Annotated in this window: 42 protein-coding genes, 1 tRNA gene and 1 riboswitch (1 of these 44 running past the window's edge); of the genes, 11 read left to right on the top strand and 32 right to left on the bottom strand. The window is 69.8% G+C overall.

Annotated features, from left to right (window positions below; all coding sequences use genetic code 11):
* Positions 1-1,546, top strand: the 3' portion of a protein-coding gene (locus VXJ25_RS08580) for an efflux RND transporter periplasmic adaptor subunit (RefSeq protein WP_330958799.1). The gene continues 467 nt to the left of window position 1, outside the view; 1,546 of the gene's 2,013 nt are visible here — the last part of the coding sequence; its start codon lies beyond the left edge, outside the window; it ends in the stop codon at positions 1,544-1,546.
* Here the strand turns inward: VXJ25_RS08580 and VXJ25_RS08575 are convergent.
* Positions 1,543-3,114 (bottom strand): CapA family protein, encoded by a 1,572-nt coding sequence (locus VXJ25_RS08575; RefSeq protein ID WP_330958798.1) that lies wholly within the window; start codon positions 3,112-3,114, stop codon positions 1,543-1,545. The genes VXJ25_RS08580 and VXJ25_RS08575 overlap by 4 nt on opposite strands.
* Positions 3,115-3,245: 131 nt before the next feature.
* Here VXJ25_RS08575 and VXJ25_RS08570 point away from each other — a divergent pair, with 131 nt between their 5' ends.
* The 3 genes from VXJ25_RS08570 (at position 3,246) to VXJ25_RS08560 (ending at position 6,420) form a co-directional block, all read left to right on the top strand.
* Positions 3,246-3,902, top strand: a complete 657-nt coding sequence (locus VXJ25_RS08570; protein WP_330958797.1) for an HAD family hydrolase — start codon at positions 3,246-3,248, stop codon at positions 3,900-3,902.
* Entirely contained in the window at positions 3,899-5,962 is a 2,064-nt protein-coding gene (locus VXJ25_RS08565) for a DUF6020 family protein (protein WP_330958796.1), read from the top strand. Before VXJ25_RS08570 ends, VXJ25_RS08565 begins: the two co-directional genes overlap by 4 nt.
* 152 nt (positions 5,963-6,114) lie before the next feature.
* Positions 6,115-6,420, top strand: a complete 306-nt coding sequence (locus tag VXJ25_RS08560) for a CDP-alcohol phosphatidyltransferase (protein WP_330958795.1) — start codon at positions 6,115-6,117, stop codon at positions 6,418-6,420.
* A gap of 120 nt (positions 6,421-6,540) precedes the next feature.
* Here the strand turns inward: VXJ25_RS08560 and VXJ25_RS08555 are convergent, their stop codons facing one another.
* From VXJ25_RS08555 to VXJ25_RS08540, 4 genes are all read right to left on the bottom strand, one after another.
* A complete protein-coding gene (locus tag VXJ25_RS08555) occupies positions 6,541-8,160 on the bottom strand; it encodes a 4Fe-4S dicluster domain-containing protein (protein WP_330958794.1) in 1,620 nt (539 codons plus the stop codon).
* A 107-nt stretch (positions 8,161-8,267) separates the two neighbouring features.
* The gene (locus VXJ25_RS08550) at positions 8,268-9,302 is read right to left on the bottom strand and encodes an RluA family pseudouridine synthase (RefSeq protein WP_330958793.1); all 1,035 of its coding nucleotides are present in this window, start codon (positions 9,300-9,302) and stop codon (positions 8,268-8,270) included.
* A complete protein-coding gene (locus VXJ25_RS08545; RefSeq protein ID WP_330958792.1) occupies positions 9,299-10,264 on the bottom strand; it encodes a LysR family transcriptional regulator in 966 nt (321 codons plus the stop codon). Before VXJ25_RS08545 ends, VXJ25_RS08550 begins: the two co-directional genes overlap by 4 nt.
* Entirely contained in the window at positions 10,261-10,458 is a 198-nt protein-coding gene (locus VXJ25_RS08540) for a hypothetical protein (RefSeq protein WP_330958791.1), read from the bottom strand. The genes VXJ25_RS08545 and VXJ25_RS08540 overlap by 4 nt, the downstream gene beginning before the upstream one ends.
* A 132-nt stretch (positions 10,459-10,590) precedes the next feature.
* Here VXJ25_RS08540 and VXJ25_RS08535 point away from each other — a divergent pair, with 132 nt between their 5' ends.
* Positions 10,591-12,003, top strand: coding sequence for a Na+/H+ antiporter NhaC family protein (locus VXJ25_RS08535; RefSeq protein ID WP_330958790.1), 1,413 nt, complete (start codon positions 10,591-10,593; stop codon positions 12,001-12,003).
* Between the two features lie 488 nt (positions 12,004-12,491).
* Here VXJ25_RS08535 and hisS read toward each other — a convergent pair whose 3' ends face one another.
* Positions 12,492-13,802: a histidine--tRNA ligase gene (gene hisS, locus VXJ25_RS08530; protein WP_330958789.1), complete on the bottom strand. Its 1,311-nt coding sequence runs from the start codon at positions 13,800-13,802 to the stop codon at positions 12,492-12,494.
* A gap of 297 nt (positions 13,803-14,099) precedes the next feature.
* Between hisS and VXJ25_RS08525 the strand changes: the two genes are divergently transcribed.
* Positions 14,100-14,825 (top strand): GntR family transcriptional regulator, encoded by a 726-nt coding sequence (locus VXJ25_RS08525; protein ID WP_330958788.1) that lies wholly within the window; start codon positions 14,100-14,102, stop codon positions 14,823-14,825.
* 970 nt (positions 14,826-15,795) lie between these two features.
* Here the strand turns inward: VXJ25_RS08525 and VXJ25_RS08520 are convergent.
* The 15 genes from VXJ25_RS08520 to VXJ25_RS08450 all read right to left on the bottom strand — a co-directional run bounded on the left by VXJ25_RS08520 (position 15,796) and on the right by VXJ25_RS08450 (position 36,455).
* Positions 15,796-16,842, bottom strand: a complete 1,047-nt coding sequence (locus tag VXJ25_RS08520; RefSeq protein WP_330958787.1) for a branched-chain amino acid aminotransferase — start codon at positions 16,840-16,842, stop codon at positions 15,796-15,798.
* A gap of 241 nt (positions 16,843-17,083) precedes the next feature.
* Complete coding sequence (locus VXJ25_RS08515) at positions 17,084-17,716, bottom strand: DUF47 domain-containing protein (protein WP_330958786.1); 633 nt, start codon at positions 17,714-17,716, stop codon at positions 17,084-17,086.
* An 85-nt stretch (positions 17,717-17,801) separates the two neighbouring features.
* On the bottom strand, positions 17,802-18,851 hold the full coding sequence (locus VXJ25_RS08510) for an inorganic phosphate transporter (RefSeq protein ID WP_330958785.1): 1,050 nt from the start codon (positions 18,849-18,851) through the stop codon (positions 17,802-17,804).
* Between the two features lie 306 nt (positions 18,852-19,157).
* Positions 19,158-19,709 (bottom strand): sortase family protein, encoded by a 552-nt coding sequence (locus VXJ25_RS08505; RefSeq protein WP_330958784.1) that lies wholly within the window; start codon positions 19,707-19,709, stop codon positions 19,158-19,160.
* A 46-nt stretch (positions 19,710-19,755) separates the two neighbouring features.
* Positions 19,756-20,718 (bottom strand): Cna B-type domain-containing protein, encoded by a 963-nt coding sequence (locus VXJ25_RS08500; RefSeq protein ID WP_330958783.1) that lies wholly within the window; start codon positions 20,716-20,718, stop codon positions 19,756-19,758.
* A gap of 129 nt (positions 20,719-20,847) precedes the next feature.
* Positions 20,848-21,693, bottom strand: a complete 846-nt coding sequence (locus VXJ25_RS08495) for a class C sortase (protein WP_330958782.1) — start codon at positions 21,691-21,693, stop codon at positions 20,848-20,850.
* 125 nt (positions 21,694-21,818) lie between these two features.
* A complete protein-coding gene (locus VXJ25_RS08490; protein ID WP_330958781.1) occupies positions 21,819-23,516 on the bottom strand; it encodes a SpaA isopeptide-forming pilin-related protein in 1,698 nt (565 codons plus the stop codon).
* 68 nt (positions 23,517-23,584) lie between these two features.
* Complete coding sequence (locus VXJ25_RS08485) at positions 23,585-28,597, bottom strand: SpaA isopeptide-forming pilin-related protein (protein WP_330958780.1); 5,013 nt, start codon at positions 28,595-28,597, stop codon at positions 23,585-23,587.
* Between the two features lie 75 nt (positions 28,598-28,672).
* A riboswitch (cyclic di-GMP riboswitch) is annotated at positions 28,673-28,747 on the bottom strand.
* Positions 28,748-29,056: 309 nt separating this feature from the next.
* Complete coding sequence (locus VXJ25_RS08480; protein ID WP_330958779.1) at positions 29,057-30,667, bottom strand: aminotransferase class I/II-fold pyridoxal phosphate-dependent enzyme; 1,611 nt, start codon at positions 30,665-30,667, stop codon at positions 29,057-29,059.
* A gap of 273 nt (positions 30,668-30,940) precedes the next feature.
* On the bottom strand, positions 30,941-31,192 hold the full coding sequence (locus VXJ25_RS08475) for a glutaredoxin family protein (RefSeq protein WP_330958778.1): 252 nt from the start codon (positions 31,190-31,192) through the stop codon (positions 30,941-30,943).
* Positions 31,193-31,381: 189 nt separating this feature from the next.
* Positions 31,382-32,203, bottom strand: a complete 822-nt coding sequence (locus VXJ25_RS08470; RefSeq protein ID WP_330958777.1) for a histidinol-phosphatase HisJ family protein — start codon at positions 32,201-32,203, stop codon at positions 31,382-31,384.
* A gap of 166 nt (positions 32,204-32,369) precedes the next feature.
* Complete coding sequence (locus tag VXJ25_RS08465; protein ID WP_330958776.1) at positions 32,370-33,581, bottom strand: MalY/PatB family protein; 1,212 nt, start codon at positions 33,579-33,581, stop codon at positions 32,370-32,372.
* Between the two features lie 202 nt (positions 33,582-33,783).
* A complete protein-coding gene (locus VXJ25_RS08460; protein ID WP_330958775.1) occupies positions 33,784-34,503 on the bottom strand; it encodes a GTP pyrophosphokinase in 720 nt (239 codons plus the stop codon).
* A 1-nt stretch (position 34,504) separates the two neighbouring features.
* The gene (locus VXJ25_RS08455) at positions 34,505-35,794 is read right to left on the bottom strand and encodes a sensor histidine kinase (RefSeq protein WP_330958774.1); all 1,290 of its coding nucleotides are present in this window, start codon (positions 35,792-35,794) and stop codon (positions 34,505-34,507) included.
* A complete protein-coding gene (locus VXJ25_RS08450; RefSeq protein ID WP_330958773.1) occupies positions 35,772-36,455 on the bottom strand; it encodes a response regulator transcription factor in 684 nt (227 codons plus the stop codon). The genes VXJ25_RS08455 and VXJ25_RS08450 overlap by 23 nt, the downstream gene beginning before the upstream one ends.
* 249 nt (positions 36,456-36,704) lie before the next feature.
* Here VXJ25_RS08450 and VXJ25_RS08445 point away from each other — a divergent pair, with 249 nt between their 5' ends.
* Genes VXJ25_RS08445 through VXJ25_RS08435 form a run of 3 tightly spaced genes read left to right on the top strand, consistent with a single transcriptional unit; the run spans position 36,705 to position 40,915 of the window.
* A complete protein-coding gene (locus VXJ25_RS08445) occupies positions 36,705-37,580 on the top strand; it encodes a methylenetetrahydrofolate reductase (protein WP_330958772.1) in 876 nt (291 codons plus the stop codon).
* A gap of 4 nt (positions 37,581-37,584) precedes the next feature.
* Complete coding sequence (locus VXJ25_RS08440; protein WP_330958771.1) at positions 37,585-38,316, top strand: vitamin B12 dependent-methionine synthase activation domain-containing protein; 732 nt, start codon at positions 37,585-37,587, stop codon at positions 38,314-38,316.
* The gene (locus VXJ25_RS08435; RefSeq protein ID WP_330958770.1) at positions 38,300-40,915 is read left to right on the top strand and encodes a homocysteine S-methyltransferase family protein; all 2,616 of its coding nucleotides are present in this window, start codon (positions 38,300-38,302) and stop codon (positions 40,913-40,915) included. Before VXJ25_RS08440 ends, VXJ25_RS08435 begins: the two co-directional genes overlap by 17 nt.
* On the opposite strand, the gene VXJ25_RS08430 is transcribed toward VXJ25_RS08435, so the two are convergent.
* The 10 genes from VXJ25_RS08430 to VXJ25_RS08385 form a co-directional block, all read right to left on the bottom strand.
* A complete protein-coding gene (locus VXJ25_RS08430) occupies positions 40,912-42,705 on the bottom strand; it encodes an ABC transporter ATP-binding protein (RefSeq protein WP_330958769.1) in 1,794 nt (597 codons plus the stop codon). The genes VXJ25_RS08435 and VXJ25_RS08430 overlap by 4 nt on opposite strands.
* A gap of 249 nt (positions 42,706-42,954) precedes the next feature.
* Positions 42,955-43,455 (bottom strand): NusG domain II-containing protein, encoded by a 501-nt coding sequence (locus VXJ25_RS08425; RefSeq protein WP_330958768.1) that lies wholly within the window; start codon positions 43,453-43,455, stop codon positions 42,955-42,957.
* A 12-nt stretch (positions 43,456-43,467) separates the two neighbouring features.
* Positions 43,468-44,541 carry an FAD:protein FMN transferase gene (locus VXJ25_RS08420; RefSeq protein ID WP_330958767.1) on the bottom strand — a complete coding sequence of 358 codons (1,074 nt, stop codon included), beginning with the start codon at positions 44,539-44,541 and terminating at the stop codon, positions 43,468-43,470.
* Entirely contained in the window at positions 44,538-46,106 is a 1,569-nt protein-coding gene (locus tag VXJ25_RS08415) for a hypothetical protein (RefSeq protein ID WP_330958766.1), read from the bottom strand. The genes VXJ25_RS08420 and VXJ25_RS08415 overlap by 4 nt, the downstream gene beginning before the upstream one ends.
* Before the next feature lie 285 nt (positions 46,107-46,391).
* Complete coding sequence (locus VXJ25_RS08410; RefSeq protein WP_330958765.1) at positions 46,392-48,287, bottom strand: ABC transporter ATP-binding protein; 1,896 nt, start codon at positions 48,285-48,287, stop codon at positions 46,392-46,394.
* A 1-nt stretch (position 48,288) separates the two neighbouring features.
* Positions 48,289-50,061 carry an ABC transporter ATP-binding protein gene (locus tag VXJ25_RS08405; RefSeq protein WP_330958764.1) on the bottom strand — a complete coding sequence of 591 codons (1,773 nt, stop codon included), beginning with the start codon at positions 50,059-50,061 and terminating at the stop codon, positions 48,289-48,291.
* The gene (locus tag VXJ25_RS08400) at positions 50,058-50,537 is read right to left on the bottom strand and encodes a MarR family winged helix-turn-helix transcriptional regulator (RefSeq protein WP_330958763.1); all 480 of its coding nucleotides are present in this window, start codon (positions 50,535-50,537) and stop codon (positions 50,058-50,060) included. Before VXJ25_RS08400 ends, VXJ25_RS08405 begins: the two co-directional genes overlap by 4 nt.
* 234 nt (positions 50,538-50,771) lie before the next feature.
* Entirely contained in the window at positions 50,772-52,037 is a 1,266-nt protein-coding gene (locus VXJ25_RS08395; RefSeq protein WP_330958762.1) for an MFS transporter, read from the bottom strand.
* 102 nt (positions 52,038-52,139) lie between these two features.
* On the bottom strand, positions 52,140-53,426 hold the full coding sequence (locus VXJ25_RS08390) for an ATP-binding protein (protein WP_330958761.1): 1,287 nt from the start codon (positions 53,424-53,426) through the stop codon (positions 52,140-52,142).
* Positions 53,427-53,658: 232 nt separating this feature from the next.
* Positions 53,659-54,456, bottom strand: coding sequence for an HAD family hydrolase (locus VXJ25_RS08385; protein WP_330958760.1), 798 nt, complete (start codon positions 54,454-54,456; stop codon positions 53,659-53,661).
* Between the two features lie 225 nt (positions 54,457-54,681).
* Between VXJ25_RS08385 and VXJ25_RS08380 the strand changes: the two genes are divergently transcribed.
* Both VXJ25_RS08380 and VXJ25_RS08375 read left to right on the top strand, forming a co-directional pair.
* On the top strand, positions 54,682-54,879 hold the full coding sequence (locus VXJ25_RS08380; RefSeq protein ID WP_330958759.1) for a hypothetical protein: 198 nt from the start codon (positions 54,682-54,684) through the stop codon (positions 54,877-54,879).
* Between the two features lie 92 nt (positions 54,880-54,971).
* A complete protein-coding gene (locus VXJ25_RS08375) occupies positions 54,972-56,045 on the top strand; it encodes a threonine aldolase family protein (protein ID WP_330958758.1) in 1,074 nt (357 codons plus the stop codon).
* Between the two features lie 1,322 nt (positions 56,046-57,367).
* Here the strand turns inward: VXJ25_RS08375 and VXJ25_RS08370 are convergent.
* Positions 57,368-57,443 (bottom strand) — tRNA-Thr (locus VXJ25_RS08370).
* Between the last annotated feature and the right edge of the window lie 228 nt (positions 57,444-57,671).

Genomic DNA, 57,671 nt, shown 5'->3' with positions numbered 1-57,671 from the left:
CGGGCCCGACGACTCGCTCGGCGGCGCACCCGCGGCCTCGCCCGACGAGGCGTGGGCGGCGGGCGCAGACGGGGGCGAGACGGTGCGCCTCGCGCGCAACGAGGTCGCCGCCATGCCCGTCGACCAGCCGCTCTACGCGAGCGACACCCCCTCGCCCTACCTCGGGGACCGAAGCGCGCGGATGAGCACGGAGGACATCCGCCGGCGCCACCACAAGGCGCGCGTGGCGGTCTTCGTCGCCGTCCTCCTTGCGCTCGTCGCGGGAGGGGCCGCCCTGGGCTACGGCTACCTGCACGGCGGAGCCGGCGAGCCGGTCGCCCAGTACAACACCGCGAAGATCCAGCGTGGCGAGTTCCTCGACCTCGTCACGTCCACCGTGGCGCTCGAGCCCGTACAGCACGACTCCATAACCCCCCAGGTCACCGGCACCGTCGACCAGGTCAGGGTCTCGGAGGGCGACACTGTGGCCGAGGGCGACGTGCTCTTCACCCTCAAGAACCAGACCGTGACCGACACGGCGGACAAGGCCAAGTCCACGCTCGACGCAGCCAAGCAGACCGCGAGCGACCGCCAGAAGGACCTGGACGAGGCCAACAAGGCGCTCGACGACGTCAAGAAGTCCGCGACCGACGCCCAGGGCAAGATCGAGGGGCTGCTCTCCCTCGACGCCGGGACGATGGCGCACCTCAAGGACGCGCAGGACGCGCTCAAGAAGGCCCAGGACGCGGGCAGCACGGACCAGGAGGCCCTGAAGTCCCTGCAGAAGGACGTGGACGACACCCAGGCCAAGGTGACGGCCGCAATCGCCAAGCTCTCCGCCATCAAGCAGATCGAGTACGCGGGCTACTCCTCCGCCCTCAACACCGCCTACTCGCAGGTCGAGGCGGACCAGAAGATCGTGGACGCCGCCCAGAGCTCGCTCGACGACGCCAACAAGGCCGCAAGCTCCGCCCAGGCCGCCTACGACAGCGCCCAGGCGCAGCTCGACAAGCTCAACGTGCGTGCGACCATCCCCGGCACGGTGCACTCGCTCGACAAGGGCCTCGCGCAGGGCACCGAGGTGACCACGGCGACCCGCCTGTGCGACGTGGACGACCTCTCCTCGCTCGTGGTCGAAGTGCCCGTACCCGAGGGCAAGACCGGCCGGGTCAAGGAGGGCCAGGAGGTCCGCGTGACCTTCGACGGCATCGACGACCTCGACGTCACCACGACCGTGGACTCCCTCTCCTCAAAGGGCGGCACGCTCGTCGCCCACGCGACCATCTCCGACCCAGACGAGCGCCTCACCCAGGGTTCGGCCGCCACGGCCTCCGTCGTGCTGCAGGAGATCGACGACGTGCTGATGGTCCCCAAGGAGGCCGTCGTCACCGGCGACGACGGGGCCGCCTGCCTCGACGTCCTTCTCGACCCGTCGCGCGCGATCGTCACCCGCGTGGACGTGACCGTGAGGGCGACCAACGACACCACGGCCGTCGTCGAGGCGCCGGACATCCAGGCCGACACCTCCGTCGTCCTCCCCGGCCAGACGGGCCAGGACCAGGGCTAGGAGAGGTCGATCACGTAGGTGCCCGTGTCGGCGTCCCTCTCCTGTCCCATCACGCCGTCGAGAAAGCGCGTCATGTAGTCCGGAGTGAGCCAGGTGTCCCAGCCGGCGCCCATGACCGTGTCGGTCGCGTCGGCGACGCGGTAGACCGCGAAGTTGGCGTCGTTCGCGCGCCTCGTGACCACGGGGTCGAGCTCCGCCGAGGAGAGCCGGCAGCTGCCGTCCTCCGCGCGGTGGAAGGTCAGCTTGGCGAGGCCGCCCATGAAGCTGTGCTCGTTGCCCGAGGAGGACAGGAAGTTCCCGAGGGAGTAGAAGCAGGCGCACTTCTCGCCCGAATCGTTGGTGAGGACCTCCACCGGCTGCAGGACGCCCGTGCCGTAGCCGACGACCGCGTCGACGCCGAGCTCGGAGAAGAGCTCCGCCACCTCCCGCTGGTCGTCCGTGACCTCGGAGGGGCTCTGGAGGCACCAGTCGACGCAGGCGACGATGGCGTCGGCGCCCGCCTCCTGGGCCTGCGCCACGTCGGCGCGGACCTTTGCCTCGCTGAGGTAGGAGACGTAGTCCGAGTCCGTCTTGGGGCTGATGGTCGCCTCGGTGCTCGCCGTGTAGTCGAGAACCGCGACCTTGACGCCGTCCCTCTGGTAGACGTAGACCTTGCGTGCCAGGTCCGCGCCGTCCGTCCCCTCCGGGTCCGCGACGCCGATCACGGGGACATCGGAGTGGTTGGCGTCCCAGAACGCCATCTCGGCGTGGAGGCCCTCGTAGCCCTCGTCGAGCGCGTACGGGGAGGCCTTGAGCACGCCGTCGAAGCCCGCGCCGAGCTCGGCCTGGACGAGGGCGTGCGGGGTGTCGTAGGGGGCGCCGCCCGTGAAGTCCTGTCCGCCCAGGCTCGAGACGTGCGCGACGAGCGCGAGGTCCGCAGCGCTGACGTCGTCGGAGACGTGCTTGAGCACGGAGCTGAAGTCGTAGGTCCTGGTGCCGTCCGAGGAGGTGCCGGTCCGAGTGGCGGAGAGGAGCCTGCTCTGGACGAGGACGTCGCCCGCGGCGACCATCGTCACGTCGACCGGGCCCTCGGGCGCGGCCTCGGCGGTCGTGACCTGGGTCTGCTCCTCCTGTTGGCGCCCGGCGACCTGGGCGCGCACGCGCAGGCTGTTGCCGACGAAGGCGAAGGCGCCCACGGCGATGACTGCGAGGGCCGCCACGACGGCGACCACGACGGGGTCGAGGCGGAGCGCGAGGGCGCTGTAGCGGGAGGCGGCGTCGCGCGAGTAGGAGGAGGCCACGCGCTCGAGGCGCTCCTCCTCGGACTCCGGGTCCTCGTCCGGCCCGTCGGCAGGGCAGTCCCAGTACTCGTCGGCGGGCAGGTCCACGTCGGCCGCGTCGACATCGGCGGACGCGTCGGCGGGCAGGTCCACGTCGGCCGCGTCGGCATCGGCGCCCTCCGGCGCGGCGGGCTCTGCGCCCTCCGGCGCGAGTGCGGGGTCGAGGTCCTGCTCGTCCACAGCGCCCCCCTGGGCCACCCCGGCCTCGGAGGAGTCCCTCGGGTCCAGATTCTGATCTGAGTCGGCCACGGCCCACCCCTCCCTGAAGTTTCGCTACTCGGCAATCATACGTGCTCGCAGCGGAGTTTGCACGGTCGAGGGCGCCATGGGTCGGCGGGTCGGGCTAGCATGTAGGCCACGGAACACGACAAGGAGGAGAGATGCCCTACTCTGCCGCCATATTCGACCTGGACGGAACCCTGCTCGACACCCTCGGCGACCTGCACGCCGCGGTGAATCACGCGCTCGGGTCGTGCGGTCTGCCCGCCAGGAGCGCCGCCGACGTGCGCGCCTTCACCGGCGACGGCCTGCGCAGGCTGGCCTGGCGCAGCGCCGGCGAAGGGGTGGACGAGGGCAGGCGCGAGGCGGTCTACCAGGAGCTCGCGTCCTACTACGCGGGCCACTGCCAGGAGCTGACCCGGCCCTACCCCGGCGTCCCGGAGGTGGTGGACGAGCTGCGCGGCGCCGGCGTCAGGTGCGGCGTGGTCTCCAACAAGGTCGACTCCGCCGTCCGGGAGCTCGTGGAGCGCTTCTTCCCCGGGCAGTTCGACTTCGTGGTCGGCGAGCGCGAGGCGGAGGGAATCCGCAAGAAGCCGGCGCCCGACACGGTCGAGGCCTGCCTCACGGCCTTCGGCGTCGCGGCCGCAGACGCCGTCTACGTGGGCGACTCCGAGGTGGACGTCGAGACCGCCAGAAACGCAGGGTGCGACTGTATCATCGTGACCTGGGGCTTCAGGGACGAGCGGTTCCTGCGGGAGCACGGAGCGCGCACGCTCGCGCACACCGCCGGCGAGCTCGCGCGCGAGGTCCTCGCATGAGGCGGGAGCTCCCGGCGCGTCGTCGCGACCTCAGGGTACCGGCGTTCGCGGTCGCGGCAGCCCTCGTGGGCGTCGCGGTCTCCACGTCCTACTCGCCCGACGGGACGGTCCTGGTCAGCCCCTTCGACCTGTCGAGCGAGCTCGCGGTCCTCCTCGCCCTCCCCCTGCTGTGGCGGGCGCTCTTCGGCGCGCCAAGCGCGGGCGCGGGCGGCGCGGGGCGGCCCCGCCTCACGCCGTGGTCGTGCGTGACCTCGGCCGTCCTCGCGCTCACGGTGTTCCTCGGGCGGCCCATCGACGAGGGCGGCATGCTGCGCTTCCGCTCCGTGGTCTTCGCGAGCGGCATGGAGGCCTACGAGCTGCCCGGCACCGCGGGCTTCCTCGCGTGGTCGCTGCTCGTCCTTGCCGGCGACCTCGTGCTTTGCTGGTGCCTCGTGCGCCTCGCGTTCGACGGCCTGCGGGCGCTGGCGGCCCGGTCGCGCGGCGCCGTGGCGGAGAAGGACGTGGAGGCTGGTGGCTCGCTGGCGGGCGCGCGGCGCCCGCTGGGGCCCCTCGCGATCGCGCTCGTCCTTCTCGTCGCGTGGCTCCCCTACCTCGTCGCGTGGTTCCCGGGAACCGTCACCTCCGACCAGTCGATCCAGCTCGCGCAGTTCTTCGGCTACGCGGGCCACACCATGGACACCCACTACCCCTTCTTCGTTGCCGTGGTCTTCGGCAACCTCTACCGGCTCGGGACCCTCGTCGACCCGAGCGGATGGACGGGGATCCTCCTCATGACCCTCGTGCAGCTCGCCTGCGCCCTCCTCTCGCTCACCGAGGTGTGCCTGTGGGTCGAGCGCCTGCGCGGCCGCGGGCGCGCGTTCCACCTCGCGCTCGCGTTCTGCGCGCTGTTCCCGCTGATCCCCGTCTACGTGGTCTCCATCGGCAAGGACGGCGTCCACGCCTTCCTCGTCGCCCTCCTCTGCCTGCAGCTCTACCTCGCCGCCACGGTCGGGCGCGGCGAGGCTGCAGGGCCGGGCGTGCGCCTCGGGGCGGACGGGCGCGTCGAGGGGGGCTGGCTCTTCTCGCCCTGGGCGCTTCTCGCCAACGGCGTCCTCGTGTCGCTCACGCGCAACAACGGCGTCTTCCTCGTCGGCTTCGGCCTGCTCGTGCTTCTGCTCCTCACGCGCAGGCGCGAGGTCGCGGCCACCCTCGCCGCGACCCTCGCCGCCTTCGCCTGCTGGACCTACGCCGTGGTCCCCGCCTGCGGCGTCGAGGTGCTGGGGCCCGCCGAGGCCCTCTCCCTGCCCATGCAGGTGGTCGCCGCCAACCTGCACGCCGACGCCGAGCTCGACGCCGGCTCTCGCGAGGTCCTGGAGCGCTCCTTCTCGGTCCCGCTCGACGAGGTCGCCGGCCTCTACAACCCGCTCGTCTCGGACCCCGTGAAGAACCACGTGGTGGTGGGCGAGAAGGACGCGGCGTCCGTGGGCGAGTTCTGCTCGGTCGCGCTCGGGCTCGCCCGCGAGCACCCCCTCACGTCGTTCGTGGCCGCGGCCAGGACGACGATGAGCGTCTACCCGTTCACGCTGGGCACCTACTACCTCGAGGACAAGCCCTACTTCAACAGCCCGGACGACGCCCACGCGGCGCTGGGGTGGTTCGCCTCCGTGGACGAAATCCCCGAGCACGTGGCGAGGCCGCTCGCCGTCGCGGGGACGATGCTGCTCAAGGTGGCGCGCACCACGCTGCCCCTCTCCGTCCTCTACACGCCGGGGACCTACTTCTGGCTCCTCGTGGTGCTGCTGGGGTTCGCCCTCGACGAGGGCAGGCTGCGCGGGCCCACTTTCTGCGCCGTCTCCCCGCTCGTGATGCTGGAGGCGGTCCTCGTGGCGGCACCCTGCGGGTCCGTGCGCTACGCGCTGCCCCTCGCCTACTCGCTGCCGCTCCTCGTGCTGCTCGCGACGGACGTCGCGCGCGCCGGCGCGCGGGCGGAGGGTGCGCGCCACCTCAGGTCGGGAGCGCAGGGCGCGGGAACGGCGGACGAGAAGGCGCCGACGCGCGGGCCTCAGCACGGCAGTGACTAATTCTTTAACACAACCCCACCCCGCCGGCACCAGAATTCGACCTGCGCGCGGATATCTAACGCTGGCCTAACAAATCCCTGGCAGCTTCCTCGCGCCGGGCCGGGGGCGCTAAGATGGCACCAAGGGTCCGCCCTTCGACGAAAGGAATGACCATGGGAAAGATCGCATCGGAGAAGCTCGACGTAGACTACGATGGCCTTGCAGACTACCTGCATGCGAACCACTCGGTTTACATGAAGGTCGGCTCCAAGGTCTACTACCTGACCGACGTGAACTACGAGGCATGGCGCGCCCAGGACACGAGCGTCCGCAACAGCAAGAACCACTTCGTGGACTGCAGCGACCTCGTCCCGACGCTCGACGAGTTCCTCGCCCTGCCCTTCGTCAACGGGCACACGATCAAGGACGTGTTCCCGGAGGCCACGTTCTACCCCTCGACCAAGGGGGTCAAGGACTAGCTCCGGGGATTGGGCCCGGCCCGGGGACGGGCAGACCGGATCGACGGATGAGGAGGCGGCCGCGGGGGCTCCCGCGGCCGCCTCTCTGCTCTCGTGCGCCTCTCTGCCCTCGCGTCCGCCCTAGATGAGGTGCTGCGCCTCGTCCGTCTCCAGCAGCTCGTCGTCGCCGAAGCGCTGGCGGTCGTCGGGCCGCTCGAGCACGGGAATCAGCATGCGGAACGCGTCCTCGGTGGCGTTCTGGCGCGGCGAGCGCTTGGCGTAGCGCCTGACCGCCGCCGCCGACTTGTTGATCGCCACGAGGGTGCCCGCGCCGGCCACGCAGCCGCCGGGGCACGCCATGCCCTCGAGCAGGTAGCCGTCGTACTTGCCGCGCGCGGCGTCCTTCATCATCTTGCGACACTCCTCGAGCCCCTCGGCGTTGGCGACCTTGACCTCCAGGTCGGGGTGCCCGCGGTGGATGGCATTGACCACGGCGCTCGCCACGCCGCCCGCGACCGCGAAGCCGCGGCCGTCCGCGCTCGCCACGTCGAAGTCCGACTTGCCCTCGTCGGCGAGGTCGAGGTAGTCGATGCCCTTGGCCTCCATCATGCCGGCCATCTCCTCGAAGGTGAGGACGAAGTCGACCTCGGAGCGGACGGACTTGCGCATGGCCTCGAGCTTCTTGGCGGAGCACGGCCCCACGAAGACGATCTTGGCGTGGGGGTGCTGGGTGCGGACCATGCGCGCCGTGAGCGTCATGGGCGTGAGCGCCATGGAGATGCAGTCCGCGTGCTCGGGGAACTCGCGCTTGGCCATGATCGACCAGGCGGGGCAGCACGACGTGCCCATGAACGGGAGCTTGTCGGGCACCTCCTCGAGGAAGTCCTCCCCCTCCTGGATGGTGCAGAGGTCGGCTCCCAGCGCGACCTCCTCCAGGCCCGAGAAGCCCAGCTTGGTGAAGGCGGCGCGGAGCTTGCCCACGTCGCCCTTGCCGCCGAACTGCCCCACGAAGGCGGGCGCGACGATGGCGATGACCTCGTCGCCCTCCAGGATCGACCAGATGACCTGGGCGATCTGGCTCTTGTCGGCGATGGCGCCGAAGGGGCAGTTGATGAGGCACTGGCCGCAGGCCACGCACTTGCTCTGGTCGATCTCCGCGCGGCCGTGCTCGTCGGAGCCGATTGCGCCCATGCCGCAGGCGGCGGCGCAGGGCCGCTCGTAGTGGTAGATCGCGTGGTACGGGCAGGTCCTGGCGCACAGCCCGCAGTGGACGCACTTCTCCTGGTCGATGTAGGCGCGCTTGTTCACGAAGGTGATCGCCTGCTTGGGGCAGATCTCTCGGCAGGGGTGCGCGAGGCAGCCCTGGCAGGTGTTGGTCACCTCGTAGACGTTGTCCTTGCACGAGTTGCACGCGAACTTGATGACGTTGACCAGGGGCGGCTCGTAGTAGGTCTCAGCGCGCAGAGCTCGCGTCATGCCGTCGGAGATGCGCTGAGGGCGGTCGACACCCTGCAGCGACAGGCCGATGGCGAGGCGGATGCGCTCGCTGACGATGGCGCGCTCCAGGAAGACCGAGCCGCGGTAGGTCGCCACGTCGCCGGGCAGGATCTTGTACGGCAGCTCGTCGAAGGCCCGGTCGAAGTCCGCGTCCGTCCACTCGGGGTGGTCCGCCGTGGAGTAGATGATCCTCGCGACCTCGCAGAACACCTTGCGTCGGATCTCCGTGAGGTTGGTGTAGACGCCGCGCATGGTATCTGGCATAGGACCCCTCCTTCGGTGGCACCCGCCACCCGGACGACTTGTTGCCCCCTGTCCTACCGATGATAGCGGAATTGATAGCGGACTTGCGGGCGGCCCCGCGCGTGCGCCTAGAGGCCGCGGAGCGCGTCCCAGCCGACCTCGCGCTCCGGGAAGGCGGGGAGCAGGCGCGCCGGCCACGGGGTGCGCACGCGGACGGGTGCGCCCGTCACGGGGTGCGCGAAGGACTCCTCCAGGGCGTGGAGCATGAGCGGGCCGGGCCCGCCGCCGTAGAGGGAGTCGCCCAGGATGGGGTGGCCCGCCGCCGACAGGTGGACGCGGATCTGGTGGCGCCGGCCGCTGCCCAGCTCGCAGCCGACGAGGGTCGCGCCGCCGCGGCACTCGACCGGCAGCACCCTGGTCAGGCTCGGCTTCCCCGTGGCGCCGACGCGCATGCGGCGCGCGTCGTGGCGGTCGCGCGCGATCGGCCCCGTGAGCTCGAAGGGGCCTCCGGAGAGGCGGCCCCGCACCACGGCGAGGTAGCGCTTGCCCATGGCGTGCCCGGCGACGAGCTCGTCGAAGGCGGGCTGGAAGTCCGGCGCCTTGGAGAAGAGCACGACGCCCGTGGTCTCCTCGTCCAGGCGCTGCAGCGCCTGGGCAGAGCCCGCCGCGGGACTCCCTGCTGCCGCCAGGTGGGCGCGGACGCGCCCGGTGAGGGTGTCGGCGCCCGTGCCGTCCGAGTGGACGAGAAGCCCCGCGGGCTTCTCGACCGCCAGCGCGAAGGGGTCCTCCCACAGGACGAGGAGGTCCGGGCCGGCCGCCGGCGCGGTGGCCGCCACGCCCGCGCCGGAGGACCAGGGCGCGCCCCAGGTGACCTCCACGACGTCGCCGGGACGAAGGGCGTCGGCGGGGCGTAGGAGCACGCCGAACACGCTCGCGCGCCCCTCGGCGAGGATGCGAGCGGCCGAGCGCTTGGAGCCGGTCGCCTCCCTCAGGAGCTCCGAGGCGCCCGTCGGCACGAGGGCGCGCAGGAGCGCCCGGCCCTCGGACGCCTCCACGAGGCGCCAGCGGCGCGCAGGGCCGCCCTCGCAGCCTTCTCGCACGTCGCCGCCGCGGGGCTCGCGTCCTTCTCGCCCAGCGCGCGCGGAGGCACCCCGCCGGCTCACGCGCCCTCCTCCGCGCCGCGCAGCTCCTGCTCTCCCCCGCCGCCGACGGTCTGCCGGAGCGACTCGCAGAACGCGCCCACCATGCTCCACGGATGGGCCGACGTCCGCCAGGCCACGTGGATCGGGTAGCGCGCGTCTGGCCCCAGGTGCACGAGGCGCATCCCGACCAGCTCCTGCGGCGAGAAGGTCGTCTCCACCAGCTCCATGGGCGAGAAGCACGCGCCGCCGCCGCGCGCCGCCAGCGCGAGGAGGGTCTCGGCGTTCTTGGACCTCACGGCGATGCGTGGGGTGAAGCCGGCCTTCTGGAAGGTCCGCACGGCGATCGTGCCGGGGATGTCGCGCCGGCCGAGCACGAGGAAGGGCAGGCCCGCGAGCGGCGACAGGTCGCCCGTGCGCTCCACGCGCTCCACGCTCTGCTCGACCTTGTCGCCCAGCTTGGCCTCCAGCAGCCGGTTGGAGGCCACGAGCACCACCTCCTCGCGGTAGAGCTCGCTCACCTCCAGGCGCGGGACCCGACCCGTCACGGTGCCCACCATCACGTCGAGGCGGCCGTCGCAGATGAGCGAGACCAGGGCCTCGTTCTCGCCCTCGTTGAGGTCGACCTCGATGCCGGGGTGCAGCCGCTGGAAGTCCGCGATGGCGTGGGGCATGATGATGTGCCCGCGCGTGCTCGTGACGCCCACCCTGAGCAGGCCGCGCTCGTCGTCGGAGATGTCCTTGAACTCGTGGACCATGTGGTCGTGCTCCGCCTTGAAGCGACGCGCGTAGCCCAGGAACTGCTCGCCCGCGTAGGTCAGCTCGAGCGGCACGCGCCGGACGACCAGGCGCACGCCGAGGTCGCGCTCGACCGAGGCGATGTGGGCCGACAGCGTCTGCTGGGTCACGTTGAGGCGCTCCGCCGCCTTGGTGAAGCTGCGCTCCTCCGCGAGCGCGATGAAGTAGTCCATGGTCTGGAAGTTCATCCGTCCCCCTCGGACGAGTGCGGCTGGCCGCGTGCGACGCTGGCGACGCTGGCGACGCTGGCGACGCTGGCGACGCTGGCGACGCTGGCGACGCTGGCGACGCTGGCGACGCTGGCGACGCTGGCGACGCTGGCGACGCTGGCGACAAGAGCGTACGCCTCCGGGCCGGACTGTGCGAATACGTGCGGGTACAAGGTCGCCTTGTATGACACCTAGGCGACAAGAACATCTTGTAGGTGACTCCGACTTTAACAGTTGGACCTTAGGCCAACCGGAGTATAGCGTAACGAGGCGGAAACTATCGCGTAACCCGGGAGGGGTCGGAGTTGCTGGAAACGATCGTGCTCGCCGTCTTCGCAGGCCTTCTCATGACGGGGGCGGCGCTCGGCGTGCCGCTGCCGCTGACGCTGCTCGCCGGGTTCGCGCTCTTCTGCGGCTACGGACTGAGCCGTGGGCACGGCGCACGCGAGCTCGCGTCCTTCTCGCTCGCCGGCGTGAAGACGGTAAGCGGCGTCCTGGCGCTGCTCGCGATCGTCGGCGTCATGGCCGCGTTCTGGCGCGCCGCCGGCACGATCCCCGCCATCGTGGTCCTGGCGAGCGGACTCGTCTCGCCCGGTGCCCTCGTCGTGGCCACCTTCCTGCTGTGCTGCCTCATGAGCATGCTCATGGGCACGGCCTTCGGGACGGCGGCCACCATGGGGATCATCTGCATGACGCTCGCCGAGGCGATGGGCGCAAACACGCTACTCGTGGGCGGTGCCGTCCTCGCCGGCTCCTACTTTGGCGACAGGAACTCGCCGATGTCGTCGAGCGCGGCGCTCGTGGCCACGCTCACCCACACCGACGTCTTCTCCAACGTGCGCTCCATGCTGCGCACGGGGCTGCTCCCCTTCGCGCTGACCTGCGTCGTCTACGCCCTCGCCGGGTTCGCCGCGCCCAGGACGGCCGCCGGCGCCGCCTCCTTCGACGCGCTCTCCTCCGCCTTCGACCTCGGCCCCGCCTGCCTCGCGCCGGCCGCCGTGGTCGTGGGCCTCTCGCTCAGGAGGGTCTCCGTGAGGCGCACGCTGCTCGCCGCCCTCGCCGTCTCCGTCGCGGTCTGCGTGCTCGAGCAGCACGTGGCCCTCGCCGACCTCCCCAGGATCGCGCTGCTCGGCTACCACGCCGAGACGCCCGAGGTCGCACGCCTCGTGGACGGCGGCGGGCTCGCGTCGATGGCCAACATCGAGTGCGTCGTGGGGATCTCCGCCACCTACGCCGGGCTCTTCGACGGAACCGGCCTCCTGTCCGGGCTCCGCTCGCGCGTCGACGAGCTAAACCGCAGGACCAGCCCCTTCGTGAGCGTCCTGGCGACGGGGCTCGCCACCTCCTGCATCGCCTGCAACCAGACCCTCGCGATCATGCTGACCGACCAGCTCTGCAGCGGCCTTGCGGGCGAGACCCGCGAGGGGTACGCGCTCGACCTTGAGAACACCGTGGTCACCTGCGCGGCCCTCATGCCCTGGTCGATCGCGGCGACGGCGACGCTCTCCTTCATCGGCGCGCCCACGGCGAGCATCCTGGCGGCCTGCTTCCTCTACCTGCTCCCGCTCTGCTCGCTCGCGAGCTCGCTGCTGCGCGCGCCCGTGCTGCGCACCCGCGGCGCCACCGACGCGCGCGGCCACGGCGCCGCGGCGCGCCTCGCGGCCGTCTCCGGCGGTGCGGGCGTGCGGCACGGGCGCACGATGGCGCGCGCGGCGTAGGGTCTGCCCGCTCCGGGGCGCGTTCGCAGCCCGGATGCGGTCCGGGGCGCGAGGCCGCGCGCACGGCGGCGGTCGGGCGGCCGCCCCCGCCCGCTGGTGCCGCCGGCGGGCTCCGGCGGGCTCCGGCGCAATCTGCAGGTTCGGCTCGTGCATCTACGGGAGTTATGGACGGCCCCGAGGGGCGAGGCCGCCCGATATGCTCCCCCGTTGGCCTCCTGAGGCACCCGCTCCACGAGCGTGCCCAGGATGCAGCCCGCCGGCGGGGCGCCGACGCGACAGCACCCGTCCATAAGTCCGAGAAACGCACGCTCCCGTCCGGGGAGCTGCAGCGGGCACCGGGCACGGGCACCGGGGAGCTGCACCGGGCAGCAGGCACCGGGCAGCAGGCACCGGGCAGCAAGCGGTGCCCGGTGCGGCACGCCTGGCCCAAGCACACCTAGGGCCTGGCCCTCCCCAGGCCAGGCCCCCCGACCCCATGTCCTTCTCCGCTAGGCCAGGCGCGCCCTGACCTCGTCGACGAGCGAGGCCATCGGCACCTGCACCTGCTCGTGGGTGGACATGTCGCGCAGCGTCGCCACGCCGGCAGCCACCTCGTCGGGACCGAGGACGACGCAGAGGGAGGCGCCCTCCTTGTCGGCCTGCTTGAACTGGCTCTTGAGGGAGCGGCCCTGGTAGTCCGCCTCGGTACGGACGCCCGCCTGGCGCAGCGCCAGCGTGGCGGAGAAGACCGCGTCGCGCTCCTCCGGCGTGCAGGCAACGTAGACGCAGGCGGGGCGCTCCCCCTCCAGGCTCGCGCCCTGCTGCTCCAGGGCCAGCGCCATGCGCTCGAAGCCCACGGCGAAGCCGAGCCCGGGCGTGGGCTTGCCGCCCTCGAGCTCCATGAGGCCGTCGTAGCGGCCACCGCCGCCGATGGCGCCCACGCCGGAGCCGGCTACCTCCACCTCGAAGACGGTCCTCGTGTAGTAGTCGAGGCCACGGACGAGGGTGGGGTCCTCCACGTAGGAGACGCCCGCCTCGTCGAGGTAGGCCTTGACGCGCGCGTAGTGCTCGCGGCAGTCGTCGCACAGGTTGTCGGTCACGAGCGGCGCCTCGCGCATGACCTCGCGGCAGCGCTCGTTCTTGCAGTCGAAGCTGCGCAGCGGGTTGATCTCCGCGCGCTCGAGGCAGTCCTCGCACATCTCCTCCCTGTGGGCGTAGATGAAGTCGCGGACCATCTCGCGGTAGGCGGGACGGCATGCGGCGTCGCCCATCGAGTTGATGCGCAGGGTGAGCGTGGAGGGATCGAAGCCCATGCGCTTGTAGAACTCCATGAGCATGATGATGCACTCGGCGTCCGCCGCGGGGTCCTCGGCGCCGAGCCACTCGACTCCGACCTGGTGGAACTGCCGCAGGCGGCCCTTCTGCGGACGCTCGCCGCGGAACATGGCCTCGCCGTACCACACCTTCACGGGAGAGGCGCCCTGGGGCACGAAGTTGTGCTCCACGGCCGCACGCACGACGCCGGCCGTGCCCTCCGGGCGCAGGGCGAGGCGCTGCTTGGCCTTGAGGCCGCTCTCGCTGCCGCTCTCCAGCAAGCGCTCCATCAACGCGCCGGAGAACACGCGGAACATCTCCTTGCGCACCACGTCCGTGGACTCGCCGATGCCGTGCACGAAGGTGGCCACTTGCTCGATCGCGGGCGTCTCGATCCTGTCGAAGCCGTAGGAGCCGAAGAGCTCCCCCGCCGTGCGGCACATGCGCTCCCACGCGCGCATGTAGCCACCATACAGATCCTCGGTGCCCTGTACCCTCTGTGCCATTCCCGTCCCCTCTCCGATGTTCAGTCGGCTACGTATTCTCGCACAACCCGGGCGGGTGCGCGCAGGGCGCACGAGACCTCCCGCGCGGGCCCGGCGGGGCGGTACCGCCGGGCGTGGCGCCTCCGCGGGCACGGGACGGCCCGCCAGCCCCCGCCAGCCCCCCGCCTCGCCCGGGGTCGCTGGCGGACGCGCGGGCGCCCGCCTGCGCACGACCTAATATAATTGCAAGGAAGCCCAAGCACATAGACCATGTCCGCGCAGGCCAGCAGGCCTGATGACGCACCTTGAGGAGTCTCCATGAACGTCCCCACCCCCGAAGACGACCCCGGCGCACCCGACCAGGACGCCACCGGGCACGCACCGACGCTCCAGGAGCGCGCATACCGCCTCATCAGCAGCGACATCATCCGGTGCCGCTACAAGCCGGGAGAGAAGCTCACGATAAACACGCTCGTCTCGACCCTCGGCCTGGGGCGCACCCCCGTGCGGGAGGCACTCGTGCGCCTGCAGGAGTCGGGGCTCGTGAGCGTCGTGCCCCAGGTCTCCACCACCGTCTCCAAGATCAGCCTGCGCGACGCGGACTCGGCGCGCTTCGTGCGCGAGACCGTCGGGCGCAAGGTCGCGGTCGAGGCGTGCGCTCGCTGGCGCCCAGGCGACCTGGACGAGCTCGAGTACGCCAACGCCACCATGCACCAGGCGCTGCGTGCGGGTGACTCGGAGTCCTACTTCGATAGCGACAACCGCTTCCACCAGCAGCTCTACCGCATCGCGGGGCGCGAGCGCGTCTACGACTGGGTCTCGGAGGTCAACCTCCCGGTGAGCCGCCTGCGCTGGCTCAGGCTCATGACCGAGTCGCTCGACTGGGGAAGCCTCATGGACCAGCACGACCGCATCCTGTCGGCCGTCGAGGCACGCGACGCGGACGAGACCGACTTCCTCATGTCGCAGCACCTCCACCAGCTACTGGACGAGAAGGGCAGCGTGGTCAGTCGCTTCCCCGAGTACTTCGTGACCGACGAGTAGCGCACGCAGCCGAGGCGCGGGTCGCGGCAGCACGCGGGTCGAGCCAGCAGGCGGGTCGCGGCAGCACGCGGGTCGCGGCAACAGGCGGGTCGCGCCAGCACTCCAGAAGGATCCAAGCCGACCCGTGCATCTCCGCGAGTTATGGACTCCCCTCAGAGTTGGAACCGCCCTGCGCGAGACGTGGACAGCACGATTGATTGCGTTTGCCCAGGATTCACGAAACTACGGCATCTGCGGAGCGACGTGAATCCGTTCACAAGTCGCCGAGATGCACTGTCTCGGTCGGAGAATTGCATTCCTTCGACAGGACGGAGGGCGCCCGTCTACGGGTTCGCCTACGTACCGGCCGCGGCTGCGACTCGCGAGGGCCGGCCGCGGCTGCGACCACCGCGCGCGGGTGGAGTCCACCCGCCTGCGACCCCTCCCCTGCATTTTCCAGGAGTTGCCGCTGCATTTTTCCGAGTTAGGGACGGGTCCGAAGTCCCCAGGCCCCTCTCCGGTCGCCGCGCTCTCCCTCGCGCTCACCCGACATCCGCGTTTGCCGAGGTAAGCCGCGCACGCCAACGACATCTCGACACAGCTCCCCCGACTGAGCCGTCCATAACTCTCCCAGTTGCAACTCCGAAACCGCAAGGCTGCATTGACGCCCCTGCGCGGGCACCCGCAGGAACCTCCGCACACTACGTCGCGCGCCCCACGGGCCAGCCGCGTGCCGCACGCCCCACGGGCCGGCCGCGTACCGCACGGACGCAGAAGGGGCGCCCCGCCACGGTCGTGACTGAGCGCCCCTCACTTGCCACCTGGCAGGTCCGGCCGCACTTGGCAGGCCCTGCTGGGACCGGCTCCGGCCGGTCCTCGCAACCTAGATGCGGATACCCTTGAGGATGATGGACTTCGTGCGCATGACCTCATCGAACGTGGTCATGACGCCCTCGTTGCCGAAGCTGCCATGCGGCAGCTGCCCCGGGCGCTACTCCACGTCGATCTTGTGGACCCAGCCGAACCGGTCCTCGATCTCGCCGGACTGGATGCCGGTCAGGGTCTCGCGGAGCTTCTTCATGGTCGGGCCGACGTTCTCCATGCCGCTCTTGAAGACGTAGTGCACCTCGTCCGTGTCGACCTCGCCCACCGGGGAGATGACGGCGGCGGTGCCGCACATGCCGGCCTCGACGAACTCGTCGTCCAGGATCTCCTGGAACTTGACCGGGCGCTGCTCGACCTTCATGCCGAGCATCTTCTCCGCGACGTCCACCAGCGAGCGGCGGGTGACGGAGGGCAGGATCGAGTCGGTGAAGGACTGGGGCACGACCAAGGTGCCGTCCTCCTTGACGAACAGGATGTTGGCGCCGCCGGACTCCTCGACGTAGGTGCGGGTCTTGGGGTCCAGGAACATGTTGTCGGCGTAGCCCTTGGAGTGCGCCTCGACGCTCGGGTAGAGCGACATGGCGTAGTTGAGGCCGGCCTTGATGTTGCCGGTACCGTGGGGCGCTGCGCGGTCGTACTTGGAGACCTGCAGCTTGACGGGATGCACGCCACCCTTGTAGTACGGACCGACCGGCGTCACGAGGATGCGGAACTGGTACTCGTCGGCGGGCTTCACGCCGATGACGTCGCCCGTGGCGAACATGAACGGACGGACGTACAGCGTGGCGCCGGAGCCGAAGGGCGGCACGTAGGCGGCGTTGGCGCGCACGACCTCCTCGACGGCCCTAACGAAGCGCTCCTTCGGGAACGGGGGCATGCAGATGCGCTCGGCGGAGTTGTACATGCGCTCGGCGTTCTGGTCCGGGCGGAAGCAGACGATGTCGCCGTCCTTGGTGGTGTAGGCCTTCAGGCCCTCGAAGACCTCCTGGCAGTAGTGGAGAAGCCCCGCGCACTCGGAGAGGGTGACCGTGTGGTCGGGCGTGAGCCCGCCCTCGTCCCAGGCCCCATCCTTGTAGTTGGAGACGTAGCTGTAGTCGGTGTGCATGTACGCGAAACCGAGGCTGCCCCAGTCAATGTCCTTCTTCTGAACCATCTCTGCCTCCAAGCAGGTCTGGGTGGCGTCTGCGAGACCGAGCTCGGCGACGGCCATCGATAGTATCGACTGGGGATGACTTTAGTCCTGGCCCCCCGCCGGGCCCTGCCGTGTTACACAGCCTTTACAGCCTGAACACGCCCTCGCATAAAGTGGCCAGAAATCGACTCGTTCTCCGATGCGACGAAGTCCGGCTCCCAAGCGCGCCCTGGCATCGCGCCCCGCGCGCCCGCCCCCTCCCCTACGCGCTCTTCATCACGACGGAACGGACGACGCCGGCCGCGTCGTCGCAGGCGTTGAGGCACATCTCCATGCGATCGAAGACGCGCAGCCAGCCGACCACGTGGCCGCGGCGGTACTCGTCGATGTCCTCCTCGTGGAAGAGGCGGCGCAGGGCTGACTCGTAGACGTGGTCGCCCTCGTCCTCGATGTGCCCGACCGAGATGGCCTTCTCCATGACCACGCGGTCCGTCTTGTAGTTGGGCAGGTGGTCGATCATCACGTAGAGGTCGGCGACGGCCTCCTTGGTGAGGCTGGCGAGCTGGACGGCCTCCTCGCGCGTGCCGTGCATGTTGAACAGGTCGAGCCGCACGGAGCTGCCCTCCATGTAGTCGACGACGTCGTCGAGCCTGAGGGCGAGGTCGGAGATGTCGTTGCGGTCGAAAGGCGTGATGAAGGAGCTGTAGAGCTCGTTCATGATCTTCTTCACGTGCTCGTCGCAGCGGTCCTCGTGGACCCTCATCTTTGGGATCAGCGTGGACGTCGCGGGATACCCCTTGATGAGGACCTCGTAGTCCTCGGCGACCTTGATGAGGTCGCGGGCGAACTCCCTGAACAGGGTGTAGAAGTTGTCTTCCTTCTTGGCGTGCGGCATGGGGCTCCTTCTGTGTAGTTTCGGGTGACGTGTGCCAGGTGACGGGTAGCTTCGGGCGACGGCTGCCGTCCTGCGCCCCCAGGACTTAGAACCAGATGAGGAAGAGTCGCGCCAGGACGTAGCCGATGAGGCCGCAGCCCGGGAAGGTGAAGATCCAGGTGTAGACCATCTCCTTGGCGACGCCCCAGTTGACCGTCCGCACGCCCTTCGCGGCGCCGGCGCCCATGATGGCGGCGGTCTTGACGTGGGTCGTGGAGACCGGGAGGCCCGTCAGCGTGGCGACGAGGAGGGCGACCGTGGCGGAGAGGGAGGCGGCGAAGCCCTGGTGCTTCTCCATCTGCACCATCTCCATGCCGACCTTCTTGATGATGCGCTTGCCGCCGACGGCGGTGCCGATCGCCATGGTCGCGGCGCACATGACCTCGATCCAGAAGGGGAAGCCGCCGATGTCGGAGGCCTGCATGCCCATGGAGAGGGCGACGGCGAGCATGGCGGTGGACATGAACTTCTGGCCGTCCTGCGCGCCGTGCATGAGGGCGACGCCCGCCGCGCCCACGACCTGCAGGTCGCCGAAGAGCCTATCGGCCCGTCGTCGGTCCACGTCGCGGCAGAGCACGCGGATGATGCGCGTGACGAGCCAGCCGGCACCGAAGCCCGCGAAGGTGGAGAAGACCAGGCCGTAGATGACCTTGACCCACTCGCCGAAGTTGATGCCGGCTCCCCCGCCCTGGACGGCCAGCGCCGCGCCGGTGAGGCCGGCGATGAGGGCATGGCTCTCGGAGGTCGGGATGCCGAAGATCCAGGCGCCAACGCCCCAGGCCACGATGCCGACCGTCGCGGCGGCCAGGGCGATGAGGGCGGCGTGGGTGTCCCCGCCGAAGTCGACCATGCCCGATATCGTGTCCGCGACCGCGGTGGAGATGAGGGTCATCGCCACGAGGCCGATGAAGTTGCAGACGACGCTCATGCCGATCGCCGCGTTGACGCCTATGGAGCGCGTCCCCACCGGCTCGGCGATCGCGTTTGCCGCGTCGGTCGCGCCGTTCACGAAGATCGTCCCGAGGACGAGTACGATCACCACCGCGAGGAAGGGGTTCGACTGGATGGCGGAGAGGAACTGATCGAGGCTGACCAAGGGGGCTCCTTCATACGCTTACCTGCAAAATCATAGCGGTTTTGTAACGCGCAGGTAAGCAGCCCACGATTCCCTCCGCCGGCCAGGCATAGGGCACGCCCCCGTTCTCGCAGGTACCAGTGGTAGCTCGCGGCCCTTCTACCCGCGGGGCGCCCCCGCATACTCACAAACTCCACCTAACGAGCCGCTTACACGCGGCGGGCGGAGAAGGACGGGCGGCCGACGCGGCGGGCGGAGAAGAACCGGGGCCAGGCGCTGGGCCGGACGGGTGCCAGCCGCGGGGCGAGACCCAGCCGGGACGGGGCCTCAGTCCCGCGAGGCGAGGACGACGAGGTAGGCGCCCGAGGACGAGTCGTACGCGCAGAGGGCGAGGTCCGCCCCCACGGCCTCGTCCGGAGACCCCAGGTCCTGCGGCCTCGTCAGCGAGTTGACGTGGTAGGAGTACCCGGCGCCTCCGGTATCGACGAACCTGACGTGGTCCCCGACGCCCACCCGGGAGAGCCTGCCGAACTGCCGGTCGCTGTCCCAGCCCACCAGTACCAGCCGACCGGCGGGCGAACCCGCATAGCAGTACGGCGCCACCTGGAGCGAGCCCGAGTCCCCCGTCGTCCTGACGGGCAGCTCGAGCTCGACCGACGGCACGCTCAGGACCCCCATGTAGGGGACGTCGTCGATGAGGAACGATGGGGTGCGCTCGCCCTCCGCCACGTCGTCCGCAACGCCCGCCCCGCCCCCTGCGGGGAGAAGGGCCTCGAGCCGCGACAGGACGTCGTCAGTCTCCTCGGCCACTGACGTGCGCACCGCCGAGGAGTAGCAGAGCACCCCCACCGCCGCGGCGACGAGCAGCGCTCCCACCACCCCGAGCAGACGTCCCCTTTGGGTGCGCGGCGGACGGCGGGCGGCCTCACTCATGGCGCCCGCGCACCCGCGCGGCCGCCGACGCCGTCAGGAAGGCCACACCGACGAGGGCGAGCAGCCCGACGACCGCCCAGGAGGTGGCGTCGCCCGACTTAGGCAGGCCGGACGTGGGGACGTGCGACCGCGCGGGAGGCTCCTTCTGGGTGTTGGTGACCGTGAACGTCGAGCCGTCGTCGTCGTACCCGACGCTGTAGCCCGAGGGCACCCCCAGCTCCGCGACGGACCAGGCCGACCCGTCGTCCGGCGCCTCCCAGGAGTACGACCAGTCGTTCGTAGAGTCGAGGGTGCGCTCCTCCTGCTTGACGCCGTCTTTGAGGATGGCGACCCTGATGGCCTCCGGGCGCACCGCCGCCCCGTCATCGGCCCAGCGCTTCACGACCTTGTGGCTCACGCTGCCGCCCGTGGGCTCGGGCCTCTTCTCCGCCTTGGCCATCAGGTCGGTCCTGTACGACCACGCGGCGCCGTCGTCCCTCGGCAGGCCGACGAGCATGGGCTGGAAGGCGTACGTGGAGCCGTCCACGACCGCCTCGTCTGTGATCACCAGGTAGAGGCCACAGGACAGCCCGTCGAAGCTGGCGATGCCCCCGGCGTCGCTCCTCCCCTCCGCCACGGGCCGCACGCCGGCCGCGCTCGCGTAGGCGGCGAGGGAGCGCGCGCCGGCGGACCAGCTGCTGCTCGCCTGCGTCATGTCCAGGCTCACGCCAGCGCCCTCGAAGTCGGCGGTCGCCGTCAGCAGGCCTCCGTTCTCCGATACGTCCGCCACGCGATAGAGGCGCGCCGCGACGCCTGCGACGGGCGCGCTGTCCACCACGTAGGAGACGGACACCTCGCAGGGGCGCGACCGGTCGATCTCCCGCGCCATCAGCGGCGTGGGGAACGCGAGGAGGACGGCCGCGACCAGGGATGCGACCAGGGCCACGCCCAGCGATGATCGTCTGTTGAAACTCATGTGGGCTCCTCCGCGTCTTGCCTTCTTCGCTTGCCATCGCCGCCCGGCACCGCCGCTCGCCGGCGCCACCTGGCGGCGTCCCGTAGTCGTCGCCTCCGCCTACGCCCCTCGCCTTGCCTCGGCCCCGCCTCACGTCCTCAGGTGCCTGCCCCGGGGTCCCGGCGCCCTCCGCCTCCTCCGTCTCAGGAGAAGCGCGAGGAGGGTGGCGACCACGGCCACCGCCGCGAGTGCGAACGCCACCGCGAGCGGCCTGACGCTCGGGCCCTCGAGCTTGTCGACGGGCTCGGGACCGTTGGGGACCCTGATGCCGCTTACGAGCAGGCGCTGCGTGTTGACCGCATAGGGCGTGCAGGTGAGGAGGGTCACGCGGTCCTCTCCCGGGACGATGGCCAGCGCCTCGACCTGGTCCGGCTCGACCACCTTGATGCTGTCGACCTGGTAGGTCATCTTGCGACCGACCACCGTGAGCACGAACTTGTCGCCCTCCTCCATGCGGTCGAGGTCGGTGAAGAGCGTCGCCGAGGGCAGGCCGCGGTGCCCGGAAAGGACGGCGTGCGTGCTCGGCCCACCGACGGGGAGCGAGGACCCCTCCAGGTGACCGATGCTCTTCGCCAGCACCTCGTCGGACGTACCGTGGTAGACGGGGAGCTGCACGCCGATCTTGTCGATGGTGAGGAACCCGATCATCCCGTCGCCCTGCGTGTCGAGGAGGGAGGCGTAGGTGGGGTCATGCGGCTCGCCCGTGCGGAAGGCCTGCGCCCTCTCGAGCAGCCCCGCGTTGTACTCCTCCGCCTCACCCAGCAGGCGGTCCCTCTCCTCCTGGGTCATCTCCTGGGTGTGGTCCTCGTACCCCTTGACCGCGTAGGAGGCACCGACCTGGTTGTACAGGTTGCTGACCGTCGGGTAGAGGAGGAGACCGACGCCCACGAGCAGCATGGCCACCATCACGACGCTCGACGGTCGCACCCTTCTCATTCGTCTCAGCCTCCCCCTTGGCCCACACGCCGCAGCGCCTTATGGCGAGCGGACCAAGAGGGCTGTCCTCGTACGAACGGGTGCCCCCGCGGGACCGGTGGCCCGGCTCCGCGGGGACGCGTGCACTACTCGGCGGTGCGCCTGTTCCTCATGAACACGACGGCCGCGCCGGCGACCATGACGGCACCCAGGGCGTAGATCGCGAGGGTGCCCGTGCCGCCCGTTGTGGGCAGGTTGGAGCCGGGGTTGTCGCTGATGTTCGCGGGGTAGTAGCCGGTGCCGGCGACCATGCCGTCAGTCGGGGTCCCTTCCACGTTTTTCGTCACGCTGGTGACGAGATACGCGGGGACGTAGCCCTCGGGCTGGGAGTCCGAGGCGATGAGGCCCTCGCCGCCCTGCTTGACCCAGAGCTTCTTTCCGTTCGCGTTGGTGGCCTGCGTCGCGCCCTCGGGCTTCTCGGACGTGTAGCGGGAGGTGGTCTTGGTGGTCACGGAGGAGGTCGCAGAGGAGCCGCTCAGGGTGACGGTGGTGTCCGCGGCGAGCTTGTAGCCCGTGGGGGCGACGGTCTCGTGCAGGGTGTAGGTGCCCGCGGCGAGGCCGCTGTAGGAGACGCGGCCGTTCTCGTCCGTGACGAGGGTCGCGATGACCTTGCCGTTCGGCAGCCTGAGCTCGAACGTGGCGCCTGCGAGAGGCGTGTTCGGCTTGTCCGCTGCGGTCTTGTAGATGTAGAGGCCGTAGGAGTAGACGGTCTCCTCGTCGGTCACCTCGCCGTAGCCCTTGTCACCCTCGGGGATGGTGTCGTGCTTGTGGGTCTCGCCGTTGAAGGGGTTGTTGCTGTACTTGTAGGTGTAGTTGTTGGGGTTACCCTCGCCGCCGATGACGGCCTTCTCGTTGAGCGTGGCGTTGTACTCCACATAGAGCTTGTTGCCGGGGGTCAGCTTGTCGTAGGTGTAGTCGATGTAGAGATCCTGGCCGTCCACGGTGACCTTGTAGGCGTCCGCCGCGAGCTCGGTCTTGCCGTCGGGGCTAATCCCCGTGTAGACCTTGACGGAGGAGGGGTCGAGGGTCAGGCCGTCGGAGAGGTGGTCCTTCATGAACAGGGTCTTGTTGGTGGTACCGGCAGGATAGGTGGGCACGTCGCCGGTGAGCCGGTAGGGTACCACGTCGCCTACGCCGACGGTGTACTTCCCGTCGTCCAGGATCGTCCCGCCGAGGACCTCCTTGCCGCCGGAGGGCGTGGTGGTCTTGAGGTCCACGTCGTAGCTGCTATATACGACGTATGCGTTGCCGACGATGGAGGGGACGACCTCGGCGCTCACCGTGGAGTAGATGTAGGCGCCGGACACGTTGCCCATACCAACGACGACGTACTGCCCGAGGCCGACGCCCTCGAACGTCGCCTTGCCGGTGGCATCGGTCTTCTGGCTGCCGTTGTCGTTGGGGCTAGTCTTGTGGACCCAGGCGCTGAAGTCGCCGAGGAGCGCCTTGACCCTGTGAGAGTCATTCTTGTAAGCGGCGTACTGGTCGGCCGTGAGATCCCTGTAGGCGACGCCGTCATCGCTCGCCTGGAATGCCTTGAAGGTGGAGGACCAATCGTAGGTGACCTGGTTGTTGGAGAACGTGACGTCGACGACCTTGTAGAGGTTGAGGGTGTCGCCCGCATTGCCGGTGCTTGCGACGATGCTGGCCGTCGAGTTCTGCGTCGCGGGGGCGCTCGTCGCCCCGTTTGTAGGGGTCGACGTGGCGAAGGCCGGCGTCACGACCGCGAACGCGGTGATGACGGCGACGAGAGCCGCGAGGACGTGCTGGATTCTCTTGTGCATGCTGCCCTTCCTTTCTCTTGTCCTAGGCAGGTGGACGAAGCGCATGGACTGGGGTGACTCGTGGGTGCCTATTCTCTTGGTCCGCCCCCCTCTCGACTCGCGTGCCTGCGGCGGAGCGTCGCCGCCGTGACCGCAAGCACGACCGCAGCCAGCAGGTACGCCGCCAGGAGGCCATTGCCTCCGGTCGAGGGAAGTGACTCGGACGCGCTGTTGTCGATGAGGTAGCGGTGGCCCTCGTCATTGGGGACGCTCGAGCCGCCGGCCGTGGAGAAGTCGACTACCTTGCCGCCGGAGACCTTGACGTGCCACGGCTCGCTCGGCGCCAGGTAGCCGGTGGCCGCCCTGGTCTCGTAGAGCAGGTAGCTGCCGTCTGAGAGCTTGGAGAAGGACGCGAGGCCGTCCTTGTCGCTCGTCGCCTCCGAGACCTTCTCGCCCTTGGCCCAGGAGGCGTCAGCCGAGAAGAGCTCGAACGTCGCACCCTCGAGCGCATGGTGATCGCTGGCGTCGCGCTTGAGGACGGTGAAGCCCGGCTTGGGCAGGTTCTTGACCCGCGCCTCGCCGACCTGTGCGTTGAGGTAGAACTTGCCCCCGTCCTTGGAGAGCTCGGGGTCGACCTCCTTGTTCGCGTCGACGACCTTCTCCTGCGAGAAGTCGGATGCGGGGTAAGAGCACTGGCTGGGCATGCCGTCGTGCACCTGGCCGACGTAGAAGGTGACAGAGCCGTCATCCGCAGTGAGCGCCGCTGCGAGCTCTTGCTTCTCGACGAAGTCCGCAGTCGACGGGTCGTCCGTGATCTGGTCCGCGGCGACGCCCTCGAAGGCGGGCGAAGAGAAGCTGTCTGCGTCGCTCAACTGCTCGGTGAGCTTGTACGTGCCGATGGGCAGGCCCGTCTCCCACTGGGACGCGATGATCACGTCACCGTTCGAATCTGCCTCCATCCGCTCGACGTCGGCGCGGGTCACCGTGCTGACCTCCCCCGTCGTGGAGCCGGCACCGGTGCCGTTCGTGAGCTTCACCTGGAAGCTGCGATAGGCTGCCTGCGTCTTGCCGCCATAGGTCCTCTCGAGAGCGAAGGTGAGGGTGGAGTCACCGGAGCCGAGCGTCCCCAGGTAGGTGAGGAGACTCTCCTTGTTGACCCTCTTCTGGACGAGGACGCGCCCGTCGACCGCGTGGATGACGGCCTCGGCCTCGGCCTTGACCTCCGTGGTCTGCTCGTCGCCCACCGGGTCGCGGACGAGCTTGTCCGTGCCCGACTGGCCCGTGAGCGCGAGGGTGCGCGGGGTGCCGTTGTCCGCGTAGCGGTCCCAGGAGCCGTAGTCGACCCTGTCGGGGTTGTAGGTGACCGTGAGCTTGTATCTCACATCGTTCGTCGTGGTCGTGGTGAACCTCTCGTACGCGTTTGCCGGGTTGTTGCCGCCGACGTCGGTGACGCTCCACTTGTACTCGAGCCTGCCGACCTTGTCTCCCTGGTGGCGCTCACCGCCGGCGTAGGAGGTGTCGTCGCCCGGCTTGGCCAGGTAGTAGTAGTCGACCGAGACGTCCTTCCCCGACCTCAGGTCGGCGACGTAGTCCTTGTTGTCCCTCGCACCGATGCGCTCGAGGTACTCGACGAACCACGCGCTGTCCGCGCTTGCGGCGAGCCGGCCGTAGAGCGCCTCGGGGTCCACGTCCTCTCCCTCGAAGATGGTGTCCTCGTAGCCCTTGGCGGCGAGGCCCAGCACCCTGGGGTTGACCGACGTCCAGGGGAAGTCCTTGTGCGGCTTGCTCCCGTCTGCGGGGTCGTACACGCGGTTCTGGCCCGGCTCGTTGCCGTTGGAGAGGATGTCGTTACCGCCCAGGAAGTCGTCCTTGGCCCGGACGGTGAGTGTGGCGTCCCAGACGCCGACCTCCTTGGCGTTCGGCGCCGTGGAGGGGATGGTCTGGCCGGTCACCTCGACGTAGAACATCTTCTTGCCGGCGTCGTACTTGAGCGTCGCCGTCTTGCCGTCGGCAGTCCTGATGGGGCGGTCGACAAACGAGCCGTCGGCGTTGAGCCGCGTCAGGACGTTGCCGTCCGCGTCGAGGAGGTCGAGGCGCGGGTCGATGTAGTCCGTGACCGTGTAGCCCTCGAGCGGCTTGGCGATGCCCTTCGCAATCTTCTCGAAGACCTCGGCCAGGCCCTCCGGGTCGTCGTAGGCTGACGAGAAGAACAGCTTACCGTCCGTGCCGCCCATACCGGTCGAGTCTGGGCTCGCGAGGTTCTCCAGGAACGCCTTGGAGTCCGACTTGTCTTTCTCGGTCATGCCCGCGGACTGCATGAGGACGGTGATGATGGTGTAGCCCTGGCCCTTGAGGCTGTTGGCGTAGCTGATCGAGTCCTGCATCTTACCGGAGTTGTCCTTGCCGTCCGTGAAGACGATGAGGTACTTCGACGGGTTGCCGTTGGTCCTGGTGGGGGCGTAGCCCTGCCACTGGCCGCGGGTGAGCTTGTCTATGAAGGACCCGATGCCCTTGTAGGTGTGCGTAGCGCCCGTGAAGCCGTAGTTGTAGACCCGAAGGCCGTCCTGCCAGGCGCTGGCGCTGCCACCCTCGCTGTTGGCGTTTCCGTACTGCTGGTTGAGGGCGCCGATGATGGTCGAGGGGTCATCCGTCCAGTTGAGCAGCGCGAGCTCGTCGGAGCTGAACTGCTCGCGACTGAAGCGCGTCATCCCCACCATGCTGTCGGGCGACATGGAGTCGAGCAGGGAGGTGAAGCGTGCTATGGAGTGCTGGAGCGCCTCGGACTTGGTGTCTGCGTCGTCCGCCTTCTGGTAGACGTAGGACGTGTGGTAGGTGTGGTTGTAGAAGAAGAGGGTCTTCAGGTTGCCGGCGTTGTCGATATAGAAGTACGCGGGCCTGTTATTGTTGGTATCGAGTCCCTGGATGTTGTCCGTGCCCTCGATGTCGTTCTGGTTGCTCAGGCTGATCGTATGGGACGCGCCGCGCGACGTCCACGTGTGCGTGTTGGGCACGCCGATGTACTGCTTGGCGCCATGGGGCTCATTCTTGGCGTACGCGTCGTAGCCCGTGGAGTTGACGTAGTACCAGCCCCTGCCGTATGGGTCCGCCGTCGCCATGGTGTGGCCGTTCATCGTCAGCACGTTGTTGCTGACGTTGCCGTCGCTGTAGCCCAGGGGCACGTACTCGTTGACGGAGGCCGTGGTGTCGTAGATGTAGTACTTGTAGTCGTTGTAGTTGAGCTTGGTGTTGTCCGTCCCCTTGGTGTCCAGGATCTTGTTCACCTGGTCCTCCGAGAGGACGCGGTAGGGCCAGTACCACCCGATGAGGCCCCGCCACTCAGCCTGGCTCCGGGAGATCTGCGCGGGCGTGTTGCTGGCCCACACCATGGAGCCGGAGGCGTCGAGCACCATGCCCACGTTCGCCATGTTGTCGCCGACGTTCCAGCTCTCCAGCTTGAGGTCGAAAGTGCGGCCGTCGGAGGTACCGTCCGCGCCGACGTGGACGCTGGCGGTCTTGTCCGTGTGCAGGCCCGAGCGGCTGGTGTCGTAGACCTTCGTGCCGTTCTCCACCTTGGTGTCATACTGCGGGCGGCCGTCCACGGTGCCGCCGGCTTTGCGTTCGATGTCCTCCTCGTAGTACACGTTCATCTTCACGAGGCGCACGCCCGCGTTGTAGCCGATGTTGGCGTTGCCACCCTTCGTGTCGATCGAGGAGACTGCGTCATTTCCCGCGGTCAGCGTCATGCCGGCGTACTTCTCGCCCTCCACATGGTGGTCGTCCTTGCTCACGGAGAGCGTCTGCCCCTCGGAGAGGGTGCCGTCCTTGGTGTCAAAGGAGCCGTCAGCGTGGTAGTAGCGGATCAGGTAACTGGTGCCAGCGCTCGCGACGGGCGGGTTAGGCGCCTGGTTGGTATCGATGTAGACGTTGAGCTCGTTCGTGTCTGGCGGGAAGCCCCGGAGAGTCCAGTCGGTCGCGCGGTAGCACGGTACCGCGGCATAGGAGGTCTGGAGGGAGTCGCTCCGTTGCCAGTCCTGGCTGTGCGCCTGGCGGTAGTACGTCATCTTGACGGTGCCCGCGAACTTGGAGCTCTCGATGGACCAGTCGTCCCAGCTGCCCACGTACTGAAAGGCCTTCCCGAGGTCGTAGCTCGCGGGGTTGCTGGGGTCCTGCCCCGAGCGGAGCGTGTAGACGTTGACCTTGAGGTAGCGCGCCCAACCGTTGTTGTCGAAGCCCTGGCCGGGAATGGAGTCGGCCTGCCAGACGTTGCCGCCGAAGCGGATCCAGCCGTAGTTCCCCACGCTTACCGGGGCTGTGGCCGACGTGGTGCCGGTGTCGAACACCACGTAGAGGGAGAGCGAGTCCGCGTGGAACTCGGTGGACTCGAGCCTGCCCGCCTCGTCCGAGGTGATGCTGGCGTCGACGGTCTCCACCTGGCCGTCGTCCTTCACGTGGGCGACTGCCACGTTCGAGGAGTCCGTCTCGGCCTGCGCGAGCTCCGCCTTCTGCCTGTAGGAGATGGCGACCCTCACGGTCCCGTTCGGCTCGACCTCGTTGCCGTCGGCGTCCAGGAGGCGGATGTCGTAGACCCTCGCGTCGGCGACGGACTTCTCGTCCTGGGCGACGTGGTCGGAGATCTTCCGGACGGCTTCCGTGTATTGGTCAACGTTGTCCTTGGCGAGACGGGAGTCCGCCCCCTCCTCCTCGAGCGCGAGCCGGGTCTCCGTCGCGGAGGGGGTCACCTCCCTGACGTCGAGCGTCGTGCCGGAGGGGATGGCGCCATCGGTGGCCTCGACCATCGTGACGACCAGGTCGTCGTTCTCGAAGGTAAGGGTGGCGGGGCTGCCGGCCTCGGCGCGCGCGGCCTTCTCCCCCGTGGCGGAACCGCTGCCGGACGGCGAGCCGTCCGGGGCTACCTCCTCAGAGGCACCCCCCCCCGCCTGGGTGTTCTGAGTCGCCTGCGCGCCCTCGGCGACCTCCGCCGCGAACGCGAGTGCGCCCTTCAGGGGCATGGTCTCGACCACGAGCGCGACCGTGAGCGCGACGGCGAGCGCCTTGTAAAGACTGGAAAACCTGCGCGCCTTGTGTGACAGGGTGTCCTTCATGCTCTTCCTCGCGACGAGAGTGCCTTCTCAGGACGTTCTATGGAACAACCGCTCAACACGCCACAGGTGAGAGGCATATGCAGCTGGCAGCCTGCGAGGGGCCCTGGAGCTTTGCGTCGCCGCCTTTCGACGGTTTTGCCAAGTAGGCTTTTGCGTCACGTCCTCACGCCTTGTTTAAACTACGCTGCGGCAGACGATAGCAGACGAGTTTATTCGACGCAAGCCTTAATTCAGCCTACGTTCAATTTCGGCTGGCAATGCGTGGGGGCCAAGCACGGTCCAAAGCGGACGATCCGAGTTACGCACGACTGCATCTGCGAAACCTAAAAGGCCTGCAAATCCACAAACCTAAACTCAGTCGTGCGTAACCCTCCCCTTCCCCCGCGCTCACCTGGGTCCGAAAGAGCATCGCCGCGCACGCCGGCCCCCTCGTTCGCGACAAGCGTGCGCGGCGATGGGCTACTGCCGGTAGTAGCTCAGGAAGTCCTCGAGCTTGTCCATGGCATCGTGCAGCGTGTGCTTGCGCGGCAGGTAGACGATGCGGAAGTAGCCGGGCGTCTCCCAGTTGAAGCCCTTGCCCGCCGTGACGAGCACGTGCTTGTCCTTGAGCAGGTCGAGCGCGAACTGGTCGTCGTCGGTGATGTGGAAGCGCTCCGGGTCCAGGCGCGGGAAGATGTAGAAGGCGGCCTCGGGCTTGGTCACCGTGACGCCCTCCATGTTGGAGAGGCGCTCGTAGACGTACTCGCGCTGCTCGTAGATGCGCCCGCCGGGCACGAGCAGCTCCTGGCCGCGCTGGATGCCGCCCAGGCAGGTCTGCACGATGGACTGCGCCGGCACGTTGGAGCAGAGCCTCATGTTGGAGAGCATGTTGATGCCGTCGATCAGGTCCTTCGCGATGCGCTTGTTGCCCGAGAGGCTCATCCAGCCGATGCGGTAGCCCGCGACCATGTGGCTCTTGGAGAGGCCGTTGAACGTGATGCAGAAGAGGTCCGGCGCCAGGCTCGCGATGGAGACGTGCCGCTTGCCGTCCATCACCAGGCGGTCGTAGATCTCGTCGGCGAAGATCACGAGCTGGTTCTCGCGCGCGACCTCCACGATCTCCTCCAGCACCTCGCGCGGGTAGAGGGCGCCCGTGGGGTTGTTGGGGTTGATCACGACGATGCCCTTGGTACGCGGCGTGACCTTGCTCCTGATGTCATCTATGTCGGGGTACCAGTCGGCCTTCTCGTCGCAGACGTAGTGCACCGCGGTGCCACCGGCCAGGGTGGCGCAGGCGGTCCACAGCGGGTAGTCCGGACTCGGCACCAAGATCTCGTCGCCCTCGTTCATGAAGGCGTTCATGGCGAGCTGGATGAGCTCGGAGGCGCCGTTGCCGGTGTAGATGTCCTCCACGTCCACGTTGGGGATGCCCTTGAGCTGGTCGTACTGCATGATGGCCTTGCGTGCGGAGAAGAGCCCGCGGCTGTTGGAGTAGCCCTCGCACTCCGTCAGCTGGTCCTGCATGTCCTTCACGACCTCGTCGGGGGTGCGGAAGCCGAAGGGAGCGGGGTTGCCGATGTTCAGCTTGAGCACGTGGACGCCCTGGTCCTCCATGCGGTAGGCCTCGTCCAGGACGGGCCCGCGGATGTCGTAGAGGACGTTGTCGAGCTTGGACGACTTCTTAAACTGGCGCTGTGGCATGTGGGTTCCCTCCATGATCGCTTCCTCGTGCGTGCGTGCGGCGCTGGCGGTGGCGGTCCCGCCTTCTGCGGTTCTGGCGGGCGTGTCCGCAGGCGCCGCCGGCGCCTGCTCCCGCGTGACGGCGCCTCCCCCCTCGGGAGCGCCGGCGAGCCAGCCGGCGTCGACGCCGAGCAGATCCGCCAGGAGCCCGAGCGAATCCCTGCGCGGCAGGGTCTTTCCGGAGACGTACTGGCTGAGCTGGCTCTTCCCCAGCTTCTCGCCCCTCTCTGCGGCCATCCGGAGCAGGTCGACCTGCTTCAGGCCGCGCTCCCCCATCGCCTGCGAGAGGCGTTCGGGGAAGGCCCGCGCCTGCGGGCGCCCCTCTGCCTTCCTATCCCCTCTCTCCGTCATGCGTCCTCCAAGTTCAATTTGTACTCTCGCGCCTCGCGGCCTATGAGAAGTTCAATTCTCTGCCGCTGCCGTTGGGCGCGCACTGAACTAGAGGGTACCACTCCCTTGACCCCTGGGAAGCGCGAGTTCAATGTCCGTGCCCGCATTTTGAACAACCACATTTTGAACAAGCACAGAGCGGCAGAACGAAGAGGGCCACCGCCGCACGTGGCGACGGTGGCCCTCTTCGCTTGCGTCGATCGGACGCCCCGAGCGGACGCCCCGGCGGAGCCGCTACTGCTCCCCGTTCAGCCTGCCCGCGAGGTACCTCACGATGTCCATGCTCTCGTACATGGGCTTGCCGTCGATGAGCAGGCAGGGGCAGGTACGCCTCCCGCCGATGCGCTCGAGGTCGTCGCCGTTGGCGCCCTCGGTGACGTCGAGGTGCTCGATCAGGATGTCGTTCTTCTCCAAAAAGCGGTCGACGCGGGCGCAGAACGGGCAGCCCGGGCGGACGTACAGCTTGAGGTCGTCATACTTGACCATTGTTGCTCCTCTTCAGTGTCGGCTTGGCGCGCGGACCGCGCGCATCTAGCTGGCGTATGTGTACCCTGTATAGCACGAAACGATTTGTGCCTATAAAACTGCCAGATATCTGCACACGTGAAGAAACAAGTATCAACTCGCGAACGAGCCACATTACTCTGTGAGCGGTAGTTGTTGCGCCACCAGACGCTAGAGCGTGTCGAGGGCTACCTGGCGCATCTCCACGGCGCCCGTCGCGTCGTGGGCGAGGATCGAGACCTCCGTGAACCCGCAGTCGATGGCGGAGCGGACGGCCACGTCGAAGCCCCCGTCGAGGAGCTCGCGCTGGTGGGCGTCGGAGCTGATGAGGATCTGCCCCCCGAAGTCGTGCAGGGCGCGCAGCAGCTCGGGGCGGGGGTAGAGCTCCCGCTTGCGGCCGCGGTTCACCGCGCCGCAGTTGACCTCGAACGGGACGCCCTCCCCCACCAGGTACTCCATCGCCTCGAGCGCCGGGGCGAGGTAGGCCGCGCTCGTCTCGTCCACGAAGCGCATCTGGTCGTTGAAGCGGCACACCAGGTCGAAGTGCCCCACGAAGGTGCAGTGCAGCCGGTCGTAGACCCTGGCCTCCAGCTCGTAGTAGGCGCGCGTGAGCGCGAGCCAGTCGCCGCCGAAGTACTCGCGCGCGAGCGTCTCCATCGACTCGGGCGAGCTGTCCACCGAGAGCGGCTCCGGCGAGCCCACGTCGAGGAAGTGGGTCGAGCCGATCACGTACTCCGCCCCCGGGCAGCACGTGGGGTCGTACACGTTGTCGAGCTCGACGCCCATGAGGACGTCGAGCACTCCCGCGTAGCGCTCCCTCAGGGCGCCGATCCGCTCCACGTAGGCAGGCCAGTCCATGTGGATGTCCGGGTCCATGTGGCCCGAGAAGCCCAGGTGCTCGAAGCCCAGGCGGACCGCCTGCTCGGCCATCGCCTCGGGGGTGTCACTCCCGTCGCACAGGACGGTGTGGGTGTGGTAGTTGGCTCTGAGCATCCTCGTGCTCCCTTCGTGGGGGCGGCCGTCGGGTGTGGGCGCGCGTGGGACCGTGGGCGGGCCCGGGCTCGGGCGCGCGTAGGACCGTGGGCGGGCCCGGCGCCGGGCGCGTAGCCCCCGGTACGCGAGCGGGCCCGGCGCCGCGCGCCGGGCCCGCCCCTCTCGCCTAGGCGTTGAACACGTACTTGTCGAGCCGCTCGAAGGCCTCCTCGACGCGGCTGGTCGGCAGCGCCAGGTTCATGCGCACGTGAGTCGGCCCCATGAACTGGGCCCCGTCCTGCCAGCCCACGCCCACGTCCCAGCCGGCCTTCTCGAGCTGGCGCAGGGTCCTGCCGTGCGCCGCCAGCCACTCCGCGCAGTCCAGGAAGAGCATGTAGGTGCCCTCCGGGCGGAAGGTCCAGACGCCCTCGAAGCGCTGGTCGACGTAGTCGCAGGCCAGGTCGCGGTTGCGCCTCAGCACGGGCAGCAGCTGCTCGAGCCAGCTCTCGCCCTCGTCGCTGTAGGCGCCGATGAGGGCCTGCTCGGAGAGGACGTTCATGCTGTTGTAGTGCGTGGCCTGGGCCACCGTCGCCATGCGGTCGCGCAGGCACCGGTCGTAGATGACGTGGTAGGACCCCACGAGGCCGGCCAGGTTGAAGGTCTTGCTCGGGGCGAAGAGGGAGATCACGTTGTCGTGCGCCCACCTGCTCACGGACTGGGTCGAGACCTGCGGGCGGTCGCAGAGGACGAGGTCGCTCCAGATCTCGTCGTCGATGACCACGCACTCGTACTTCTCGAACAGCGCCATGGCGCGCTCGACCTCCCAGCGCTCCCACACGCGGCCGCAGGGGTTGTAGGGCGAGCAGAACACGGCGAGGTGGATGTTCTCGTCGCGCAGCTTCCTCTCCATGTCCTCGAAGTCCATGCGCCAGACGCCCTCGTCGTCCGGGACGAGCGGGCTCAGGACCATCTTGCGGCCGTTGGCGTTCATCGTGCCCGTGAAGCCGATGTAGGTGGGCGAGTTGAGAAGGACCTTGTCGCCCGGGGCGGAGAAGGCCCTCAAGGCCGTCGCCACGCCGCCGAGGACGCCGTTCTCGTAGCCGATGTCCTCGGGCCTGACGTCGGTCACGCCCTTGCGCGTCGCGTGCCAGCGGATGATCGAGCGCGCGTACTCCTCGGACTGCTCGAAGTAGCCGAAGGCCGGGTGCTGGGCGCGCGCCACGATGGCGTCGACCACGCTCTGGGGGCCGGCGAAGTTCATGTCCGCGATCCACATCGGGATGAAGTCGAAGCCCTCCTTGGGGGGCTCGGGCGCGAAGCCCTTGCCCGACCTCGGGCCCTCGATCGCGACCGCGTGGGTTCCCGTACGGTCGAGCATCTTGTCGAAGTCGTAGTGCATGTGCCATCCGCCCTTCTGGAGGCTCCCGCCTCGCTCTGGGGCCGCCGCGCAGGCGGCACCGTCCGTTTCCGGAAAGAACACTACCACTCATCCGGAGGCGCCTCAACGAGCCGGGCGATGGGCATATGGCCCTGGTCAGCGGCGCCGGACACCGGACGGGACGCCCGACGCAGGACGGGACGCCGGCGTGTGGCGCGCCGCGCTAGTCCGCGTCTCGGATGACGTTTCTTATCGCCTGCATGGAGATGTCGATCGAGGCGATCTCGTCCGCGCAGCGCTTGAGCTCCGCCTGCATGAGCTCGGGGTTCCGGACGGACTTCTTGTACTTGATCTTGTGCTCGAGCGTGGCCCAGAAGTCGATGCCGATGGTCCTGAGCTGCACCTCGATGGCGTTGACGCGGGAGGCCGGACCCTCCTTCACCCGGATGATCAGGTGCAGGCTCCGGTAGCCGTTGGGCTTGGGGTGCTCGATGTAGTCCTTTCGCCCCACGACCTCGACCTCGGGGCGCGCCTCCAGCCAGCGCGCCGCCTCGTAGACGTCGTCCACGAAGGCGCAGTTGATGCGAACGCCCACGACGTCGTGGACGCCGAGCGCCACGGCGTCCTCGTAGGTGCCGCCCTCCACGCCCAGGCGCTCGAGCTTCTCGACCAGGCTCGCCGGGGACTTGATGCGCGCGGTGTAGTAGACGACCGGCTTGAGGTCGTCCTCGCCGCTGCGGGAGGCCATGAACTCCTCGACCAGGTCGCAGACCTGCCGCTTGGCGCCCACGAGGTCCGCGTAGCGCTCCCCGTAGTACTCCTCCGCAGACGCCGCGCCGGCACCCTGGGGCCGCTCGGGCGCGCCCTTCTCGCACGCGTCCTGCCCGCACGCGCCCTTCTCGCTCGCGTCCTTCTCGCTCGCGTCCCGCGTCGTCTCGAGCATGCTAGCCCCTTCCCTCGCGAACGCTCGACTTCCTCACCGGCGCGGGCAGCGTCACCGTGATGGTGACCTCCCCCGCACCCGCGCCGTCCGCAGTGGCGGACGCGCGCGCCCTGCCGCCGTGCGCCTCGGCGACGGCGCGCACCATCGCCAAGCCGATCCCGAAGCCGCCCGCGCGGTGGGAGCGCGACTTCTCCGACTGGTAGAAGCGGTCGAACCACCGGTCGACCTCGGCCGGGTCCACCGAGTCCGCGGCGTTGGAGACCGAGAGCTCGACCCGCCTCGCGTGCCGCTCCACCCTGACCCGCACGGGGGCGTGCGCGCTCGCGTACTTGAACGCGTTGTCGAGCAGGGCCCCCACCATCCGCGTGAGGTAGAGGCGGTTGCCGCGGACGACCGCGTCCTCGTCGCAGTCCACCTCGAGCTCGTGGCCCTCGGTCAGGGCGCGCGAACGGAACGAGGAGGCCTCGTCGCGCACGACGGCGGCAAGGTCCACCACGTCGTCGCGCGCGATCCTCGTGGCGGCCCGGGAGAGCACGATCAGGCTCTCCGTGAGCTCGCTCATGTTGGCCACCTGCCGCTTGATGTCGCGGAGCCACTCGTTGTCCTGGCCGAGGTCGTACGCGAGCACGTCCGCGTCGGCGGAGATGATCGAGATGGGCGTCCTGAGGTCGTGGCCGGCGTCCACCACGAACTGGCGCTGGGCCGTCTGCGCGCGCACGATCGGCTCGACGATGCGCTTGGAGACCAGGGCGAACACCACGGTGACGCCGATGACCACGAGGAGGGAGATCCGGGTCATGGACAGCGCGACGCTGCGGACCGATGCCCACTGGCTCGTGAGGTCGACGAGGGCCACGAGCGCCGACCCGTCCTCGGAGACGAGCGCCCGGTAGCGGAAGCTCCCGACGTCTCCCGAGGTGCGGTCGCGTCCGGCGGACCTGGCGAGCCACGCGGCCCGCGAGGCGAGCGAGCGCGCCTCGTCCTCGTCCACCACCTCGATGCTGTCGAGGTCGACCGAGGTCACCTGGCCGTCCGCGTCGACCTCTGCCGTGAAGAACTGCGCGTCGAAGAGGTCGTTGGCGGTCGCGCGGCTGCCGTCGGGCATGCGCTTGAGCCCGGAGGGGACCTGCCCGCGGTAGTCGAGCACGACCTCGAGGACGTCGTCGGCGGTCGCGACCACCTGCGCCTCGCGCGCCGCGGAGGTCGCGAAGACGATGAAGCCGAGCATCACGAGGAGCACCGCCACGACCGAGGCGGTCAGCTGGAGCCTAAGACGACGCTCCGTCTCCATCGGGCCTCACCAGCCTCCACCCCTCCTCGTCCGACCCCTCGACGCGCACGGTCGAGCCGAGGGCCTCGAGCTTGCCGTTGAGCAGCTTCGCGTAGAGGGGCACGACCCCCTCGATGGCCTTCTCGCCCCACACGCGGCCGCGGAGCCACTCCGTGCCGACGGCGGATCCCCCCGCGTTCGCCAGCGCGGCGACCATCGAGACCTCGTAGGGGTCGACGCGCAGCGAGCCGCGCGCGGTGGTGAGCCTGACGGCGTCCGCCTCGATCGTGAGGTCGCCGAAGGAGATGGTCGCCGCGGCTCCCGAGCGCGGGCGCGCGGCCGCCCTTATGCGGGCGATGAGCTCGCGCGCGTCGAAGGGCTTTGACATGTAGTCGTCCGCGCCGAGGTCGAGCCCCTGGATCCTGTCGTCCACCTGGGCCTTGGCGGTGAGGAGGATGACGGGGGTGGTGTTGCCCTCCGCGCGGACGCGCCGCAGCACCTCGAGGCCGTCCATCACCGGCATCATGATGTCGAGCACGCCGACGTCGAAGTAGCCGTTGTTGAACAGCTCGAGCGCCTCGCCGCCGTCGTGCGCGACCTCGACCTCGAAGCCGGAGCGGGTGAGGATCACCTCGGTCGCCCTCGCGAGACTGACGTTGTCCTCTGCCAGAAGAACGCGCATGCTACCCCTCCCCGAAGCCCGGCCGACGAAGGCTCTTATACCCGTAAAGCCGCGAAGCCGCCGGCGCACCGCGGATGGCGCGGAGGCGGCGCAGGTAGGGGTGCCCCCTCGCCCGAACCTACATAAACCTTGGGTAAACATCCGGGGTCCGGCTCGAGGCGCGAGTACCATCGTGCCAATTGGCGACTCGGGGCCGGGAGACGGCCCGCGTGCGGCCGCGCCGGGCCCCGGACGAGTGGAGGTAAGACCATGCGCATCCGCGACATCCTCGACAGGAAGCAGACCTTCTCCGTGGAGATCTTCCCGCCCAAGGGCGAGATGTCCGTCGAGTCGGCGAGGTCCATCTCCGAGCAGATGATCGCGGAGACCCACCCCGACTGGATCTCCGTGACCTTCTCGGCCGGAGGCTCGGGCAACTCCGGGAACACCCTCGCAATCTCCGCGGAGATCGCGCGCACGCCCGCACCCACCACCTCGCTCGCCCACCTCACCTGCCTCGGGTCCAGCCGGGCGGACGTGGACGCCTACCTCGACGCCTGCACGTCTGCCGGCATCGACAACGTGCTCGCCCTCCGCGGCGACCGCACGCCCGGCCGGGAGGCGATCGACTTCGAGCACGCGAGCGACCTCGTCTCCTACATCAAGGCGAGGAACCCCCAGATCTGCGTGGGCGGCGCCTGCTACCCCGAGGGCCACGTGGAGTGCGCGAGCCTCGACGAGGACATAGAGAACCTCAAGCGCAAGCAGGACGCCGGCGTGGACTTCCTCGTGACGCAGCTCTTCTTCGAGAACGAGGACTTCTACCGCTTCCGCGAGCGGCTGGTCCGCGCGCGCATCAAGGTCCCCGTGGTCGTGGGCATCATGCCCTTCACGAGCACCCGCCAGATCCAGCGCATGGCCTTCTCCTGCGGCGCCTCCATCCCCGCCAAGGTGGTGCGCCGGCTCGTGGCGGCCGGCGACTCCGAGGAGGACCAGCGCAAGGCCGGCGTGGAGTACGCGGTGGGCCAGCTCGAGGACCTCGCCGCCAACGGCGTGGACGGCCTGCACATCTACAGCATGAACAAGCCCGCAGTCGCGCGCGACACCTACGAGGCCCTCAGGCGCTGCGGCTACGTGAGGGGGTAGGGCCGTGACGGCGGGCGCGGGCGAGGTCCTCTCCTTCGACATCCCCTCCGTCGACCGCGGCGAGGTCCTGCGCTACCTGGGCCACGCGGGCCAGGAGGTGGACCCGGCGCTCGAGGGGCGCATCGACGCGGACGTCGAGCGCTGCATCGCGGTCTCGCGGCCTGCGGGCGTGGTGCGCATCTTCGAGTGCGCGGAGGCGGGCGAGAAGGACGGGCGCTTCGTAGGGCGCCTCGAGGGCACGGCGCTCGAGCTTCCCGGCGAGTCCATGCGGGCCTACCTCGCGGGCGCCCGCGCCGTCGGCGTGCTCGCGGTGACCCTGGGCATGGCCAACGAGCGCGAGCTCAGGCGCCTCTCGCTCACCAGCCGCGTGGACGAGCTCATCTTCGACGCCGCCTCGAGCGCCCTCGTGGAGCGCGCCGCGGACGCCGCCGAGGCCCGCGTCGTGCGCGAGGCCGCCGAGCGCGGGCTCTACACCAACTACCGCTTCTCCCCCGGCTACGGGGACCTGCCCCTGTCCGTTCAGCCGACCCTGCTCGCCACGCTCGACGCCCAGCGCCGGCTCGGCATCGCCCTCTCGAGCACCCAGCTCATGACCCCCACCAAGAGCGTCACCGCCCTCGTGGGGCTCTACGGGGCCCCGCAGGAGCGGACGAGGCTCTCCTGCAAGGGCTGCATCTGCCACGACTTCTGCCTCCTGAGGCCGACCGGAAGGACCTGCTATGGCAAACGACACTGACGAGCACACCACGGGCGAGAAGGACGCGCGCGCTCAGGCCGCGCCGGCCGAGCCGGCGGCCTGGGTGCGGCCGCCGGCGCGCTTCGGCGCAGGGGCGCGGCGCGAGACCCGCGTGAGGGACGACCTTCTCGCCCAGGTGCTCGCCGGGAAGGCCCTCCTGCTCTTCGACGGCGCGATGGGCACCCAGCTCCAGGAGCGCGGCATGGCCGCCGGCGAGCTGCCCGAGCTGCTCTGCCTCACCGACCCCGCGCTCGTCACGGACGTCCACGCCGCCTACGTGCGCGCCGGCGCCGACGTCGTCACCACCAACACCTTCGGCGCCTCCCGGCAGAAGCTCGCGGGCAGGGCGGGCGTCGACGAGGTCTTCCGCGCCGCCGTGGCCTGCGCTCGGGCGGCCCGCCCGCGCTACGTGGCGGCCGACATCGGCCCCACCGGCTCTCTCCTGGAGCCCCTGGGCACCCTGCCCTTCGAGCGGGCCTACGACCTCTTCGCGGAGGAGGCCCTGGCCGCCGAGGCCGCCGGCGCCGACCTCGTCGTGATCGAGACGATGACCGACCTCGCCGAGGCCAAGGCCGCCCTGCTCGCCTGCAGGGAGATGTGCGACCTGCCGGTCTTCTGCACCATGACCTTCGGCGAGGACGGCCGCACCTTCCTGGGCACCACGCCCGAGGTGGCCGCCGCGACCCTCTCCGCCCTCGGCGCGGACGTCATCGGCATCAACTGCTCGCTCGGGCCCGCCGAGGTGGCGCCGCTCGTCGAGCGGATGCTCCCCTGGAGCCGCGTCCCCGTGATGGCCCAGGCCAACGCTGGCCTGCCCGCAGTCGTGGACGGCGTCACCACCTACGGGGTGGGGGTAGAGGAGTACGCGCAGGCCGTGGCCGGCATGCTCGACGCCGGAGTGACCGTGGTCGGCGGCTGCTGCGGCACCACGCCCGCCTACGTGGCGGCCGAGCGCGCACTCCTCGACGCGCGCACGCCACGGCCCCGCGACGTCCGCCACGACTTCGTGGTCGCGAGCTCCCAGGAGCTCTGCGCCCTCCGCGAGGGCGACGTGGGCGTCATCGGCGAGAGGATCAACCCCACGGGCAAGCGGCGCATGAAGGAGGCCCTGCGCTCGGGCAACCTCGACTACGTGATGGGCCTCGCCATCGAGCAGGCCGAGGCGGGCGCCCAGATCCTCGACGTCAACGCCGGACTCCCCGAAATCGACGAGCGCGCGACCATGGCCAGGCTCGTGGACGACCTCTCAGGCGTCACCAGCCTGCCGCTCGAGATCGACTCCGCCGTGCCCGAGACCATAGAGGCCGCGGTCAGGCGCTACGCCGGAAAGCCCCTCGTCAACTCGACCAACGGCCGCAGGGACACGATGGCCTCCGTCATCCCCATCGCCGCCCACTACGGCTGCGCCCTCGTGGGCCTCACGATCGACGAGGAGGGCATCCCCCGGACCGCCGAGGGGCGCCTCGCCATCGCGCGCAGGATCGTAGGAGAGGCAGAGCGCTGGGGGATCCCCCGCGAGGACGTGGCGATCGACTGCCTGGCCATGGCGGCCTCGACCGACCAGGAGGCCCCGCGGGCCATCCTCGACGGCATCCGCCTCGTGAAGCGCGAGCTGCCCGGCGTGCGCACGGTGCTGGGCGTCTCCAACATCAGCTTCGGCCTGCCCTTCCGTCCGCTCTTGAACGCGACCTTCCTCGCCGCGGCCTTCTCCGCCGGCCTCGACCTCGCGATCATGAACCCCATGCAGCAGCGGATGATGGACGTGGTCAACTCCTGGCGCGTGCTCTCCGGCGAGGACGGGAGCGCCCAGTCCTACGTGGCCGCCTACGCGGACCGCACCGACGCGCCCAAGCCCCCCGCGCAGGCCCCGGGCGCGGGCGCGCCGGGCGAGAAGGACGCGGGGCCCCGCGGCGGAGACGCTCCCGCCGCGGGCGGCGACGCCTCGGGCGTGGGGGGCGCGGCCCCCGCGGGCGAGCTCGAGCGCAGGGCCTACGACCTCGTGCTCTCTGGCCGCAAGGGCCCCCTGCCCGAGGTCGTGCGGGAGCTTCTCGCCAGCCACGACGCGATGTACTGCGTGAACGAGGTCCTCATCCCCGCCCTCGACGAGGTGGGCGAGCGCTTCGAGCGCGGCCGCTTCTTCCTGCCGCAGCTCATGGCCTCGGCCGAGGCCGCCAAGGCCGGCTTCGACGAGATCAGGGAGCACCAGGCAGGCGCGGGGGCAGGGGTCGCCTCCAAGGGGAGGATCGCGCTCGCCACCGTGAAGGGCGACATCCACGACATCGGCAAGAACATCGTGAGGATGCTGCTCGAGAACTACGGCTACGACGTGATCGACCTCGGGCGCGACGTGGACCCGCAGGACTTCTGCGACGCGGTCGTCCGCGACCACGTGCCCCTCGCCGGCCTCTCCGCCCTCATGACCGCGACCGTGCCGGCCATGGCCGAGACGATCGCGCTGCTGCGCGAGCAGGCGCCCTGGTGCAAGGTCATGGTCGGCGGCGCCGTCCTCAACCCCGAGTACGCCAAGATGGTCGGCGCGGACTTCTACGCCAAGGACGCCAACGAGTCGGCCCGCATAGCCGAGCAGGTCCTGGGCTAGGCCTGAGCGTCCCCGAACTGCATCCGATAGTAGTGCGCGTAGGTGCCGCCGCGGGCGAGCAGCTCCTCGTGGGTGCCCCGCTCGGACACGCGGCCGTCGTCGATGGTCACGATCTCGTCGGCGTCCCTGATGGTCGAGAGCCTGTGGGCGATCACGATCGTGGTGCGCCCCTCGGCGAGGTCGGCGAGGGACTGCTGCACCGCGGCCTCGCTCTCGTTGTCCAGCGCGCTCGTCGCCTCGTCGAAGATCAGGATCGGCGGGTTCTTGAGGAAGACGCGCGCGATCGCGATGCGCTGCTTCTGGCCGCCGGACAGGCGCGTGCCGCGCTGGCCGACCTCGGTCTCGTATCCCTCGGGCAGGTCGCGGACGAAGTCCTCCACGTGCGCGCGGCGGCCGGCCTCGCGGATGTCCTCGAGGGTCGCCTCGGGGTTGCCGTAGGCGATGTTGTCGGCGACGCTGCCATCGAAGAGGTAGACGTCCTGCTGCACGAGGCCGATCGCCTGGCGCAGCGACTCCTGGGTCACGGAGCGCACGTCCTGCCCGTCGATCAAGATCTCGCCGGCGTCCACGTCGTAGAAGCGCGGCAGGAGCGAGCAGGTCGTTGACTTGCCGCCGCCCGACGGCCCGACCAGCGCGATCGTCTCGCCCGGGCGGATCTTGAGGTTGAGGTCGGAGATGACGGGCTCGCCCTCCACGTAGGAGAAGTCCACGTGGCGGTACTCGATGGCGCCCTCGGTGACCCGGAGGGGGCGCGCGTCGGGGGCGTCCTCGATGTCGGGCTGGGTGTCGAGCACCTCCATGAAGCGCGCGAAGCCCGCCACGGCCTTCTGGAAGGTCTCGGTGAAGTTCAGGATGTTGGTGATCGGGTTGGTGAAGAGCGAGACGTAGAGCGCGAAGGTCGCCAGGTCGCCGGCGTCCATCTGCCCGCGCGCGATCAGCCAGCCGCCGAAGACGACGATGGCGACGTTCAGGAAGCCCATCATGACGGCGATGGCCGCCTGGTAGACGCCCATGGCGTGGTACATCCTCGTCTTGGAGGCGAGGTAGGCGTCGTTGGACGCGCGGAACTTGGAGCGCTCGAGGTCCTCGGCGGCGAAGCTCTTGACCACGCGCACGCCCTCGAGGGAGTCCTCCAGGCGCGAGTTGACGCCCGAGATGCGCACGCGGTTCTCGTCGTACACCTCGCGCATGCGCACGTTGGCCACCACGTCCAGGGCGACCAGGGCGACGAGCACCACGGCGAGCACCAGCGTGAGGGGCACGTTGATGGTGGAGAGGATCACGAAGGAGCCCACGATCTCCACAACGCCGATGAGCAGGAACTCCGGGCCGTGGTGGGCGGTCTCCGAGATGTCGAACAGGTCGCTCACGAGGCGGCTCACGAGGTCGCCGCTCTTGTTGCGGTCGAAGTAGGAGAAGCTCATGCGCTCGTAGGCGTCGAAGAGGTCCTCGCGCATGCGGCTCTCCATACGCGCGCCCATCACGTGGCCCCAGAAGACCACGAAGTAGCGGCTCGCGAAGCGCACGAGGTACATCGCGACCAGGCCCACGAGCAGGTAGCCGAGGACGGAGAGGATGGCGTCGGGGCCCTCGGCGAACACCCCCCTCGTCAGGGTGCGCAGGATCTGGGGGAAGGCGAGGTCGATCCCCGCCACCAGCACCGCGCAGACGATGTCGCCCACGAACAGGTGCATCTGCCCCTCGTAGTAGCCGAGGAAGGTGCGCAGGAGCCCGCGCCCCCTCCTTCTCCCCTTGTTCTTGGCCTTGTTCTTGGCCTTGCTCGCTGCCATGGGCCCGCCTCCCGGGCGCCCTCCCCGCGGTGCGGGGCGCAGGCGTGCCGGGAGGCCGCCGCGCACCCGCCGGGGGCGATACGCCAGTCGATAGCTCTCATTTTTCGTTTCCCATGGCAGGGTACTACAAAGCCGCGCGGGCCCGGGAGGGGCGAGCGGGGCTCGTGTGCGTTTCGCGCAGCCCCGCCCCGGGCGAGAAGGACAGCGGACCCCAGGCGCCAGCGCAGGCGGGGGCGCCTGCCGGGCGCCCTAGCCCCCGACGGCGTCGAGGCCGCCTGCAGCCGCAGACGCGCCCGCAGGGCCGCCCGAGCCCTCGGGGCTCTCGCAGACCTCGATCCAGAGGCGGTGCGGCAGGCAGACGACGCGCTCCCCCACCTCGGAGATCCTGCCCTGGCCCACGCAGTCGTGCCCCCTGCAGTCGGCGTCGGAGACGCGCACGGTGCCGCCCTCCACCACGACCACGTTGTAGCCGAGGGAGGTCTCCACCCGCCGCTCCTGGTCCTCGGCGAGGTCGAGGGCGAGGGTGTTGCCGTCGCCGTCGTGCACGACGGCCCAGCGGCCCTGGCCGCGCGGCGCGGCGAGCCGGCTCGCCGCGAGCGCCGCCGCCACGAGGAGGGCGACCGCGACGGCGGCGACCACCCTCCGGCGCCTGCGGCGGGGCGAGGCGCCGCCCGGGGCGCTGCCGTGGGTGGCGGCAACGGCAGCGGCGTCGCCACGCCTCCGCCGCACGTCCTTCGCGCTGAGAGCCATCCCCCCTCCCCCCTACAGGGCCACGAAGCCGGAGCCGGGCGTGGTCGTGACGGTGCCGTCGGCGCCCTCGAGCAGCGCGCCCTCGATCGCGGGCTCCGACTCCGCGAGCGAGAGCGCGGCGTCTCTGCCGAGCAGGAACAGGACCGTGGCGAACGCGTCGCCGTCGACGGAGCGCGCGGAGAGGATCGACGAGCTCACGAGGTCGCTCTCGGCGGGCATGCCGGTCCTCGGGTCGAGGATGTGCCAGTAGGCGACGCCGTCCTTCTCGAACCTGCGCTCGTAGAGGCCGGAGGTCACGACGGAGCGGTCGGAGCACTCGACGTAGGCGCTCACCTCCTGCGAGGAAGCGGAGCCGTCCGAAGCGCCGGAGCGCGCGTTGGGGTCCCGGACGCCGACCCTCCACGCACTACCGTCGGGCTTCTCGCCCAGGGCGTAGACGTTGCCCCCCAGGTTCAGGATGCCACTCGCGACGCCGTGCTCGGAGAGGAGCGCGGCGAGGTCGTCGGCTATGTAGCCCTTCGCGATGCCGCCCAGGTCGACCTTGGCCTCGGGGTCGGCGAGGCGCACCTTGCGCCCGCTCACGGAGACGCCCTGCCAGCCCACGTGGGAGACGGCGGCCTCGATGGCGGCGTCTTCGGGGCGCACCTGGTTGTCGAAGTCCCACAGGAGGGAGACCGAGCCGACCGTGACGTCGAAGAGTCCGCCCGAGGCCTCCGAGTACGCGAGGGAGCGCTCGATGACGTCGGCGGTCTCCTGCGCGACCTCGACCTCCTCGCCCCCGGCGTGGTTGATCCGCCAGACGTCCGTGCCCTCGGTCATCGCGTCGAAGATCCCCTCGAAGTACGAGCACCTGTCCCGGGCGAGGTCGAGCGTCGCCTGCGTGCAGTAGGCGCGCAGGTCGACGATGGTGTCGAAGGCGAAGAAGGTGGTCTCGGAGAGCCCCCCGGCAGGACCCGCCCCGACGGAGCAGCCGAGGAGCGCAGCCGGTGCCGCCGCGGCCGCGACGGCGGCGCACGCCCCGGCGGAGAGGCGCAGGAGGCCGCGCCTCGTGAGGCAGCCGCCAGCCAGCCGGCCGCGCCCGCTCACTCGCGGCCCCCCTCGCGCCCGGCGAGCTCGCGAGCCTCCCGGGGCGACCAGCCGTTGCACGCCCAGCTCGGCATGCCGTCGACGACCTGGCAGACGAGCCACTCCAGGGCGTCGAAGCTCCTCTCGTCCGGGCAGGCGCCGCGGTCGAAGAGCTCCCAGACGATCTCGTCGACGCCCATCCCCACGTGCAGGCACTCCTGGACGAAGCCGAGGACGTCGTTCGCGTAGGCGTAGTCGTCCTCGCCGTCCGGGACGTGGGCGTCGAGGTAGCGCGTGAGGGCGCGCATGGGCGGCTGGTCGAGCGACCAGCCGAAGAAGTCCGTCAGGTGGTCGAAGAGGTCGTCGGGCACCGGGCGCGGGGGCAGGTGGCGCCTGCCCTCGAGGAGCGACCTGAGGCCGGCCGCCAGCTCCGAGCCGGGGTAGCCGTCGTCGCGGTCAGAGTCGTCCGGGTGCCACGCCCCCGTGAGCTCGTACCAGTTGTCCTTGGCAAGCGTGTACTCCACGAGGTAGCAGCCGTCCGGTGCGTCCACGACCTCGTAGTTCACGCCGTCCGGGAAGGAGCGCCAGCGGGCGAGCAGCTCGTTGGAGACCTGGCTCGCCTCGTGCGGGCGGGGCCCCTCGATCCCGTTGCGGACGAAGTAGGCCACGCACTCGCGCGAGACCTCCGCGAGGCGCGCGACGCCGCGCAGGCGCAGGAGCTCCTCTGCGAACTCGACCGGCTGGACGGCCACCGTGCGCTCGGGCGCGGCAGCGTGCGGTCCGAGCGGCGAGCCCGGCGCGTGGAGGCCCAGGCGGTGCAGGCGGCAGGCCCGCTCCCGCGCGCGGCCCACGAGGCCCGCGAGGGCCCCCCGGTGCTGCCCGGCGGGCATGCCCCTCACGCCCGCCAGGACCGGCTCGCTCGGGCGGGGCAGGACGGCCGACAGGGGCGCGCCCGCGCCGGCAGGGGCCTGCGAGGCCGCGCGGGCCCCCAGGGCCTCCGCGTGCCCCCAGGTGCCATAGCGCAGCTCGCGGACCGCGCGCACGAAGGTGCGGGCGTCGCTCACGAGCCCGCCGGTCGCGCGCCGGCGCGCGAGCTCGGAGCGCAGCAGCTCCCCCATGTCGTCGCTGACGGCGATCCGGGGCTCCACGAGGACGCCCGCGTACGTGATCTTGTCGCCGAAGGGGATGAGCGCGGTCCTCACGAAGGCGGGCTCGGCGCTCACGACCTCCCAGGGCTCCGCGTTGATGCCCGTCACGACGAAGCCCATCCCCTCCCCGAGAAGGACGCTCTGCCCCAGGCCGTCGCGGACGACCGAGAAGGTCCCGTAGAGGCCCTGGCCCCAACGGCGCAGCTCCTGGACGTCGGCGGCGGGCAGGTCGGCGGGGTTCTCCCGCGCGAAGTCGTCGATGGTCGAGCGGTCCTCGTCCCAGACATACTTCATGAGGCTGGCCTGGACCTCGGGGTCGGGCTCGAAGGCGCCGTCGGGGTAGAGCTCGTCGGTGAGGTCGAGCCGGACCGCGGCGAAGTCGTAGAGCGCCCACAGCAGCTCTACGAGCCGCTGGTACTGCCCCGTCGTGAGGATCATCGCCGCCTCCTTCGCCCCTGGACGCCCTTGGCGCGCAGCCCCCTGCGCGATTCTGCGCCGGGGGCCGCGGCCTTCCGCACATGATATACCGAGCGCCTCTGCCGGATACCACGGACCCAGCTGGCCGGGGCCGTGCCATCGGCACGGCTTGCCCGCAAAGGCGAACAAGGCGAAAATAGGCGAACAAGGCGAAAGGCACCCGCGAGGGTCCGGAAAGACCGAGTTCAGGTCCTACGTCCGAGAGGAGCTCGGCGCCTAGGCGACCCCCTCCGCCCCGAGCCCGCCCTACGCGGCCTCCTCGAACTGCGACCGGTACAGCTGCGCGTAGAAGCCGCCCTTGGCGAGGAGCTCCTCGTGCGTGCCCTTCTCCACCACGTCCCCGTCGCGCAGCACCAGGATCTCGTCGGCGTTCCTGATCGTGGACAGGCGGTGGGCTATCACGAAGCTCGTGCGGCCCGCCATGAGCTTGTCCATGGCGCGCTGGATGCGCCACTCGGTGCGCGTGTCCACGTTGGAGGTCGCCTCGTCCAGGATCAGGATCGGGCGGTCCGCCAGCACGGCGCGGGCGATGGTGAGCAGCTGGCGCTGGCCCTGGCTGACGTTGGTGGCGCCCTCGTCCAGCTCGAAGTCGTAGCCGCCGGGCAGGGTCTCGATGAAGTGCTCGCAGTGCGCGTAGCGCGCGGCGGCCTCCACCTCCTCGTCGGTGGCGTCGAGCCGGCCGAAGCGGATGTTCTCGCGGATGGTGCCCTTGAAGAGCCACGCGTCCTGCAGGACCATGGCGAAGTTCTGGCGCAGGTCGGCGCGGGCGACGTCGCGCATGTCGTGGCCGTCCACGGATAGCGAGCCTTCGTCCACGTCGTAGAAGCGCAGCAGCAGCTTCATGAGCGTGGTCTTGCCGGCGCCGGTGGGCCCCACGATCGCGACCGTCCGGCCGGGGCGCACGTGCTCGGAGAAGCCGTGGATGATCTGCTGCCCCGGCAGGTAGCCGAAGGACACGTGGTCGAAGTCCACGGCGCCCGCGGCGCGGCCGACGGCCTCGGCGGGCTCGCCCGTGGCCGGGTCGAGCGCGGCCGTCTCCTCCTCCTCGGGCGCTTCCAGGAACTCGAAGACGCGCTCGGCGCAGGCCGCCATCTGCTGCAGCACGTTCGAGACGGTCGCGAGCTGCGTGATGGGCTGTGTGAAGTTCTTGACGTACTGAATGAACGCCTGGATGTCGCCCGGCTGGATCGCGCCGCTCACGGCGAGGCCCGCGCCCACGACCACGACGCCCACGTAGCCCATGTTGCCCACGAGGCTCATGAGCGGCTGCATGAGGCCGGAGAGGAACTGGCTCTTCCACGCGCTCTCGTACAGCAGGTCGTTCTCCCGATCGAAGCTCTCGACGGCGCGCTCGCCGCGGTTGAACGCCTGGATGACCACCTGGCCGGAGAAGTCCTCCTCGACGCGGCCGTTCACGGCGCCGAGCTGCTCCTGCTGCTGGCGGAAGTAGCGCTGCGACCTCTTGATGAGCACGCCGAGCACCAGCGCGGACACCGGCAACGTCACGAAGGTCACGCCCGCGAGCGGGACGGAGATCGAGAGCATCATCGCCGCGACGCCCACGACCTGCGTGACCGAGGTCACCAGCTGGACGAGGCCCTGGTTCAGCGACTGACTCAACGTGTCGACGTCGTTGGTCATGCGCGAGAGCACGTCGCCCTTCGACATGGCCCCGCCGTCGAAGTACGAGAGCGGCACGCGCGAGATCTTGCGCGCTATCTCGCCGCGCATGCGGAAGACGACCTTCTGGGTCACGCCCGTCATGATCCAGCTCTGGGCGCCCGACGCCGCGGCGCTCGCCAGGTAGATGCTGAGCAGGCCGACGAGGATGCGGCCGATCCTGCCGAAGTCGATGAATCCGGTGCCGGCTGCAGCAGCCTGCGCGCCGAGGATGACCTCCGTCGTGGCGCTGCCCAGGACCTTGGGCCCCACGACCGAGAAGAGCACGCCCGCCATCGCGAGCGCCACGGCCGCCACGAGCCCCACGCGGTAGGGCCCCATGTAGCGCAGGAGCTTGCGGACGGTGCCCCCGAAGTCCTTGGCCCTCTCGCCCGCGGCCATGCGGCTGCCGGGCCCGTGCCCGCGGCCGCGCGCCTGGCGCGCCTGCCTGGCGCTCTGCTCCCTGAGCGACTCCTCCGCCATGCTACTCCCCCTCCTCGAGGCCGAGCTCCGCTGCGCTGAGCTGGCTCTTCGCTATCTCCAGGTACTCGGGGCAGGTGCGCAGCAGCTCCTCGTGCGTGCCCTTCCCCACGACGCGGCCCTCGTCGAGCACGACGATCTGGTCCGCGCCCATCACGGTCGCGACGCGCTGGGCCACCACCAGCACCGCAATGTCCGCGCACTCGCGCGCCAGCGCCTGGCGCAGCCGCGCGTCGGTGGCGTAGTCGAGCGCGGAGAAGGAGTCGTCCAGCACCAGGACCTCCGGGTGCGTCGCGAGCGCGCGGGCGATGGCCAGGCGCTGGCGCTGGCCGCCGGAGACGTTGGTGCCGCCCTGCGCGATGGCGGCGTCGAGCCCGTCGTCCTTCTCGGCCACGAGCTCGGCGGCCTGCGCCACGTCGATGGCGCGCAGCAGGCCCTCGTCGGGGCGCGGGTCCTTCTCGCCCGCGGCGGCCGCGCCGAAGGCGACGTTGCTGCGGATGGTGCCCGAGAACAGGAAGCCCTGCTGGGGCACGTAGCCCACGCGGGAGCGCAGGTCGGCCAGAGACATCTGCCGTGCGTCCACGCCGTCGAGCGTGACGGTGCCGGACGTGGGGTCGTACAGGCGCGGCGCGAGCTGCACGAGCGTGGACTTGCCGGAGCCGGTGGAGCCCACGATCGCCGTCACCTTGCCGGGCGCGGTCGCAAAGCTGACGTCGCTCACGACGTCGCCCTCGGCGTCCGGGTAGCGGAAGCCCACGTGGTCGAAGACCAGCCGCCCGCGCGGCGCGTCCGCGGCGGGCGCCACGGGGCGCTCCGGGTCGCGCACGGCGGGCTCGACGGAGAGCACCTCCTGCACGCGGCCCACAGAGACCTCCGCGCGCGGCAGGATCACGGCGACCATCGACACGATGAGGAAGCTCATCACGATCATCATGGCGTAGCTGATGAAGGCCATCATGTCGCCCGCCCGCATCGCGCCCGCGGCCACCCCGTGCGAGCCGAACCACACGATCGCGACGGTGGCGACGTTCATCACGAGCATCATGAGCGGCATCATGAGCGTCATCGCGCGGTTGACGAACAGCTGCGCGTCGCGCAGGTCGCCCGACGCCGCGTCGAAGCGCGCGAGCTCGTGGTCCTGCCGCCCGAAGGCGCGGATGGTCATGAGGCCGTCGAGCATCTCGCGGGCGAGGAGGTTCACGCGGTCCACCAGCGACTGCATGACCCGGAAGCGCGGCATCGTGAGCGAGAAGAGCACGGAGACGACGCCCAGGACCGCCAGGAGCGCCGCGCCCACGATCCAGGCGAGCCCGCCTCCCGTGCCCACGACCTGCACGACGGCGACCACGCCCATGACCGGCGCGAACATCACCATACGCAGCAAGATCACGACGAGGTTCTGGATTTGCTGCACGTCGTTGGTGCAGCGCGTGATCAGCGACGACTGCGAGAAGCGGTTGACTTCCGCGGGCGAGAAGGACATCACCTTGGCAAAGACGTCGCGGCGCAGGTCGCGCGCCACCGAGGCCGCCACGCGCGATGCGACGAGGCCGGAGAGCGTCGCCGCCACGAGCGAGCCCACGCAGAAGCCGAGCATCACGAGGGCCATGTGGCCCAGGTAGGCGGCGTTGCCGGCCTGCGCGCCCACAACGCCGACGTTCACGATGTCGGACATGTAGCGCGGCAGCGAGAGCTCGCAGAGCGCCTGGACGAGAAGGAGCGCGCAGACCGCGGCCACCTCGGCGACGTGGCCGCGCAGGAGCCCGAAGATCCTCATCGGCCCTCGCCCCCCTTCGCCATCCGCACGACGATCGCGCTCACGCGGCCGCAGAGCCGCACGAACTCGCGGGCGTCGTCCTCGCCGAGCTGCCGCAGCACGGCGGCGACGAAGCCGACCCGCTTCTCGAAGCGGGCCCCGAGCTCCCGCTCGCCCGCCTCCGTGATGGTCACGATGACCCCACGCCGGTCGCGCTCGCTCGGCCGGCGCCTGACGAGGCCGTGCCCCTCGAGCTGGTTGAGCGTCTGCGCGATGCGCGCGCTCGACACGTGGCAGGCCTCGGCGAGCGCAGCCGGCGACCTCCCCTCGGGGCTGTGGTGCAGCAGGTGCAGCACGGCGTTCTCGCCATGCCTCGCATCCGCGCCCTTGCAGTGCTGGAAGCCCCCGCGCATGCCGCGCATGGACGCGATCAGCTCGTGCGCGAGCCCGTCCCAGTCCGTGGGAGCGCCGCCCGCCCCTGTTGCCGTTCCGCCCATACGTCCTCCCGTTCGCTAATGGCCTTAGTTCATGAGGGAGGTTATACCCCTCAGCGTCGGAGTCAGCTAGCGCCCTTAGCGAAGGAAGCCCCGGCTCCATGGGACCTCCATATGCTAATACCATTAGCTTGTTTGGCGGACCGGCGTCCCTGGGCCGCCAGGTCCGAAGCCGCGTCCTCGCGCGCCGGACGCCACAGTCGGACGCCGCCGCAGGCCGGGGCCACCGCAGCGGGGCTACGCCTGCCGCGCGCGCTCCCGGCGGGAGAGCGAGACGGTCACCAGCACGAGGACGAACGCCACGACGGCGAGCATCGCGCCGAAGAGCCCCAGGTAGGAGATGCCGGGGCCGACGATGACCCTACCGCCCACGAAGGTCCCCGCCGCGATGCCCACGTTGAACGAGAGCGGCTCGAGCGAGCTCGCCAGCGTGAACGCCTTGGGGTAGCGCCGGCGCGCCACGTCCATGAAGTTGGAGATGCTGGGGATCGAGGCGAGGTACATGAGCAGCGCGAGCAGCATGACCATGACGAGGGCGGGGCCGGCGTTGCCTCCTGCGAGGAAGAGGCCGAGCAGGACCGCCGCCAGCACGGGGAAGACGACCGTCAGCGAGCGCAGGCCGAAGCGCTCGTCCAGCCAGCCGCTCAGGAAGTTGCTCGCCAGGGTGACGGCGCCGTAGGCGACGAGCGTCCGGCTCGCGTCGGCCGCGCCCATGCCCAGGACCTGCTCGAGGTAGGGCGTCACGTAGCCGTAGAAGGTGTAGACGGAGCCTACGCCGAAGACGAACACGGCCATGCCCGCAAGGATGCACGGCTCCGAAAGCAGCCGCAGCTGCTCGCGGGCGCTTGCGGGCTCGTCGGTCGCGCCGGAGCGCGGCATGAGGAGGGCGAGCAGGACGCAGGCCACGACGCAGACCGCGAGCGTGCCGTACATGGCGACGCGCCAGCCCACCGTGCTGGCGAGCATCTTGCCCGCGCTCGTCGCCACGATGAGCGCCACCGAGTAGCTCGCGTACACGAGGGTGAGGGCGCCCGAGGTGCGCTCGGCCCCCACGAGCTCGGGGAGGAAGGTCACCCCCACGGCGAGCAGGCCACCGGAGATGGACCCCAGGACGATGCGGGCGAAGAGCAGCGCCCCGAAGGTCGCGGCGAACGCCGAGACGACGTTTGCGAGCAGGAACAGGGCCAGGTAGGCGAGCATCACGTGGTAGCGCCTGAAGCGGCCGGTGGCGAGCGCCAGGGTCGGGGTCATGACGGCGTAGGGCAGCGCGAAGAGACTGATCAGCTGGCCTGTCGTGGAGAGCGAGACGCCGAAGTCGCGCGCGAGCTCGCTCTCGATGCCGATGACGACGAACTCCGAGCAGCCCAGGGCGAAGCCCATGAGGACCAGGACCGCCACGCAGAGCCTCGCCCGCGCAGCCGGAGCAGCCGGCCTGCCCTGCGCGCCCTGCGCGCGCCCGTCCTCGGCCGCACGTCCTTCTCGCCCGCCCGTCACCTCTGCCATAAGAGAAACCTCCCCCGTCACGTCACAACGACGCAGTAGCCTACCACGCGGGGGCTCCCCGGAACGGCACAAGACGCACCGGTGCGGTGGTGGGCGCGGCGGCTACCTGCCGAGGCAGCCGACGGGGATGACGTAGACGCCATCCGCCCTCTGGTAGGAGCGCTCGCCGAGACCGACCAGGACCGCCAGGAACTCCGGCTCGCGCGTGCGGGCGAGAGAGTTCCTCGCCAGCTTCTCGCGGATGCGCAGCAGGTTCTGGGCGGCTTCGTCCGCCCTGTTCTCGCCGAGCTTCACCTCGAAGGCACCCCACCTGCCGGACGCGTCCTCGATGACGGCGTCCGCCTCGAGCCCGTTGTCATCGCGGTAGTAGTGCATGGGGTCCTGCGACGCCTCGGGGAGGGCACGCGCGTAGACGGTGAGGTCGCGGACACACAGGTTCTCGAAGACCAGGCCGAGCGTCTGCCAGTCCTCCTTGAGCGACCGCTCGTTCATCTGCAAGAGCGCGACCGCGAGGGACGGGTCGACCAGGTAGCGCTTGGGGCTCGTCCGGAATCGCTTGGGCGAGCGGGCGGGGGGCTCCCACCCGCGCACGGGCATCACGAGGTAGAGCGACTCGAGAAGGGCGACGTAGTTCGAGACGGTCGCCGGCGAGACCGCGTCGGTCTCGCCTGCCTCGCCGTACATGTCGCGCACCATCGTCTTCCTGGTCGTCGCCTGGCCGAGGTTCCTTGCGAGGCTTCCCAGCAGTCGCCGCGCCGTGTCGGGGCTTCCGCCCTTGGCGGGGACGCTCTGCTCTACCGTCGCGTCCACGTAGTCCCTCGCTATCCGCAGGGCACGAGACGGCCTGATGCCGACGGCCTCCGGCCACCCTCCCCTGCAGCACAGCGACACCAGCCGGTCGACGTCCATCTCGCAGGAGACGTGTGCGAACTTCCCCTCGAAGAGGCCCGCCAGGGAGACCTCCCCCGTGGAGTCGCCGGACTCCTGCAGCGACATGGGCAGCATGCGCACCCTGCCGATTCGGCCCACACCGCTGTGGTGGACCCGGTCCTTCGCGGGCGTCGACGAGCCGGTCAGGATCCAGAGTCCCTTCTCGCCTCCTGCGTCGTCGACCTCGTGGCGCACCACGTCCCATACGGAGGGGGCGAGCTGCCACTCGTCAATCACGTGCGGCCGCTCCCCCACGAGGACGGCCTTGGGGTCCGCAAGCGCCATGTCCAGGTTCTGGCCCTCGTCGAGGTAGATGATGCTCCTCGCATGGCGGCGCGCGGTCCAGGTCTTGCCGCACCACTTGGCGCCGGCGATCTCCACAGCGCCGTAGGTCTCGAGGCACTCGTCGACCTCGTCGTCGACGATTCGGGGCAGGTACCCCGCAGGAACGACTGACATCGCCACCGACCTCCCAACTTATGATGCGATATCCCCAAGGCTCATTATCTAGCATTCTAGCTGCGATGTTGTCAGATTCTGCGAATTTGATTGTCGGTTTCCGGGTTTTCCGTTGTCGGATTTCGCGATTCTCATTGTCGGTTTCCGCGTTTTCCGTTGTCGATTTCCGCGGATGGCAGACGTGTGGCGCGCCTGCTCCGGCCAGCGTCGCCCATAGAAGGCCGCAACCAGATCAGGACAGGTCCTCCAGGAGGCGGCGCATCTCGCGCTGGACGGCGTGCTCCTCGTTGGTGCCCACGACCCTGCACGCGATCTGCTTGAGCGCCGGGCGGGCGTTGCCCATCACGTAGGGGTGACCGACGAAGCGCAGCATCGCGTAGTCGTTCATGCTGTCGCCGAAGGCCACGACCTCCTGCGGGTCGATGCCCCAGTAGCGCATGACCTGCTCCAGGCCGGTCGCCTTGCTCACCTGGGACGGCGTCACGTCGATCCAGGTGGAGCCGGAGGGCATGAAGGAGAACCGGTCGCCCAGCTCGCGCTCGAGGATGTACACCATGTCCATGATGTCCTCGTGACGGTCGTAGCACACGGCGGCCTTGATGATGCTCACGTCGGGGGATGGCGGGTCGAAGAGGCGCTCGGCACGGGGCAGGTCCTTGTCGAGCTCTCGCACGTAGCGGGACTGGTCGTCCAGCAGGTAGGTGCGGCGCTCGTCGTAGAGCACCAGGTGCAGGCAGTCGAGGGCCTGGCAGACCCTGAAGAGGCGGCCGATGTCCATGGTCGAGAAGACCTCGCGGTCGAGCAGATGGCCGTCGGCGTACACCTGGCTGCCGAGCGCGGCCACGTAGTCCATCTGGTCCGCGACCGGCGCGAAGAACTCGCGCAGGGTCCGGTAGCGCCGCCCGGAGCTCGCGACGAAGATGACGCCGTGACGGCGCAGGGCCGAGACGAGCCCGAAGGTCTCCTCCGGCAGCCTGCCCCGGTCGTCCAGAAGCGTCCCGTCCATGTCCGCCGCGATGAGCCTGATCATCTCTCCTCCGTTCCCCCTGAGGTCGTCGCTGGGCAGCTCGCCCGTGAGCCGGACGCCCCCAATGGGATACTCTACGACAGGAGGGACCCCGCGACGAGCACGGCGCCACGACGGGCGCCCATGCGGGCGCGACTGCGCGGGCGCCGGCCTACGGAAGGCCGCTGCAGCTCGACGGGCGCAGGCGCCGGCCGCAGCGGCGACGCGATGACAGACGGAGGGAACGCGATGGCTGACGACTTCTTCGACGATGACGACCCCTACTTCCTGGTCTGCGACCGGCTGGACGCGGGCGAGGACCCGCGCGAGGTCTTCGCGTGGGCGACGTCGAGGCGCAAGCGCGCAAAGGGCGAGGTCCAGCGCGACCAGTGGGACGAGGCCCTCTCCTACATCGGCGCGGAGTACCCCGAGCTCGACCTTGGGTAGGGACCCGGCCGGCGGCGAGCCGCGAGTGCGGGCAACGCCGATGCGCGGAAGAGACAACGCGAGGACAGACGACAGGAAGGTACCGGACTGACATGGGCACGACGCAGGGAGAGGGGCCGCAGAGGCTCCCGTTCGCATCCGACTACGAGAGGGGCGCGCTGCCGCAGGTCCTCGAGCGGCTCCAGGAGGTGAACCTCGAGCCCAACCCGGGCTACGGCGCCGACGCCCACAGCGAGCGCGCCCGCGCCCTCATCCGCGAGGCGGCGGGCGCCCCGGAGGCGGAGGTGAGCTTCCTCGCGGGCGGCACGCAGGCCAACGCCGTCGTGATCGACGCCCTTCTCGCCCCGTGGCAGGGCGTCGTGGCGGCGGACTCGGGACACGTGAGCGTGCACGAGGCCGGCGCGATCGAGGCCATGGGGCACAAGGTGATCGAGCTTGGGGGCGAGGACAGCAAGCTCACGGCCGAGGCGGTGGACGCGGCCTGCCAGGCGTGGGAGCAGGACGAGAACCGCGAGCACATGGTGATGCCCGGCCTGGTCTACGTGTCGCAGCCCACGGAGTACGGCAGGCTCTACAGCCTGGCGGAGCTCGAGGCGCTGCGCGCCGTCTGCGACGCGCGCGGCATCGGGCTCTACGTGGACGGCGCCCGGCTCGCCTACGCCCTGGCCGCCCCCGGCAACGACGTGGGCCTGGCCGACCTCGCTCGGCTCACGGACGCCTTCTACGTGGGCGGCACCAAGTGCGGCACGCTCCTGGGCGAGGCGGTCGTCTTCCCCAGGCCCGGCACCTGCCCGCACTTCCTGACGCTCGTCAAGCGGCGCGGCGCGCTGCTCGCCAAGGGCTTCCTCGTGGGCGCGCAGTTCGAGGCGCTCTTCGAGGACGGCCTCTACCAGCGGCTCGGTGCGCGGGCTGACGCGCAGGCCGCGCGCGTCGCGCGCGCCTTCGAGGAGGCAGGCTGCGAGCTCCTGGAGCCGCAGCAGACCAACCAGGTCATCGTCGCGCTCGAGAAGGACCAGCTCCAGCGACTCGAGGCCCGCGTGGAGGCGGGCTTCTGGAGCCACCTTGCCGACGGCCGTACCGCCGTGCGGCTCGCGACGAGCTGGTCCTCGACCGACGAGGAGGCAGACGTCCTCGTCGACGTCATCCGCACACTCGCGTCGAAGTAGGGCACCAGGCGGAAGGGCTGGGTCGCGACCTGCGCGAGGGCGACGCGCCACGCCTCGCCGCTCACCATGCGCGGGTCACCGCGGCGGTTGCAGTCCAGCAGCAGGTCGACGCGGTCTGCGAGGTCGCGCTTGATGCGGTCGGCTACGCGCCACTCGAAGAAGTAGCCGCGCTTGAACTTGCGCAGTGCGTCCTCGTCCGCGTTGTCGGCCTTCCAGTTGCAGACGCCCGCACGCAGGCGCAGCTGGATCTCCCAGCGGGTGAGGGACGCGTAGACGAGAAGGGCCGGGGCGCCAGGTGCCGCACCGACGCCGGCCGCCTCCGCGCCTGCGTCACCCGCGCCGGCGCCGGCCGCCTCACAGAGCCAGGCGGCGCCGACGCCGTACACCACCACCAGCCCCCGGGCCGCGCGGATCTTCTCGCCCGCCGAGGCCACCTGCGCCTCGTCGAAGAACTGCTCGATCCTGTAGTGCGACATCACGCCGAACACGCGGTCGTCGGTGATGCAGTCCGCAATGCGGCGCTGCACCTGCTCGGCAGGCTGCGAGTAGTCGTCAGAGAGGATCGTGAGGCTCGGGGCGAGCGGCTCGACGAGCTCGCGGCGGAGCTCGTCGAGGTCCGTGCCCGGGTAGCACTCGAGCGCGAGGACGACGGGGCCGGCGGCGCCCACGTCCGGGCCGTCGGTGACGCGGGCGGTCGTGCGGGCGGCGAGCTCCTCCCGGATGCGCGCGACGACGCGCTCGTAGCCGCGCTCGGGGATCTCGCCGGAGTGGATGCGGATCGTCGGGTGGAGGTCGTAGCTGCTCATTTCGCGCCTTTCGCGTCAGGAGGTCGGCCTGGCGGCCTCGCGGATGGGGCGGTTGCGCACCGATTGAGATCGACACGGGAAGCAAATCGCTCTTTCTCGACAAAATTTCAAAAAATTGTCGGCAAAGCATTAAATAAGAGCTGTTCATTTAATGGTTTCAGGACAAAATATTCAAAAATTGTCAGCAAAAAGCGATTTGCTCGGGGCGCAGGTCCGTGCGCCACCGCCTCCCCTTCTCGTTTCGGCATACAAGAATCACAAGTGTCTAGAAGGACTCGGTGAGGCAAGGGCGAACCGAGGGCGAACCGCGGGCGAGCCGCGCGTGGAGCAAGCGACAAGCGAGGGGGACAGAGCAAGCGAGGGGATTCCTCCATGCCGCCCTCCGGACTCGGCGCCTGAGAGGGGCAGGGCGCAGAACGGGCGCTGGATCGCGTGCGCTCGTGTGCGACTGGCGGCAACTAGATCAAGGGTAAAACAAAAGGCCAGGGGACTAAGCCCCTGGCCTGCTGTTTTCAATGGAGCCAGCAATCGGACTCGAACCGATGACCCCCGCTTTACGAGAGCGGTGCTCTACCAACTGAGCTATGCTGGCAACTCCACGACTGCATCGCAGCGAATAGAGATTATACGGGTAGTCGCTATCCGGCGCAAGGGGCTTCCGGGCTTTTTTCCGCCCCCGCCCTGGCACCCGGCCGGCGGGTGGATTGAATTTGTAAGCGCAACACTGCATTCCGAAGCGCAACGTTTGCATCAAGTCCTGCAGAATGCGGCGGAAGCGTTGCGGCAAGGCGTGCAATTCGGCCTTCCGGAGGGCCCTGGG

It is taken from the genome of Olsenella absiana, assembly GCF_036408855.1.
GTDB lineage: Bacteria > Actinomycetota > Coriobacteriia > Coriobacteriales > Atopobiaceae > Olsenella_K > Olsenella_K absiana.
The sequence above is the reverse complement of the archived record's forward strand: the minus strand, read 5'-3'. Positions and strand labels throughout refer to the sequence as shown.

Excerpts from the sequence above, each read along its gene's own strand:
- VXJ25_RS08570 (WP_330958797.1), top strand. The coding sequence starts at position 3,246 with ATGCCCTACTCTGCCGCCATATTCGACCTGGACGGAACCCTGCTCGAC.
- VXJ25_RS08555 (WP_330958794.1), bottom strand. The coding sequence starts at position 8,160 with ATGCCAGATACCATGCGCGGCGTCTACACCAACCTCACGGAGATCCGA.
- VXJ25_RS08455 (WP_330958774.1), bottom strand. The coding sequence starts at position 35,794 with ATGGAGACGGAGCGTCGTCTTAGGCTCCAGCTGACCGCCTCGGTCGTG.
- hisS (WP_330958789.1), bottom strand. The coding sequence starts at position 13,802 with ATGGCACAGAGGGTACAGGGCACCGAGGATCTGTATGGTGGCTACATG.
- VXJ25_RS08500 (WP_330958783.1), bottom strand. The coding sequence starts at position 20,718 with ATGAGTTTCAACAGACGATCATCGCTGGGCGTGGCCCTGGTCGCATCC.
- VXJ25_RS08410 (WP_330958765.1), bottom strand. The coding sequence starts at position 48,287 with ATGGCGGAGGAGTCGCTCAGGGAGCAGAGCGCCAGGCAGGCGCGCCAG.
- VXJ25_RS08375 (WP_330958758.1), top strand. The coding sequence starts at position 54,972 with ATGGGCACGACGCAGGGAGAGGGGCCGCAGAGGCTCCCGTTCGCATCC.
- VXJ25_RS08480 (WP_330958779.1), bottom strand. The coding sequence starts at position 30,667 with ATGACGGAGAGAGGGGATAGGAAGGCAGAGGGGCGCCCGCAGGCGCGG.
- VXJ25_RS08425 (WP_330958768.1), bottom strand. The coding sequence starts at position 43,455 with ATGGCTCTCAGCGCGAAGGACGTGCGGCGGAGGCGTGGCGACGCCGCT.
- VXJ25_RS08430 (WP_330958769.1), bottom strand. The coding sequence starts at position 42,705 with ATGGCAGCGAGCAAGGCCAAGAACAAGGCCAAGAACAAGGGGAGAAGG.
- VXJ25_RS08485 (WP_330958780.1), bottom strand. The coding sequence starts at position 28,597 with ATGAAGGACACCCTGTCACACAAGGCGCGCAGGTTTTCCAGTCTTTAC.
- VXJ25_RS08565 (WP_330958796.1), top strand. The coding sequence starts at position 3,899 with ATGAGGCGGGAGCTCCCGGCGCGTCGTCGCGACCTCAGGGTACCGGCG.
- VXJ25_RS08495 (WP_330958782.1), bottom strand. The coding sequence starts at position 21,693 with ATGAGAAGGGTGCGACCGTCGAGCGTCGTGATGGTGGCCATGCTGCTC.
- VXJ25_RS08525 (WP_330958788.1), top strand. The coding sequence starts at position 14,100 with ATGAACGTCCCCACCCCCGAAGACGACCCCGGCGCACCCGACCAGGAC.
- VXJ25_RS08385 (WP_330958760.1), bottom strand. The coding sequence starts at position 54,456 with ATGATCAGGCTCATCGCGGCGGACATGGACGGGACGCTTCTGGACGAC.
- VXJ25_RS08460 (WP_330958775.1), bottom strand. The coding sequence starts at position 34,503 with ATGCTCGAGACGACGCGGGACGCGAGCGAGAAGGACGCGAGCGAGAAG.
- VXJ25_RS08415 (WP_330958766.1), bottom strand. The coding sequence starts at position 46,106 with ATGATCCTCACGACGGGGCAGTACCAGCGGCTCGTAGAGCTGCTGTGG.
- VXJ25_RS08380 (WP_330958759.1), top strand. The coding sequence starts at position 54,682 with ATGGCTGACGACTTCTTCGACGATGACGACCCCTACTTCCTGGTCTGC.
- VXJ25_RS08465 (WP_330958776.1), bottom strand. The coding sequence starts at position 33,581 with ATGCACTACGACTTCGACAAGATGCTCGACCGTACGGGAACCCACGCG.
- VXJ25_RS08395 (WP_330958762.1), bottom strand. The coding sequence starts at position 52,037 with ATGGCAGAGGTGACGGGCGGGCGAGAAGGACGTGCGGCCGAGGACGGG.
- VXJ25_RS08490 (WP_330958781.1), bottom strand. The coding sequence starts at position 23,516 with ATGCACAAGAGAATCCAGCACGTCCTCGCGGCTCTCGTCGCCGTCATC.
- VXJ25_RS08390 (WP_330958761.1), bottom strand. The coding sequence starts at position 53,426 with ATGTCAGTCGTTCCTGCGGGGTACCTGCCCCGAATCGTCGACGACGAG.
- VXJ25_RS08400 (WP_330958763.1), bottom strand. The coding sequence starts at position 50,537 with ATGGGCGGAACGGCAACAGGGGCGGGCGGCGCTCCCACGGACTGGGAC.
- VXJ25_RS08435 (WP_330958770.1), top strand. The coding sequence starts at position 38,300 with ATGGCAAACGACACTGACGAGCACACCACGGGCGAGAAGGACGCGCGC.
- VXJ25_RS08520 (WP_330958787.1), bottom strand. The coding sequence starts at position 16,842 with ATGGTTCAGAAGAAGGACATTGACTGGGGCAGCCTCGGTTTCGCGTAC.
- VXJ25_RS08470 (WP_330958777.1), bottom strand. The coding sequence starts at position 32,203 with ATGCTCAGAGCCAACTACCACACCCACACCGTCCTGTGCGACGGGAGT.
- VXJ25_RS08405 (WP_330958764.1), bottom strand. The coding sequence starts at position 50,061 with ATGAGGATCTTCGGGCTCCTGCGCGGCCACGTCGCCGAGGTGGCCGCG.
- VXJ25_RS08545 (WP_330958792.1), bottom strand. The coding sequence starts at position 10,264 with ATGAACTTCCAGACCATGGACTACTTCATCGCGCTCGCGGAGGAGCGC.
- VXJ25_RS08515 (WP_330958786.1), bottom strand. The coding sequence starts at position 17,716 with ATGCCGCACGCCAAGAAGGAAGACAACTTCTACACCCTGTTCAGGGAG.
- VXJ25_RS08445 (WP_330958772.1), top strand. The coding sequence starts at position 36,705 with ATGCGCATCCGCGACATCCTCGACAGGAAGCAGACCTTCTCCGTGGAG.
- VXJ25_RS08450 (WP_330958773.1), bottom strand. The coding sequence starts at position 36,455 with ATGCGCGTTCTTCTGGCAGAGGACAACGTCAGTCTCGCGAGGGCGACC.
- VXJ25_RS08475 (WP_330958778.1), bottom strand. The coding sequence starts at position 31,192 with ATGGTCAAGTATGACGACCTCAAGCTGTACGTCCGCCCGGGCTGCCCG.
- VXJ25_RS08560 (WP_330958795.1), top strand. The coding sequence starts at position 6,115 with ATGGGAAAGATCGCATCGGAGAAGCTCGACGTAGACTACGATGGCCTT.